At 71.9% G+C, this 56,900-nt stretch carries 49 protein-coding genes; 17 read left to right on the plus strand and 32 right to left on the minus strand.

What is annotated here, in order from left to right:
* Window positions 1–371: 371 nt before the first annotated feature.
* Window positions 372–1,379, minus strand: a complete 1,008-nt coding sequence (locus AB0O21_RS25635) for a stage II sporulation protein M (protein ID WP_365174396.1) — start codon at window positions 1,377–1,379, stop codon at window positions 372–374.
* Between the two features lie 117 nt (window positions 1,380–1,496).
* On the opposite strand from AB0O21_RS25635, the gene AB0O21_RS25640 reads away from it, so the two are divergent.
* Window positions 1,497–2,399, plus strand: coding sequence for an RDD family protein (locus AB0O21_RS25640; RefSeq protein WP_365174398.1), 903 nt, complete (start codon window positions 1,497–1,499; stop codon window positions 2,397–2,399).
* Between the two features lie 4 nt (window positions 2,400–2,403).
* Here AB0O21_RS25640 and AB0O21_RS25645 read toward each other — a convergent pair whose 3' ends face one another.
* Window positions 2,404–3,024, minus strand: coding sequence for a hypothetical protein (locus AB0O21_RS25645; protein WP_365174400.1), 621 nt, complete (start codon window positions 3,022–3,024; stop codon window positions 2,404–2,406).
* 91 nt (window positions 3,025–3,115) lie between these two features.
* Window positions 3,116–4,552: an adenosylhomocysteinase gene (gene ahcY, locus AB0O21_RS25650; protein ID WP_365174403.1), complete on the minus strand. Its 1,437-nt coding sequence runs from the start codon at window positions 4,550–4,552 to the stop codon at window positions 3,116–3,118.
* A 356-nt stretch (window positions 4,553–4,908) separates the two neighbouring features.
* Between ahcY and AB0O21_RS25655 the strand changes: the two genes are divergently transcribed.
* Both AB0O21_RS25655 and lepB read left to right on the plus strand, forming a co-directional pair.
* Complete coding sequence (locus AB0O21_RS25655) at window positions 4,909–6,978, plus strand: fructose-specific PTS transporter subunit EIIC (protein ID WP_365174405.1); 2,070 nt, start codon at window positions 4,909–4,911, stop codon at window positions 6,976–6,978.
* Window positions 6,979–7,051: 73 nt separating this feature from the next.
* On the plus strand, window positions 7,052–7,750 hold the full coding sequence (gene lepB / locus AB0O21_RS25660; RefSeq protein WP_365174408.1) for a signal peptidase I: 699 nt from the start codon (window positions 7,052–7,054) through the stop codon (window positions 7,748–7,750).
* Window positions 7,751–7,807: 57 nt separating this feature from the next.
* On the opposite strand, the gene AB0O21_RS25665 is transcribed toward lepB, so the two are convergent.
* The 6 genes from AB0O21_RS25665 to AB0O21_RS25690 form a co-directional block, all read right to left on the minus strand.
* Window positions 7,808–8,731, minus strand: a complete 924-nt coding sequence (locus AB0O21_RS25665) for a cation diffusion facilitator family transporter (RefSeq protein WP_365174411.1) — start codon at window positions 8,729–8,731, stop codon at window positions 7,808–7,810.
* A 70-nt stretch (window positions 8,732–8,801) separates the two neighbouring features.
* Window positions 8,802–9,959, minus strand: a complete 1,158-nt coding sequence (manA, locus tag AB0O21_RS25670) for a mannose-6-phosphate isomerase, class I (RefSeq protein WP_365174413.1) — start codon at window positions 9,957–9,959, stop codon at window positions 8,802–8,804.
* Window positions 9,960–9,999: 40 nt separating this feature from the next.
* A complete protein-coding gene (locus AB0O21_RS25675) occupies window positions 10,000–11,133 on the minus strand; it encodes an SIS domain-containing protein (protein WP_365174416.1) in 1,134 nt (377 codons plus the stop codon).
* A 47-nt stretch (window positions 11,134–11,180) separates the two neighbouring features.
* On the minus strand, window positions 11,181–11,366 hold the full coding sequence (locus AB0O21_RS25680) for a Trm112 family protein (protein ID WP_215149771.1): 186 nt from the start codon (window positions 11,364–11,366) through the stop codon (window positions 11,181–11,183).
* A 194-nt stretch (window positions 11,367–11,560) separates the two neighbouring features.
* Window positions 11,561–12,931, minus strand: coding sequence for a phosphomannomutase/phosphoglucomutase (locus AB0O21_RS25685; RefSeq protein ID WP_365174418.1), 1,371 nt, complete (start codon window positions 12,929–12,931; stop codon window positions 11,561–11,563).
* 78 nt (window positions 12,932–13,009) lie between these two features.
* Complete coding sequence (locus tag AB0O21_RS25690; protein ID WP_365174420.1) at window positions 13,010–13,393, minus strand: DUF3499 domain-containing protein; 384 nt, start codon at window positions 13,391–13,393, stop codon at window positions 13,010–13,012.
* A gap of 105 nt (window positions 13,394–13,498) precedes the next feature.
* Between AB0O21_RS25690 and AB0O21_RS25695 the strand changes: the two genes are divergently transcribed.
* Window positions 13,499–13,963 (plus strand): metallopeptidase family protein, encoded by a 465-nt coding sequence (locus AB0O21_RS25695; protein WP_365174616.1) that lies wholly within the window; start codon window positions 13,499–13,501, stop codon window positions 13,961–13,963.
* A gap of 112 nt (window positions 13,964–14,075) precedes the next feature.
* Here the strand turns inward: AB0O21_RS25695 and AB0O21_RS25700 are convergent, their stop codons facing one another.
* The 3 genes from AB0O21_RS25700 to AB0O21_RS25710 all read right to left on the minus strand — a co-directional run bounded on the left by AB0O21_RS25700 (window position 14,076) and on the right by AB0O21_RS25710 (window position 19,813).
* Window positions 14,076–15,566, minus strand: a complete 1,491-nt coding sequence (locus tag AB0O21_RS25700) for a DUF5719 family protein (RefSeq protein ID WP_365174423.1) — start codon at window positions 15,564–15,566, stop codon at window positions 14,076–14,078.
* Window positions 15,563–19,213, minus strand: a complete 3,651-nt coding sequence (locus AB0O21_RS25705) for a glycosyltransferase (protein WP_365174425.1) — start codon at window positions 19,211–19,213, stop codon at window positions 15,563–15,565. The genes AB0O21_RS25700 and AB0O21_RS25705 overlap by 4 nt, the downstream gene beginning before the upstream one ends.
* A 336-nt stretch (window positions 19,214–19,549) precedes the next feature.
* Window positions 19,550–19,813, minus strand: a complete 264-nt coding sequence (locus tag AB0O21_RS25710; protein ID WP_003983763.1) for a WhiB family transcriptional regulator — start codon at window positions 19,811–19,813, stop codon at window positions 19,550–19,552.
* Between the two features lie 627 nt (window positions 19,814–20,440).
* Between AB0O21_RS25710 and AB0O21_RS25715 the strand changes: the two genes are divergently transcribed.
* Genes AB0O21_RS25715 through AB0O21_RS25725 form a run of 3 tightly spaced genes read left to right on the plus strand, consistent with a single transcriptional unit; the run spans window position 20,441 to window position 23,251 of the window.
* Window positions 20,441–20,959, plus strand: a complete 519-nt coding sequence (locus AB0O21_RS25715) for a cysteine dioxygenase family protein (RefSeq protein WP_365174427.1) — start codon at window positions 20,441–20,443, stop codon at window positions 20,957–20,959.
* A 28-nt stretch (window positions 20,960–20,987) separates the two neighbouring features.
* Entirely contained in the window at window positions 20,988–21,947 is a 960-nt protein-coding gene (cofD, locus tag AB0O21_RS25720) for a 2-phospho-L-lactate transferase (protein WP_365174430.1), read from the plus strand.
* Window positions 21,944–23,251, plus strand: a complete 1,308-nt coding sequence (locus AB0O21_RS25725) for a coenzyme F420-0:L-glutamate ligase (protein WP_365174433.1) — start codon at window positions 21,944–21,946, stop codon at window positions 23,249–23,251. The genes cofD and AB0O21_RS25725 overlap by 4 nt, the downstream gene beginning before the upstream one ends.
* Window positions 23,252–23,348: 97 nt before the next feature.
* On the opposite strand, the gene AB0O21_RS25730 is transcribed toward AB0O21_RS25725, so the two are convergent.
* Window positions 23,349–24,356 carry a DNA-3-methyladenine glycosylase 2 family protein gene (locus AB0O21_RS25730; RefSeq protein WP_365174436.1) on the minus strand — a complete coding sequence of 336 codons (1,008 nt, stop codon included), beginning with the start codon at window positions 24,354–24,356 and terminating at the stop codon, window positions 23,349–23,351.
* Between the two features lie 110 nt (window positions 24,357–24,466).
* On the minus strand, window positions 24,467–25,861 hold the full coding sequence (locus AB0O21_RS25735; RefSeq protein WP_365174438.1) for a peptidoglycan recognition protein: 1,395 nt from the start codon (window positions 25,859–25,861) through the stop codon (window positions 24,467–24,469).
* Between the two features lie 139 nt (window positions 25,862–26,000).
* Here AB0O21_RS25735 and AB0O21_RS25740 point away from each other — a divergent pair, with 139 nt between their 5' ends.
* From AB0O21_RS25740 to AB0O21_RS25755, 4 genes are all read left to right on the plus strand, one after another.
* Window positions 26,001–26,750, plus strand: coding sequence for a TIGR03089 family protein (locus AB0O21_RS25740; protein ID WP_365174441.1), 750 nt, complete (start codon window positions 26,001–26,003; stop codon window positions 26,748–26,750).
* Window positions 26,751–27,258: 508 nt separating this feature from the next.
* Window positions 27,259–28,428: an LCP family protein gene (locus AB0O21_RS25745; protein WP_365174619.1), complete on the plus strand. Its 1,170-nt coding sequence runs from the start codon at window positions 27,259–27,261 to the stop codon at window positions 28,426–28,428.
* 224 nt (window positions 28,429–28,652) lie between these two features.
* Window positions 28,653–30,377, plus strand: coding sequence for an LCP family protein (locus AB0O21_RS25750; RefSeq protein WP_365174443.1), 1,725 nt, complete (start codon window positions 28,653–28,655; stop codon window positions 30,375–30,377).
* Window positions 30,378–30,451: 74 nt separating this feature from the next.
* Entirely contained in the window at window positions 30,452–32,119 is a 1,668-nt protein-coding gene (locus AB0O21_RS25755; RefSeq protein ID WP_365174622.1) for an LCP family protein, read from the plus strand.
* Between the two features lie 78 nt (window positions 32,120–32,197).
* Here AB0O21_RS25755 and AB0O21_RS25760 read toward each other — a convergent pair whose 3' ends face one another.
* On the minus strand, window positions 32,198–33,223 hold the full coding sequence (locus AB0O21_RS25760) for a glycosyltransferase family 2 protein (protein ID WP_365174445.1): 1,026 nt from the start codon (window positions 33,221–33,223) through the stop codon (window positions 32,198–32,200).
* A 235-nt stretch (window positions 33,224–33,458) separates the two neighbouring features.
* Between AB0O21_RS25760 and AB0O21_RS25765 the strand changes: the two genes are divergently transcribed.
* On the plus strand, window positions 33,459–34,841 hold the full coding sequence (locus AB0O21_RS25765; protein WP_365174448.1) for an LCP family protein: 1,383 nt from the start codon (window positions 33,459–33,461) through the stop codon (window positions 34,839–34,841).
* Between the two features lie 15 nt (window positions 34,842–34,856).
* Here AB0O21_RS25765 and AB0O21_RS25770 read toward each other — a convergent pair whose 3' ends face one another.
* The 3 genes from AB0O21_RS25770 to AB0O21_RS25780 form a co-directional block, all read right to left on the minus strand.
* Window positions 34,857–36,371, minus strand: a complete 1,515-nt coding sequence (locus tag AB0O21_RS25770) for a glycosyltransferase family 39 protein (RefSeq protein WP_365174450.1) — start codon at window positions 36,369–36,371, stop codon at window positions 34,857–34,859.
* Window positions 36,368–37,591 (minus strand): acyltransferase, encoded by a 1,224-nt coding sequence (locus AB0O21_RS25775; RefSeq protein WP_365174452.1) that lies wholly within the window; start codon window positions 37,589–37,591, stop codon window positions 36,368–36,370. Before AB0O21_RS25775 ends, AB0O21_RS25770 begins: the two co-directional genes overlap by 4 nt.
* A gap of 186 nt (window positions 37,592–37,777) precedes the next feature.
* Complete coding sequence (locus tag AB0O21_RS25780; protein ID WP_365174454.1) at window positions 37,778–38,314, minus strand: acyl-CoA thioesterase; 537 nt, start codon at window positions 38,312–38,314, stop codon at window positions 37,778–37,780.
* Between the two features lie 106 nt (window positions 38,315–38,420).
* On the opposite strand from AB0O21_RS25780, the gene AB0O21_RS25785 reads away from it, so the two are divergent.
* On the plus strand, window positions 38,421–39,713 hold the full coding sequence (locus tag AB0O21_RS25785) for an LCP family protein (protein WP_365174456.1): 1,293 nt from the start codon (window positions 38,421–38,423) through the stop codon (window positions 39,711–39,713).
* Between the two features lie 91 nt (window positions 39,714–39,804).
* On the opposite strand, the gene AB0O21_RS25790 is transcribed toward AB0O21_RS25785, so the two are convergent.
* The 6 genes from AB0O21_RS25790 to AB0O21_RS25815 form a co-directional block, all read right to left on the minus strand.
* Entirely contained in the window at window positions 39,805–40,524 is a 720-nt protein-coding gene (locus AB0O21_RS25790; RefSeq protein WP_365174625.1) for a polyprenol monophosphomannose synthase, read from the minus strand.
* Window positions 40,525–40,637: 113 nt separating this feature from the next.
* Window positions 40,638–41,720 carry an NDP-sugar synthase gene (locus AB0O21_RS25795; RefSeq protein WP_365174459.1) on the minus strand — a complete coding sequence of 361 codons (1,083 nt, stop codon included), beginning with the start codon at window positions 41,718–41,720 and terminating at the stop codon, window positions 40,638–40,640.
* Between the two features lie 299 nt (window positions 41,721–42,019).
* Window positions 42,020–43,576 (minus strand): FG-GAP-like repeat-containing protein, encoded by a 1,557-nt coding sequence (locus AB0O21_RS25800; protein ID WP_365174628.1) that lies wholly within the window; start codon window positions 43,574–43,576, stop codon window positions 42,020–42,022.
* Between the two features lie 143 nt (window positions 43,577–43,719).
* Window positions 43,720–44,361, minus strand: a complete 642-nt coding sequence (locus tag AB0O21_RS25805) for a hypothetical protein (protein WP_365174462.1) — start codon at window positions 44,359–44,361, stop codon at window positions 43,720–43,722.
* A 304-nt stretch (window positions 44,362–44,665) separates the two neighbouring features.
* The gene (locus tag AB0O21_RS25810) at window positions 44,666–44,884 is read right to left on the minus strand and encodes a hypothetical protein (RefSeq protein ID WP_365174465.1); all 219 of its coding nucleotides are present in this window, start codon (window positions 44,882–44,884) and stop codon (window positions 44,666–44,668) included.
* Window positions 44,884–45,201 (minus strand): hypothetical protein, encoded by a 318-nt coding sequence (locus tag AB0O21_RS25815; RefSeq protein WP_365174468.1) that lies wholly within the window; start codon window positions 45,199–45,201, stop codon window positions 44,884–44,886. Before AB0O21_RS25815 ends, AB0O21_RS25810 begins: the two co-directional genes overlap by 1 nt.
* A 181-nt stretch (window positions 45,202–45,382) precedes the next feature.
* Between AB0O21_RS25815 and AB0O21_RS25820 the strand changes: the two genes are divergently transcribed.
* Window positions 45,383–45,616, plus strand: a complete 234-nt coding sequence (locus AB0O21_RS25820; protein WP_365174470.1) for a winged helix-turn-helix domain-containing protein — start codon at window positions 45,383–45,385, stop codon at window positions 45,614–45,616.
* A 55-nt stretch (window positions 45,617–45,671) separates the two neighbouring features.
* Here the strand turns inward: AB0O21_RS25820 and AB0O21_RS25825 are convergent, their stop codons facing one another.
* Window positions 45,672–46,829, minus strand: a complete 1,158-nt coding sequence (locus AB0O21_RS25825) for an acyl-CoA dehydrogenase family protein (RefSeq protein WP_365174473.1) — start codon at window positions 46,827–46,829, stop codon at window positions 45,672–45,674.
* A 211-nt stretch (window positions 46,830–47,040) separates the two neighbouring features.
* Here AB0O21_RS25825 and AB0O21_RS25830 point away from each other — a divergent pair, with 211 nt between their 5' ends.
* On the plus strand, window positions 47,041–48,384 hold the full coding sequence (locus AB0O21_RS25830; RefSeq protein WP_365174476.1) for a UDP-glucose/GDP-mannose dehydrogenase family protein: 1,344 nt from the start codon (window positions 47,041–47,043) through the stop codon (window positions 48,382–48,384).
* A gap of 70 nt (window positions 48,385–48,454) precedes the next feature.
* Here AB0O21_RS25830 and AB0O21_RS25835 read toward each other — a convergent pair whose 3' ends face one another.
* Complete coding sequence (locus AB0O21_RS25835) at window positions 48,455–48,958, minus strand: CGNR zinc finger domain-containing protein (protein WP_365174479.1); 504 nt, start codon at window positions 48,956–48,958, stop codon at window positions 48,455–48,457.
* A gap of 94 nt (window positions 48,959–49,052) precedes the next feature.
* On the opposite strand from AB0O21_RS25835, the gene AB0O21_RS25840 reads away from it, so the two are divergent.
* Complete coding sequence (locus AB0O21_RS25840) at window positions 49,053–49,415, plus strand: VOC family protein (protein ID WP_365174482.1); 363 nt, start codon at window positions 49,053–49,055, stop codon at window positions 49,413–49,415.
* Window positions 49,416–49,425: 10 nt separating this feature from the next.
* On the opposite strand, the gene AB0O21_RS25845 is transcribed toward AB0O21_RS25840, so the two are convergent.
* The 4 genes from AB0O21_RS25845 to AB0O21_RS25860 all read right to left on the minus strand — a co-directional run bounded on the left by AB0O21_RS25845 (window position 49,426) and on the right by AB0O21_RS25860 (window position 53,769).
* On the minus strand, window positions 49,426–50,511 hold the full coding sequence (locus AB0O21_RS25845) for a membrane dipeptidase (RefSeq protein ID WP_365174485.1): 1,086 nt from the start codon (window positions 50,509–50,511) through the stop codon (window positions 49,426–49,428).
* A 410-nt stretch (window positions 50,512–50,921) separates the two neighbouring features.
* Complete coding sequence (locus AB0O21_RS25850; protein ID WP_365174487.1) at window positions 50,922–52,100, minus strand: dipeptidase; 1,179 nt, start codon at window positions 52,098–52,100, stop codon at window positions 50,922–50,924.
* Entirely contained in the window at window positions 52,097–52,633 is a 537-nt protein-coding gene (purE, locus tag AB0O21_RS25855; protein WP_365174490.1) for a 5-(carboxyamino)imidazole ribonucleotide mutase, read from the minus strand. Before purE ends, AB0O21_RS25850 begins: the two co-directional genes overlap by 4 nt.
* Complete coding sequence (locus tag AB0O21_RS25860) at window positions 52,630–53,769, minus strand: 5-(carboxyamino)imidazole ribonucleotide synthase (RefSeq protein ID WP_365174493.1); 1,140 nt, start codon at window positions 53,767–53,769, stop codon at window positions 52,630–52,632. The genes purE and AB0O21_RS25860 overlap by 4 nt, the downstream gene beginning before the upstream one ends.
* Window positions 53,770–53,956: 187 nt before the next feature.
* On the opposite strand from AB0O21_RS25860, the gene AB0O21_RS25865 reads away from it, so the two are divergent.
* On the plus strand, window positions 53,957–54,505 hold the full coding sequence (locus AB0O21_RS25865; protein WP_365174496.1) for a GtrA family protein: 549 nt from the start codon (window positions 53,957–53,959) through the stop codon (window positions 54,503–54,505).
* A gap of 21 nt (window positions 54,506–54,526) precedes the next feature.
* On the opposite strand, the gene AB0O21_RS25870 is transcribed toward AB0O21_RS25865, so the two are convergent.
* The gene (locus AB0O21_RS25870) at window positions 54,527–55,792 is read right to left on the minus strand and encodes an ATP-binding protein (RefSeq protein WP_365174499.1); all 1,266 of its coding nucleotides are present in this window, start codon (window positions 55,790–55,792) and stop codon (window positions 54,527–54,529) included.
* A 13-nt stretch (window positions 55,793–55,805) separates the two neighbouring features.
* Window positions 55,806–56,483 carry a response regulator transcription factor gene (locus tag AB0O21_RS25875; protein ID WP_365174501.1) on the minus strand — a complete coding sequence of 226 codons (678 nt, stop codon included), beginning with the start codon at window positions 56,481–56,483 and terminating at the stop codon, window positions 55,806–55,808.
* Window positions 56,484–56,900 lie beyond the last annotated feature (417 nt).

Consider the following 56,900-nt stretch of genomic DNA (forward strand, 5'->3'; position numbering starts at 1 on the left):
CTTTGTACTCACCCTCGCGGGCTTTCCTCCGGGCTTTCGTTCTGCTGTCTTGCGTTTCCGACTCTATCAGACTCTTTCGTGTCCGACTTCCTCGGTGCTTTCCAGGTTTTCGCTTTTCGCGTTTCCCTTTCCGGCGATGCCGACTCTATCAGAAGTTTTCCACCGGATTAACCGGCTTCGGATTCCTGAAAAAGGAGTCGACCGTGCCCCGCTGGAATTCAATTCCACATGGGGCGAGAGAGATTGTGAACCATCGCTGCCGAACTTGTCCAGTTCGAGGCAACCGTTAAAATCTACCTCCCCATCACGGATGTGTCAACACCCGTTCCGGGACCTGAGGAGACTAGCAGCTCAGAGGGGTCCGACGCACATCAGGCCGCGGTCGGGAGCGTCGCGGTCTGGTCGGCGGCCTCCACGTCGCCGACTTCGCCGGCGCGGGCAGCCCGGCCGCCCAGGATGAAGACGTACAGGAGGAAGGCCGCCTCGGCCGCTACGCCGATCGTGATGCGGGCCCAGGTGGGGAGGCCCGACGGGGTGACGAAGCCTTCGATCAGGCCCGAGACGAACAGGACCGCGGCGAGGCCGATGGCCATGCCCAGGGCGGCGCGGCCCTGTTCGGCGAGGGCCGTGCGGCGGGTGCGGGGGCCCGGGTCGATGACCGTCCAGCCCAGGCGCAGGCCCATGCCCGCGGCGACGAAGACCGCCGTCAGTTCGAGGAGGCCGTGCGGGAGGATCAGGCCGAGGAAGACGTCGAGGCGGCCGGCGGAGGCCATCAGGCCGAGGCCGACCCCGAGGTTGGCCATGTTGAGGAAGAGGATCCAGAGCACGGGGATGCCCAGGAAGGCGCCCAGGACCAGGCAGATCGCGGCCGCCTGGGCGTTGTTCGTCCAGACCTGGGCCGCGAAGGAGGCCGCGGGGTGGCTGGAGTAGTACGTCTCGTACTCGCCGCCCGGCTGCGTCATCTCCTTCAGGTACTCCGGGGTGCCGATGGCTCCCTGGACCTCGGGGTGGGTGGCTATCCACCAGCCGATGAGCACGCCCACGGCGGTGGAGATCAGTGCGGTCGGTATCCACCAGCGCCGGCTCCGGTAGACCGCGGCCGGGAAGGCCGCCGTGAAGAAGAGGGCCGCGTCGCGCCACCCGCCGCGGCGGGTGCCCGTCACCGTGGCGCGGGCGCGGGCGACCAGCTGGGTCAGGCGGCCCGTGAGCATGGGGTCCGGGGCGCTGGACTGGATGAGGGAGAGGTGGGTGGCCGTGCGCTGGTAGAGCGCGACCAGTTCGTCGGCCTCGGTGCCGGTCAGCTTGCGGCCCCGGCCGAGGAGCTGCTCCAGTCGGTTCCATTCCGCCCGGTGTGCCGTCACGAAGACGTCGAGATCCATACGGTTGCCGCTCCCCTGCCCCTGGTCCCCTGCCACTGCCTGTTCCTCGTGTGGTCAGCTTGGCAGACTGGACGCCCGAGGGGTTGGGTTGGGGCAGGTCATGCGGAAGGTGCTGTGGTGAGCGATCTGGTGACGGGGGACGCGGTCGTCCTGGGACTGCGGCCGGCGCGCGTGGCGAGCCGGGGGCTGGCATTCGCCCTCGATCTCCTCGTGTACTTCACGGGGTACACGCTGGTCATGATCGCTCTGACCTTCGCGACCGCCTCGCTCGACGCGGCGGCCCAGGCCGCTGTGATGGTGGCCAGTTTCGTGCTGGTGCTGGTGGGCGTGCCGATCGCGGTGGAGACGCTGAGCCACGGGCGGTCGCTGGGCAAGCTGGCCTGCGGGCTGCGAGTGGTGCGGGACGACGGCGGGCCGATCCGCTTCCGGCACGCGCTGGTCCGCGGGGCCATGGGCGTGGTGGAGCTGCTGATGACCGTCGGGTCCGTGGCGTGCATCGCCTCGCTGGTGTCGGCTCGGGGCCGGCGGCTCGGGGACGTCTTCGCAGGGACGCTGGTGATCCGTGAGCGGGTGCCGGGGGCGCAGGTGTTGCCGGTGCCTCCGCCGCCGCCGTGGCTGGCGGGGCGGTTCGCGGGGCTGGATCTTTCGGCGGTGCCGGAAGGCCTGTGGCTGGCGATCCGGCAGTACCTGACGCGGATGAACCAGCTGGACCCGCAGGTGGGGGCCGCGATGGCGGCTCGGCTCGCGGACGATCTGGTCGCGCGGACCGGGGCGCCAGCGCCGGCCGGGGTGCCGGCCGCCGCGTTCCTCATGGCCGTGGTGCACGAGCGGCAGTCGCGGGATGCCGCGAAGGCCTTCCGGCCCGCTGCGCAGGCCCAGGCCCCGGCCCAGGCCCCGGTCCCGGTCCCGGTCCCCGTGCCCGTACACGTGCCCGTTGCCGCTCCCGCGCCCGTGCCGCCCGTGGCGACTCCCGTGGAAGCGCCGGCTCCGCGGGCCGGGGGGTTCGCGCCGCCCGCCTGAGGGGTTACTCCGCGTCGAACGTCGAGGGCGGGGTTTCCAGGTGTTCGAGTTCGATGCCGGGGGCCGAGAGGACGACGTCGCCGGCGATGTGGATCGTGCGGACCTCACCGGTGTCCAGGGCGCTGACCTGGTACTCGTCCACCATCAGCGGGCCGCTGTCCGTCGGGTGCTCCTCGCGCCGCAGCAGGGCCCAGGCCTGGTCGACCGTACGGGGTGCCAGCACCGGGTCGGTGAGGGCGACGAGGCGGACTCGGGTGGCGGGGGCGCCCGGGCTCAGCCGCAGCAGGCGGGCCGTGGCGACGAGGAAGGCCGGGGAGGTTCCGGTGAAGCCGGGGGCGCGGACGTTGCCCTCGGTGGCCTCGGTTCCGGTGGGGTCGGTACGGACCCAGGTGACGCCGTCGATGGCGGCGCCGCGGACCTGCCAGCTCGACGCGTTCAGTTCGAGGCGGATGGGGCGGCCGAGTTCGTCGATGGCCAGGTCCACGGAGCCGCGGTGGTCACCGTTCGGGGCGGTGAGCTGGGAGACGTAGCGCCAGCCGGAGGGTCCCGGGGCGCAGTGGAAGTGCTCCTCGCCCAGGGGGGCGTGGTCGTGGGGGTCGTGGAGCGAGTAGCGGCCGCGGGGCATGTGCGCACACTTCTGTCGGGACGTATGGGGCAGGCCCCCGGCACACGTGCCGGGGGCCTGCTTCACATTCTGCTTGCTGCCGCTGGTCGGATCAGTAGCGGTAGTGGTCCGGCTTGTAAGGGCCCTCGACCTGCACGCCGATGTAGGCGGCCTGCTCCGGGCGCAGGGTGGTGAGCTTGACGCCCAGCGCGTCGAGGTGGAGGCGGGCGACCTTCTCGTCCAGGTGCTTCGGGAGCACGTAGACGTCGGTCGGGTACTCCTCCGGCTTCGTGAACAGCTCGATCTGCGCGAGGGTCTGGTCCGCGAACGAGTTCGACATCACGAAGGACGGGTGGCCCGTCGCGTTGCCCAGGTTGAGGAGACGGCCCTCGGACAGCACGATCAGGACCTTGCCGTCGGGGAACGTCCAGGTGTGGACCTGCGGCTTGACCTCGTCCTTCACGATGCCCTCGACCTTGGCCAGACCCGCCATGTCGATCTCGTTGTCGAAGTGGCCGATGTTGCCCACGATCGCCTGGTGCTTCATCTTGGCCATGTCCGCGGCCATAATGATGTCCTTGTTGCCCGTGGTGGTGATGAAGATGTCGGCCGTCTCCACCACGTCGTCGAGGGTGGCGACCTGGTAGCCGTCCATCGCCGCCTGCAGGGCGCAGATCGGGTCGATCTCCGTGACGATCACGCGGGCGCCCTGGCCGCGCAGCGACTCGGCGCAGCCCTTGCCGACGTCGCCGTAACCGAAGACGACCGCGACCTTGCCGCCGATGAGGACGTCGGTGGCGCGGTTGATGCCGTCGATCAGGGAGTGGCGGCAGCCGTACTTGTTGTCGAACTTCGACTTCGTCACGGCGTCGTTCACGTTGATCGCCGGGAAGAGCAGGTCGCCGGACTGCATCATCTCGTAGAGACGGTGGACACCGGTGGTGGTCTCCTCGGTGACGCCGCGGATCTCGGACGCGAGCTGCGTCCACTTCTGCGGGGTCTCACCCAGGGTGCGGCCCAGCAGGGTGAGGATGTGGCCGTACTCCTCGGAGTCCGCCGTGGACGGGTCCGGGGCGGAGCCGGCCTTCTCGAACTCGACGCCCTTGTGGACGAGGAGGGTGGCGTCGCCACCGTCGTCGAGGATCATGTTCGGGCCGCCGGTGGGGGTGTTCGGCCAGGTCAGCGCCTGCTCCGTGCACCACCAGTACTCCTCCAGCGTCTCGCCCTTCCAGGCGAAGACGGGGATGCCCTGCGGGTTCTCCGGGGTGCCGTTCGGGCCCACCGCGATGGCGGCGGCGGCGTGGTCCTGGGTGGAGAAGATGTTGCAGGAGGCCCAGCGGACGTCGGCGCCGAGGGCGACGAGGGTCTCGATGAGCACGGCGGTCTGCACGGTCATGTGCAGGGAGCCGGTGATGCGGGCGCCGGCCAGCGGCTGGGTGGCGGCGTACTCACGGCGGATCGACATCAGACCCGGCATCTCGTGCTCGGCCAGGGTGATCTCCTTGCGGCCGAAGGCGGCAAGGGAAAGGTCGGCGACCTTGAAGTCCATGGGTGCTGCTCCTCATGGTTCGAGAGGGTGGGTACGGCTGAGCCGTGCACGGCGGGCCGCGCACTGAGCACAATCCGTCGGGGGCCCTCTCTCCCCTCGGCCGGTCCTTCCGGACCGCCCGACCGCCATCAGCAGCGACGCCTTGACACTGATGACGAATCTACACCGATCGGCGGAGCGGGCCCCAGTTGGCGGGGAAGCAAGTCGGCGCCGGATCTCGGGCCCTCCGGTGGGTGTTTTCAGGGCCTTTCGGACTTTTGATCCACCCCTTACGTGGGGCAGGATGCCGATGGATCGGATACGTACACGGCAGGTGCGCGCGATCTCGTAGGACCTCTGGCATGAAGGAGATTCCAGTGACCAGTCCGGCAGGCCCTCCCCAGGGCGGGAGCACGAGCGGCAAGAAGCGTTTGAAGCTGCTCGCGGTGACCGCGTGCCCCACGGGGATCGCACACACGTACATGGCCGCGGAAAAGCTCCAGCAGGCGGCCGACCGCCTCGGCATCGAGATGAAAGTGGAGACCCAGGGCTCCATCGGCGCCGAGAACGTGCTCTCTGACAACGATGTCAGAGAGGCGGACGGGATCATCATCGCCGCGGACAAGGAGGTCGACCGCGAGCGCTTCGCCGGCAAGCGGGTGCTCTCCACCGGTGTCGCGGACGGCATCCACCGTCCGGAGGAGTTGATCGAGCGCGTGCAGAGCGCGCCCGTGCAGAGCGGGGCCGCCGCCGGCGGTGGCGGGGGTGGAGCAGCAGGCGGCAGGGAGCGCAGTGCCGCCTACAAGGCGCTGATGAACGGCGTCTCGCACATGATCCCCTTCGTGGTGGTGGGCGGTCTGCTGCTCGCCGTCTCGCTGTCCCTCGGCGGGCACGCGGACTCCAAGGGCGGACTGGTCATCCCCGAGGGGACCTTCTGGTTCTACGTGAACGCGCTCGGCGTGCTCGGCTTCAAGCTGATGCTGCCGATCTTCTCCGGCTACATCGCCTACGCCCTCGGTGACCGGCCGGCCCTCGTGCCCGGCATGATCGGCGGCTTCCTGGCCGCCGACGCCGTGAACATCTACGGGGCCGAGGCGAACGCCGGCTTCCTGGGCGCCATCGCGACGGGCTTCCTCGCGGGCTACCTGGTCGTGTGGATCAAGAAGGTCAAGGTCCCCAAGGTCATCCAGCCGATCATGCCGATCATCGTGATCCCGATCGTCTCGACCGTGGCCCTGGGCCTGTTCTACATCTACGTGATCGGGCAGCCGATCTCCTGGCTCTTCACCCACCTGACCAACTGGCTCAACGGGATGACCGGCTCCAGCGCGATCGTGCTGGGCACCATCATCGGCCTGATGATCGCCTTCGACATGGGCGGTCCGGTCAACAAGACCGCGTTCCTCGTCGCCGTCGGCCTCATCGGCACCAACAACCACGTCATGGGCATGGCCGCGGCGGCCATCCCGGTCATGCCGCTCGGCCAGGGCCTGGCCACGCTGCTGCGCCGCAAGCTGTACAACGACGAGGAGCGGGAGACCGGTCTCGCCGCCCTGTTCATGGGCTTCTTCGGCATCTCCGAAGGCGCGATCCCGTTCGCCGCCGCCAGGCCCGCGCAGGTCATCCCCGCGAACATGCTCGGTGGCGCGGTGGCCGGCGCGATCGCCGGTGTGGCCGGGGTCCAGGACTCGGTGCCGCACGGCGGTCCGATCGTCTCGCTGTTCGGTGCGATCAGCGGGGTCGCGATGTTCTTCGTGGCCATCGCGGCGGGCACGGTCGTGACGGCGCTGACGACGAACGCGCTGATCGAGTACAAGCTGCGCAAGGACGCCCGCCGCGCCCCGGAGGGTCCCACGGTGCTCGCGCCCGAGCCGGTGCTGGCCGGTGTCGGTGTCGGCGCCGGTGCGGGTGCGGGTGCGGGTGCCGCCGCGACGGCCGTACGGACCCAGGCCGCGCCCGCGCCGGCTCCCGCCGAGCCGGCCGGGAAGCCCGAGGTGCTCTCGGGGTACCTGACCGAGCAGACCGTGAAGACCGAGCTGGCCTCCGGCTCCAAGGAGGCGGCGATCCGCGAGATGGCGGAGATGCTGGCCACCACGGGCAACGTCCGGGACGTGGACGAGCTCGTACGGGTCGCCCTCGCGCGGGAGGCGCAGGGCACGACCGGCCTCGGCGAGTCCATCGCGATCCCGCACGCCAAGACGGACGCGGTGAGCCGGCCCACGGTGGGCTTCGCCCGCTCCGACGAGGGCATCGAGTGGGGTGCGCTGGACGGGACGAAGGCCCGGCTGGTGTTCATGATCTCGGTGCCGGAGGCCGCGGCCGGTGACGAGCACCTGCGGATCCTGGCGCTGCTGTCGCGCAAGCTGATGGACACCGGCTTCCGCGAGCGGCTCCAGTCGGCTCCGGACGAGCCCGCGATCCTGGACGTGCTGCGCGAGATCCGGTAGTCCGGAGGGAGTTGTCGGGCCCGTCGCCGCCCTGGGGGGCAACGGGCCCGACGGCGTTTCGTACGCTGCGCGGATGATGGAACGCAGGCGGGGACGAAGACGCGGTATCTGGGCGATCGTGCTGTTGGTGGCGGGTTCGCTGCTGGTGCTCGGCACGCTGCTCTACGAGGCGATGACGGCCCAGCACATTCCGGTCGCCTACGACAAGATGGCCATCCCGAGCGACAGCATGCGGCCGACGTACAAGCCCGGGGACACCGCGTGGTTCTCCATGGGCGCCGACGGCGAGAACTTCGAGGTCTCGCGCGGAGACGTGGTGCTCGTGTCGGTTCCGGAGTGGGTGCCGGACCAGCTCATCCTGAAGCGGGTGGTGGCGGTCGGCGGGGACCGGATCGAGTACCGGCGGGGCGAGAGCACGCTCCGCCTCAACGGTCAGCCGCTGGACGAGCCGTACATCCTGGACCGGTCGCGGCCGTCGAGCGTGCCCTTCGACGTGAAGGTTCCCGAGGGACGCCTGTTCCTCATGGGCGACAACCGGATGAACTCCATGGACTCCTCGCTGCACCCCGACATCGACCAGGGCACGGTCCACATATCGGCGGTGCGCGGCGAGGACGTGGCGCGGCCGACGGGCGTGATCGTCGCGGGTGGCCTCCAGGTGCTGGGGGCCGTCCTCTTCCTGGCTGGCGGCGTGCTGGGGATCGTGGCGCTGGTGGTGCGCCGGCGGCGTCGGCCGGAGCCGGTCGTACCGGCGGCCTGGCCCGCGCCCTGAACACGGGGAAGGCCCCCGCGGGCTGCTGCTCGCGGGGGCCTTCTCCGTGTGGGCGGGTTACTTGGCGTCCGCCGGGCGGTAGATGTCCGGTTCCAGGTAGATGACCCGGGCGATCGGGACGGCCTCGCGGATGCGGGCCTCGGCGGCGTTGATCGCGTTGGCCACCTCGGTCGCGGTGTCGTCGTGCTGGACCGCGACCTTGGCGGCGACCAGCAGCTCCTCGGGGCCGAGGTGCAGCGTGCGCATGTGGATCAGGGCGGTGACGGTCTCGCCGTCGACGACCGCGGCCTTGATCTTCTCGACGTCCTCCGTCCCGGCGGACTCGCCGAGCAGCAGGGACTTGGTCTCCGCGGCCAGGACGAGGGCGATGACGAGGAGCAGGATGCCGATGCACAGGGTGCCGATGCCGTCCCAGACGCCGTTGCCGGTCGCGAGGGCGATGCCGACGCCCGCCAGGGCCAGGACCAGGCCGACGAGCGCGCCGAGGTCCTCCAGCAGGACGACGGGCAGCTCGGGGGCCTTGGCGCGCCTGATGAACTCGGTCCACGACAGCTTGCCGCGGATCTCGTTCGACTCCTTGATGGCGGTCCGGAAGGAGAAGGACTCGGCGATGATCGCGAAGACGAGCACGCCGATGGGCCAGTACCAGGCCTCGATCGGGTGCGGGTGCTTGATCTTCTCGTAGCCCTCGTAGATGGCGAACATGCCACCGACGGAGAACAGCACGATCGAGACGAGGAAGGCGTAGATGTAGCGCTCCCGCCCGTACCCGAAGGGGTGTTGCGGGGTCGCCTCGCGCTGGGCCTTCTTCCCGCCGACGAGCAGCAGGCCCTGGTTCCCGGAGTCGGCCAGCGAGTGGACGCTTTCCGCGAGCATCGACGAGGAGCCGCTGAAGAGGAATGCCACGAATTTGGCCACAGCGATGGCGAGGTTGGCGGCGAGTGCCGCCACGATCGCCTTGGTTCCGCCCGACGCGCTCATGGGTGCAGGGTGTCCTTCCTAGCCACTGATACCGGCGCACATTGTTGCAGCCGCCGGTACGGACGCTACGTCAGACCACCACGGTGGCACGGAAGACGGTGCCGGTTCCGGACAGTTCGACCTTTTCCCCCGCCGGCACGAAGACCGACTCCCCCGGGGCGAGGGTCAGTTCGCCGACCCGCGGGGAGCCCGCCGTGCAGAGCAGGATCTGCGGGGTGCCCTCCGGGAGCACGCGGGCGACGCCGCCGGGGGCGAGGAGGAAGCGGGAGAGCCGGAACTCGTCGATGGGGCTCGCGTAGACCTCCTCGCCGTTGCCTTCGGGGCGCAGCACGTTCGGGTCGCCCGACTCGAACCTCGTGACCTTCAGCAGTTCGGGTACGTCCACGTGTTTGGGGGTGAGTCCGGCGCGCAGCACGTTGTCGGAGTTGGCGAGCAGCTCGACGCCGAGGCCCTCGATGTAGGCGTGCGGGACGCCCGCGCCGAGGAACACGGCCTCGCCGGGCTGGAGTCGGAAGTGGTTGAGGAGCATGGCCGCGATGAAGCCCGGGTCGCCCGGGTAGTGGTGCACGAGGGAGGCGTACGCGGCGTACGGGCCGCCGAGGCGGTCGGCGGCGGCCGCGGCTTCGGCGACGGTGTGGGCCATCTCGGCGCGGTCCGCGGTCAGTACGGCGGTGAGCACCTCGCGCAGCGCCGCTTCCTCGGGGTGGGCGTGCAGCATGTCGACGTACGGCTTGAGGCTGTCCACGCCCAGGCCGTCGAGGAGCTCGGCGGCCTCCAGCGGCGGGCGGAAGCCGCACAGCCCGTCGAACGGGGTGAGCGCGCAGAGCATTTCGGGCTTGTGGTTGGGGTCCTTGTAGTTGCGGTGGCCCGCCTCGAAGGGGACCCCGCGGCGCTCCTCGTCCTCGAACCCGGCCTTGGCCTGGGCGAGGTCGGGGTGGACCTGGAGGGAGAGGGGGGCGCCGGCGGCGAGGATCTTGAGGAGGAAGGGCAGCGTCGGGCCGAACTTGGCGACGCTGGCGGCGCCCAGTTCGCCCTCCGGGTCCGCGGCGATGACGTCCGACAGGGCCCGCTGTCCGTCGCCTCGGTCGAGCCGGGAGGGCGCGCCCGGGTGGGCTCCCATCCACATCTCGGCCTGTGGCTCACCGGTGGGCTCGACTCCGAGGAGCCGGGGGATGGCGGTGGTCGATCCCCAGGCGTAGGGGCGGATCGTGTTGGTCAGGCGGTCCATCGTCGTCTTCCTGAAATAGAGCCGGGCACCGGTGTGGGCCTCAGCTGTGACCCTCGGAAGCCAGCGCCAGGTAGGCGGTGGCGAAATCCGTGACGGCGAGGAGTTCGGCGAGCTGTTCCAGCTCGACGCCCTCCTCCGGTTCGAGCTCGCTGATGGCCGTGTCGTGGCTGAGGGCGAGCTCGCGTGCGGCGGGGGCGGCGCTGAGTGCGCCGGCCGGCCGGTCACGCAGCAGGACGATGCGGGCGCGGAGGGCCTGCGGCTCCTCGACCCGGTCACGGAAGAAGTCGTCGGGGTCGGCGCCGGCGGCGAACGCGCCGGCGAGCAGGACACCGTGGGCGGGCAGGGCTTCGGGGAGCGCGGCGGCCAGTGCGGGGCGGCCGGCGAGCTCGGCGAGGGTGGCGGCGAAGCGGCGGGCCGCGGGGCCCGCTCCGATGCCCTCGCTCCAGATGAGCGGGAGGGAGTCGGCCAGCTCGGCGGCGAGGGTCTTGGCCGGGTTGGAGTACGTGGCGATGGCGGGCCCGCAGCGCTCGGCGGTGCGGTCGAGCCGGTCCGCGACGAGCTGGAGGGTGTCGGGGGCGGCGCTGATCAGGCCGACCTTGTCGAGGAGCACCAGCAGGGGGGTGAGCAGGGCCCACAGGGCGCCGGGTCCGGCCGCGGCCGATTCGTCGTACTCCTGGTACGGGGCCTTGGCCATCGGTACGAGGAGCCCGTGCGCGCCGTCCACCGCCTCGCTCAGCGGTGAGCGTTCGGGGGCGACTGCGACGACGCTGCAGCCGCGCCGGTAGGCCTGCTCGATGAGGACGCCCAGGCCGGGCTCAGTGCCGTCGGTGGTGGCGATGAGCAGCAGGTCGACGGAGCCGGCCCAGCCGGGCAGGGCCCAGCGCAGGGCGCCGGCGGCGTGCGCGACGCCGGTGGGGTCCAGTCGGATGACGGGCGCGGAGGCTCCGGCGAGGGCGCCCAGCAGGTCGGCGACGCCGGTGGCGGCGGTGCCGGAGCCGGCGATCAGGACCGAGCGGGGGCGCCCGTCGGGGCGTAGCTCGCCCAGGCCTGCATCGGTCGCGTGCCGGGCCGCGGTGCGGACCCGGGCGCCGGCCTCGGCCGCGCCGCGGAGCAGGCCCCGTCGGTCTACGCGGGCGAGATCGTCCGGTGCGTCGAGGAGCGACTCGTCGAGCATGGCGGCCTCCTGCGGTGTTGACGCGGGTGCGGTGGGGCGGTGACCGGTCAGGCCGGGCGGCGGGCCTCGTCCACGAGGAGGACCGGGATGCCGTCACGGACGGGGTACGCGAGGCCGCAGTCCTGGCCGGTGCAGATCAGCTCGGGGGCCGTTTCGTCCGCCGACTTGTCCTGGAGGGGGGAGTGGCAGGCGGGGCAGGCGAGGATCTCGAGCAGGCCGGCTTCGAGCGGCATGGTGCTTCCCTTCGGGCATGCGGATGGTTGTGCGGTCGGGCGAGGTCAGCGTACCGCCGTGGCACCTCCGGTGCGGCCTGAGCGTGCCGGTGCGTGCCGTTGCCGGTTCGGTGCGGATCCGTTGCACGGGGCTCCGCCCCGGACCCCGCGCCTCAAACGCCGGCGGGGCTGGTTTTCCCCGCCGGCGGCGCGCGTCAGGCGCGGATGAGGGCCAGGACCTCGTCGCGGAGCTTGGCGAGGGTCGCCGCGTCGCGGGCCTCGACGTTCAGGCGGAGCAGGGGCTCCGTGTTGGAGGCGCGGACGTTGAACCACCAGTCCGTGTTGGTCACGGTGAGGCCGTCCAGCTCGTCGAAGCCGACGCCCTCGACGGACGCGTAGGCCTCCTTGACGGCGGCCAGGCGGTCGGCCTGGTCGGCGACGGTGGAGTTGATCTCGCCGGAGCCCTCGTAGCGCTCGTAGGAGGCCACCAGGGCGGACAGCGGGCCGTCCTGGCCGCCGAGGGCCGCGAGGACGTGGAGCGCGGCGAGCATGCCGGTGTCCGCGTTCCAGAAGTCCTTGAAGTAGTAGTGCGCGGAGTGCTCGCCGCCGAAGATGGCGCCGGTCTTGGCCATCTCCTCCTTGATGAAGGAGTGGCCGACGCGGGTGCGGACGGGGGTGCCGCCGTTCTCGCGGACGACCTCGGGGACGGACCAGGAGGTGATCAGGTTGTGGATCACGGTGCCGGTGCCGCCGTTGCGCGCCAGCTCGCGGGCCGCGACCAGGGCGGTGATCGCGGACGGGGAGACGCCCTCGCCGCGCTCGTCGACGATGAAGCAGCGGTCGGCGTCGCCGTCGAAGGCGATGCCGAGGTCGGCGCCCTCGGCGGTGACGCGGGCCTGGAGGTCGACGATGTTCTTCGGGTCGAGGGGGTTGGCCTCGTGGTTCGGGAAGGTCCCGTCCAGCTCGAAGTACATCGGGACGAGGTCCAGCGGGAGGCCCTCGAAGACGGTCGGGACGGTGTGGCCGCCCATGCCGTTGCCCGCGTCGACGACGACCTTCAGCGGGCGGATCGCGGTCAGGTCGACCAGTCCGCGCAGGTGGTCGGCGTAGCCGGTGAGGGTGTCCTGCTCGGTGACCGTGCCCGGGACGGTGCCGTCCGCGATCGCGGGGGCGCCCTCGTCGGTCCACTTCTCGACCAGCTCGCGGATCTGCGAGAGGCCGGTGTCCTGGCCGACCGGGGCGGCGCCCGCGCGGCACAGCTTGATGCCGTTGTACTGGGCCGGGTTGTGCGAGGCCGTGAACATGGCGCCGGGCAGGCTCAGCGAACCGGAGGCGTAGTACAGCTGGTCGGTGGAGCACAGCCCGATCAGGGTGACGTCCACGCCGCGGGCGGCCGCGCCGCGGGCGAAGGCGGCGGACAGGCCCGGGGAGGACGGGCGCATGTCATGGCCGACCACGATGGCAGTGGCGCCCGTGACCTCCACGAACGCGGCACCGAACAGTTCCGCCAGGGGCTCGTCCCACTCGTCCGGTACGACGCCGCGCACGTCGTACGCCTTGACGATGTTCGAAAAATCTGCGGCCACTGCCTGCCCTCCTGAAGCTCCTGTGCGGTCCAGCCAACCTACCTTGAACCAGGAGATGCTTTTCAGATGACCAGAGCGTCAGGAATCGGGCGATCTCAGGACGCGAAGGTGTCCGCGACGTGTCTCGCCGGTGGCCGGGCCGCCGTTCTGGCCGTGTCCGGAGCCCCCCGCTTCGGCGGCGCGCTCGGGCGGCCGGGCGGCTTCGCGGACGGCGTTCGCGAGGGCTTCGAGGTCGTCGCCGCTGGGGCGCGACGGGGCCGAGCCGTCGGACAGACGGACGACTTCCCAGCCGCGCGGCGCGGTCAGGCGCTCCGAGTGCTCGGCACACAGGTCGTAGCAGTGGGGTTCGGCGTAGGTGGCGAGCGGGCCGAGAACTGCGGTCGAATCGGCGTAGACGTACGTCAGTGTCGCGACGGCAGGGCGGCCGCACGCGGTGCGCGAACAGCGACGTACAAGGCTCACGACGTTGGACGGTACCGCACTCTTGACCGGGCCGCGACGACTCTGCCGCCGCTCACTCCCCCGTGTCGTGCCGCGGGCTACCCTGCGGGAGTGACGGACAGCCCCCTGACACCCCTCCCCGCCGAGCCTCCCGCCGGGGTCCCGGCCGAACCGCGCGTGCGCCGGAGGGACCGGCACGGGCGCGGGATGCGCGGGCCGGTGGCGCCCCCGCAGGTGCCGCTGTCCGCGAGCCGGGCGGAGCTTTTCGGGGACCTCGTACGGGATTCCGTGGAGCGGCTGGAGCGGCGCTGGCCGCAGCTGGCCGAGGTGGAGTTCCTGGTCGGCGACGTGCCGGGGCCGCCGGGCGGTCCGGACGGCGGCTGGAACGACGAGGCGGTGCCGCTGGGCGCGCTGTCGGAGCCGGCGAACGGGAGGCCGGCCCGGATCGTGGTGTTCCGGCGGCCGGTGGAGATCCGTACGAAGACGCGCGACGAGAAGGCGCTGCTGGTCCACGAGATCGTGGTGGAGCAGGTGGCGGAGCTGCTGGGGCTGTCTCCGGAGACCGTTGATCCGCGTTACGGGCAGGACTGACCGCCCGCCCGGCCGTGGCCGTGATCAGGTGCGGCGCCGTTGCGGGGGCTCCGCCCCCCAGCCCCCGCGCCTCAACGCCGGCGAGGCTGAATGTGCTGCTGCGCGGCGCCCTTCATCTCGTGAGGACCGAGAGGTCCTGGGCGGCCTTGGGGACCGAGACCGTGGAGTGGTCGTCCGAGAAGGTCTGGACGGTGAACATCGAGATGCCCTCGTGGGGCAGTGACAGGGTGCGGGCCGCGTGGACCGGGCCGCCCGAGAGGGTTTCCACGGTCAGGGCGTAGGCGCCCTTGCCGCCGGCCGGGGCCAGGGTGAGCGTCTGCGTGGTGCCGGCCTTGACGGTGACCTCCTGCGAGGCGGGCTCGCCGCCGCCGGTGCCCGGCGAGGCCGTGACCTTGACCTTGGCGTCGGCGCCCGGGGCCGTCAGCGACAGCAGGGTCGTGTTCTGCTCGGGCCTGTTGTCGGCGACCGTGGCCCGCGTCCCGACCGGGCCTGCGGCCGGTACGAAGCCCAGTTCCTGCTTGGCTCCGCTGCCGCGGAGCACCCGTACCGCGGCGACCACCGGGGCGGCCTTCTTCGCGTCCGCCGGGGTCAGCAGGAGGGAGCCGGGCTCGCCGCGGGTCAGGTCCGCGAGGTCGGCGCTCGCGGTCATGCCCGCCTTGACGTGCAGCTGCTCGTTCCCGGCCGGGCTGATGGCCCCGCCCGGGGCGGCGAGGCGCAGCTTGAGGTCCGCGTCCCGCTCGCCGGGTACGAAGACGACCAGCCGTACGGAGGCGGCGTCCGCGGGGATGCCCGGCAGCACGAGGGAGCCCGACGGGTCGGTGGAGGCGGGCAGCCAGTCGGATCCGACGCCCTCCTCGGCGACCTGCACGGTGGCGCCGACGCGGCCGGCGCGGGTGGTGACGTGGGCGGTGGCGTCCGCGAGCTGGGCACCGGGGACGAGGCTGGCGAGGGAGACGGTCCTGCTGGACTTGGCCTCGACCCGGATGTACTCGCTCTTGCCCGTGTCGGACTTGGCGAGGCCGTCGGGGCCGAAGAGCCTGATGTCGACGAGGGCGGCGGCGTCGTCCGGGTTGGTGAGGTGGACGAAGTCCTCGCGGCCCTTGGCCGTGCTGACGGCCGGGAACCAGAAGTCGGTGCCGGGGGCGGTGCAGGCGGCGCCCAGGACGCCGCGGGCCCGGCCGACCGAGACCTTGGTGGTCAGCTGCGCCGTCCAGCCGGGGGCGAGGACACCCTCGGCGCTGCCCGTCAGCGCGGGCGCCTCCGCCCCGGTGGCGGTGGCCCCGACGGGCTTGCCGGGCTCCTTGGGCTCCAGTACGGGCTTGGCGTCCTGCGTGGCGCTGAGCAGCCGGGCCGCGCCCTTGCCGTCCCCGGAGGCCTTGGCGGCGGCCGGGGTGAAGGCGGTGTAGGCGGTGTCGGCGATGTCGGAGGAGCTGGGCGCCGGGCACACCAGCAGGGACCGCTCGACGGGCATCCGGGAGCCCGCGGCCGCCTTGGCGTCGGCGGGCTTCCCGGCGGGGTCGGGGGCGGTGAGGGAGGCGATGCCGGTGAGGGCGGCGAGCGCCGCGGCCACGGCGGCGAGCGTCAGGGGTGCGCGCTGCTTCACTGCTGGGGGCTCCCGTCGGGACGCGGGTCGTGCTGTGCGTGGGGGTCGTGCGCCCGGAAGGCGTCGAAGGGCTCGTACGGCTGCTCGTACGGCTGCTCGTGCTGCTTGTCGTACGACGGGTCGTACTGCTGCTGCTCGTACTGGTGGGCGTACGGCTGCTGCTGGTACGGGTCCTCGTAGGCCTGCTGGGGCTGCTGCTCGTAGGCCGGGTACTGCGCGGGCTGCTGCTGGGGCTGCTGGTGCTCGTACGCGTAGCCGCCCTGGTCGCCGTAGGCCTGGTACGCGTACGAGTCCTCGCCGTACACCGGCTGCGCGGGGATCTCCGCGTACGGGTCGGCCACGGCCGCGGCCTCCGCCGGCGCCTGGGCGGGCTCGGCCTCGGCGCGCAGGCGGCGGGCGCGGCGGCCCTCGCCGGCGGGCTCGGAGGCGGGGGCCTCCTCCTCCGGGAGGTCGTCGTCGAGCCGGGCCCGGCGGCCCGGGAGGGCCATCACCAGCAGCACCAGCGCGAGCAGGCCCTGCGTCCAGTGCCAGCCGGTCCGCAGGAGCGTGCTCTCGTGGACGAGGTCGAGGCGGCCGCCTTCGGCGGGGAGTTCGAAGCCCTGGGCCCAGCCGTCGAGGGTCTTGGGCTTGAGGGGCTTGCCGTCGAGGGTGGCCTGCCAGCCGGCGTCGGCGCGGTCGGCGATGCGCAGCACGCGGCCCGCCTCCCCGGCGGGGATCTTGTCGTTGTGGATCTCCACGGGGCCGCCGGGGACCGAGATCGGGGCCCCGCCCTGCTTGCCGGGGACGATGACGGCGCGCGGCAGCCAGCGTTCGACGCCCCACAGGGCGGTGCCGTCCTCCTGGTGGCGCCGGCTCAGGCCGGGGGTGGCGTCGAGGACGCGGCGGATCTCTTCGGGGCCGCCGGGGCGGAACATGACGAAGCGGATCGCGTAGGCGCTGAGCTGGCTGGACTGGTCGGCGCCGGAGCCGGCGACGAGGTTGGAGACGACCTTGTCGAGGCGGGGGTCGCCACCGCTCGCGCGGGTGATCTCGGCGTCTCCGAGGCGGCCGCCGGCCCCGCGCACGAGGCTGTAGGAGACGACGCCGGGGGCGTCGAGGTCGAGGATCAGGGTGCGGGTCTGGTTGTCGTCCCCGGCCTCGGCGACGAAGGCCGGGACCTGCACGGGGTCGCGGCGCTGCAGCGGGCCGTCGGCGCCGGCGACCATCCAGGTGGCCGCGGCGAAGATCGGGCCCGCGGCGGCGGCGAGCGCGATGAGCGCGGCCAGCGGCTGGCGCCAGCCGAAGCTGCGGGCGGCGACGCGTTCCCTGGCCCCGTCCGCCCCGACCGCGGCGGCGGCGAGGAGGGCGAGTCCGTAGACGAGGGTGGCGGGTCCCGCCCAGGAGCCGCGGTTGAGGAGGACGGCGAGGGCCAGGGCGGCCAGGGCGGTGGCCCAGGCGGTGCGGACGGCGAACTGCCGGTCGGTGCGCAGCAGGGCGGCGAGCGCGGCAAGGACGATGCCGATGAGGAGCAGGCCGGCTCCGGTGCCGGGTCCGCCGGGGCTGAGGCCGAGGAGGTCGAGGCCGCCCGCGGAGCCGGCTCCGTACGGCAGGCCGGCCTCGTCGAGGAGGCGGCCGGGGTGCGTGAGCAGGCCCACCGACCAGGGGGCGAGGACGAGGACGGGGACGGCGAGGGTGGCGAGCAGGCGCGGTCCGTACGTCTTCCACCGCTCCCGGCGCCAGACCAGCGCGGCGGCCCCGAGGAGGGCGGCGAGCGGCCAGACGACGGGGGTGAAGGCGGTGGCCAGCGTCAGCAGGAGGGTGTACGTCCACACCGCGCGCCAGGAGCCGCGCTGCTCGGGGTCGTCCTCGCTCGTACCGAGTCCGAAGGCGGAGACGGCGGAGCGGGCGATGAGCGGCAGCAGGACGGCGAGGAGGGCGGTGCCGAGGCGGCCGCCGGCGAGGGCTCCGGTGACGGCGGGCAGGAAGGCGTAGGCGACGGCGGCCCAGGCGCGCAGCAGCCGGGATTCGACGAGCGGCCGGGAGGCGAAGTAGGCGGTGAGGCCGGCGAGCGGGACGGATCCGACGAGCAGCAGCGTCAGGGCGGCCTGGGTGGACCCGAACATCAGGGTGGAGAGGGCGCCGAGGACGGCGAGGTAGGGGGGTGCCGATTCGGTGGTGCCGGTCCCGACGGGCTGCCAGCCTGCGGTGTAGGCCCCCCAGAGGTCGGGGCCGCTGTCGGGGGCGGGCAGCAGGGCGCCGCCCATGAGGGAGCCGCCGCCGATCAGGGCCCGGCAGGCGGCGAGGGAGACGAGCAGGAGGACGGCGAAGAGCGCGGGGGCGGGGTTGCGGGCGATCCGCTTGAGGCGCGCGAACCGCTCCTCGGCCACCGGGTAGTCGCCGTCCTCGCCGGGTGCGGTGAGGATGCTGCCGCCGCCGTGCCGGCCGGCGGGGGCGGAGTCGCTGTCGCGGGCGTCGCCGAAGTAGCCGGCGAGCTGTTCGGCGTTGGCGCGCAGGGAGGCGCCGGGCGGCGGGAAGAGCGGGCGCAGTTCGGCGGCGGGGACCGCGGGCCGGCTGCGGCGCTTGCGGGCGGCGAGGATCTTGCCGGGGCGCAGCAGGGTGGCGAGGAGGCCGGTGATCTCGTCGACGGCCTGTCCGGGGGCCTTGCCGACGAGGTAGGCGAGGGTGCGCAGGACGGTGCCGAGCAGCACGCGGAGCAGGACGTAGGGCAGGGCGCGGCCGGAGCTGTTGGCCAGCATGGTGTAGACGGCGCCGGCCTTGTCGACGCGGTGCGGGCTGGTGGCGCTGCGGCCGGCGCAGTCGACGGTGCGGCGCTCGCGGGCGGCGGCCTCGGCGTGGCGCATGACGGCGTCGGGGGCGACGAGGACGGTGTGGCCGGCGCTCTGGGCGCGCCAGCACAGGTCGACGTCGTCGCGCATGAGGGGCAGGCGGCGGTCGAAGCCGCCGAGGGTGTCGTAGACGTCGCGGCGCACGAGCATGCCGGCGGTGGAGACGGAGAGGACGGGGCGGACCTGGTCGTGCTGGCCCTGGTCCTGTTCGCGGCGGTCGAGGCCGGTCCAGCGGCGGCCGCTGCGGGCGATGGTGACGCCGGCTTCGAGGAGCTGCTTCTTGTCGTACCAGCCGCGCAGCTTGGGGCCGATGACGGCGGCGTCGGGGTTCTCGTCGGCGACGCGCAGGAGTTCGGTGAGGGCGTCCGGTTCGGGGGCGCTGTCGTCGTGGAGGAGCCAGAGCCACTGGACGGGTTCGCCGTGCGGGAGCTCGGGGAGGTCGTAGTTGTCGTCGCGCCAGGTGCGGCTGACGGGGTCCCAGCCGCTGGGGCGCTTGAGGTACGGGAGGTCCTCGGGGGTCAGCGTGCCGGCGGTGCGGGCGGCCTCGTCGACGGCGGCGCCGAATCCGGTGCGGCGGGCGAGGTGCAGGACGCGGTCGTCGCCGAAGGCCTGGTCGAGGAGGCGCGCGGATTCGTCGGCGCTGCCGGTGTCGGCGGCGACGTGGTTCTGCGCGGGGCGTTCCTGGCCGAGCAGGCCGGCGAGGGTCCGGGGCAGCCAGCGGGCGCCGTCGTGGGCGACGAGGACCGCGGTGACGACGTGCCGGGGGAACTCGGGGGTGGCGGGGGCCTGGTGGGAGGCCGCCGAGTGGCTGTGCAGGGACATCGCGGTACGGGCCCTCCGGCCGGGGGTCCGGGGGTGGTGTGCCCTCGGAGGCTGCTGGACAGCGCCCCACCCTAACGGCTGGCAAAGCGACGGTCCGCCTCCTGCGGGGAAGGTGCGGGAGGCGGACCGTGTGCGGTGCTGTTCGCCGTGCTGGGTGCCTTGTCGGCCGTGCGGTCGATATGCCGTGCGATATGTCAGGTGATGCGTGGAAGGTGCCGGTCGGGCGGCGCCTTCGGGCCCGGGGGCCGGTGGTCGGACCGGTGCTCGGGCGGACGGTTGGCGGGGTGGCCGGTCGGGTGGCCGGTCGGGTGGCCGGTCGGACCGTCGGGCCGCGGCTCAGACTGCGGCCTTTTTCAGCCGGCGGCGCTCGCGCTCGGACAGACCGCCCCAGATGCCGAATCGCTCGTCGTTGGCGAGGGCGTACTCAAGGCATTCGGAGCGGACCTCACAGGCCAGGCAGACCTTCTTGGCCTCGCGGGTGGAGCCGCCCTTCTCGGGAAAGAAGGATTCGGGGTCGGTCTGGGCGCACAACGCGCGCTCCTGCCATCCGAGCTCCTCGTCCGCCTCCTCGACCAGCAGTTCCTGAAACAGCTCGGTCATGTGCGCCCCTCGCTCTGTCTGTGCGTCCCCGTGGTGATGCCGTTACTGATCGCTACGTAACGACACGAGTGAAATTACAAGTGTGTGCTGCAGGGCCGTCAAGCCGAGATCTGCTATTGGGCGCCTTATTCACTCTGCGGAACCAAGCCTATGCAGAAAGTGTTCATATCGCCAAAAATCGTGACACATGCCACACGCATCACGTGATGCCCGTCTTCACCCGTAATCGACGTGTCACTCTGCGGTGCGGTTGCGATCCGGCCAAAGAAGCGGCGTAGATCACAGTCCGGTCACGAGATGACGGGTGAGGTTTGAGCCCGGCACAGCGCCACATCCCCTGCCGGCGACTGCACAAACCTTTCTCCGCACACGGTAACCGGATGAGGTGAAACTTTTCCCCCAAACCGGACATTGGGTTGACAGTCCGACCCTCGACCCGTTCTTCTTGTTCGCATGTCAGCGCCCGCAGCCACCACCCGGACCCCCATTCGTGGGTTCCTGTGCGCTGCCCAGGTTCGCTGTTGCTGTTGCAGCTGTTGATGCCCCAGGAGCGTCCGCTCCTCCGAGCTCCGGCCACCCCCACAGCGACCGCCAGCACCACTGACATCCGTTGAGGACTCCCCCACGATGAACAGCACCCCCAACGCCACGGCCACTGTCGAGAGCGACCTCCAGATCGCCGGCGACATCCTCGCCGTCCAGCACCTCCTGCAGCCCGCCCGCGAACACCCGGCCACCGTCGCCGAGTTCGTCGGCCTCGCCCGCTCCATCGCCGAGGACCGATCCTCCTGGGAGCACCTCGTCCAGTACGACGCCACCACCCGCTGGTACCACCGGCTGCGCACCGGCCCCGGCTACGAGGTCTGGCTGCTCAGCTGGGTCCCCGGCCAGGGCAGCGGCCTGCACGACCACGGCGCCTCCTCCGGCGTGCTGACCGTCCTGGAGGGTGAGCTCACCGAGCACACCGTCCGCGGGCCGCTCACCCACCGCCCCGGCGGGCAGCGCGTCCTCGCCCCCGGCTACGCCCACGAGGTCGTCAACGACACCCTCGACGGCGCCGTCAGCCTGCACGTCTACTTCCCCGGCCTCACCGAGATGCCGATGCACCACTGCTCCCCGGCCGAATCGGCGTCCGTATCCGCCTGACCTCGATCTGCCTGACACACTGCGGTGCATGCGCATTGTTGTTCTGGCCGGCGGTATAGGCGGCGCCCGGTTCCTCCGCGGACTCAAGTCGGCAGTCCCCGACGCGGACATCACGGTCATCGGCAACACCGGTGACGACATTCACCTGTTCGGACTCAAGGTGTGCCCCGATCTGGACACGGTGATGTACACCCTCGGCGGTGGCATCAACGAGGACCAGGGCTGGGGCCGCACCGACGAGTCCTTCACCGTCAAGGAGGAGCTCGCCGCCTACGGGGTCGGACCCACCTGGTTCGGCCTCGGCGACCGCGACTTCGCCACGCACATCGTCCGTACGCAGATGATCGCCGCCGGCTACCCCCTGAGCGCCGTCACCGAGGCCCTCTGCGACCGCTGGCAGCCCGGCGTACGGCTGCTGCCCATGACCGACGACCGGGTCGAGACCCACGTCGCGATCACCGACGCCGAGACGGGCGAGCGCCGCGTCATCCACTTCCAGGAGTACTGGGTCAAGCTGCGCGCCGCGGTGGACGCGGAGGCCGTCGTCCCCGTCGGGGCCGAGCAGGCCAAGCCCGCGCCCGGCGTGCTGGAGGCCATCGCCGCCGCCGACGTGATCGTCTTCCCGCCGTCCAACCCGGTGGTGTCGGTGGGCACGATCCTGTCCGTGCCCGGCATCCGCGAGGCCGTGGCCGCCGCGGAGGCGCCGGTCGTGGGCCTCTCCCCCATCGTCGGGGGCGCGCCCGTGCGCGGGATGGCCGACAAGGTGCTGGCCGCGGTGGGCGTCGAGTCCACGGCCGCGGCGGTCGCCCTGCACTACGGGACCGGGCTGCTCGACGGCTGGCTCGTGGACACCGCCGACGCCGGCGCCGTCGCCGAGGTGGAGGCCGCCGGGATCACCTGCCGCGCGGTGCCGCTGATGATGACCGACCTGGCGGCGACCGCGGAGATGGCCCGCGCCGCGCTGGAGCTGGCCGAGGCGTCCCGGTGAGCACCGTGCCTTCCGTTCCCTCGTACGAGGTCCGGGCCGTCGGCGGGATACCGGAGGTCCGGCCCGGCGACGACCTGGCGGGGCTGATCACGACGGCCGCGCCGGACCTGCGGGACGGGGACGTCCTGCTGGTCACCTCGAAGATCGTCTCCAAGGCCGAGGGCCGGATCGTGCGGGCCGACTCGCGCGAGGACGCGATCGACGCGGAGACCGTACGGGTCGTCGCGCGCCGGGGTCCGCTGCGGATCGTCGAGAACCGGCAGGGCCTGGTGATGGCCGCCGCCGGGGTCGACGCCTCCAACACCGCCGTGGGAACGGTCCTGCTGCTGCCCGAGGACCCGGACGGCTCGGCCGCCGCCATCCGCGCCGGGGTCCGCGAGATCCTCGGCGTCGAGGTGGGCGTGCTCGTGACGGACACCTTCGGGCGGCCGTGGCGGACCGGGCTCACGGACGTCGCGATCGGCTCGGCCGGGGTCCGGGTCCTCGACGACCTGCGCGGCGGCACGGACGCCCACGGCAATCCGCTGAGCGCGACGGTGGTCGCGACGGCGGACGAGCTGGCCGCCGCGGGCGACCTGGTCAAGGGCAAGGCGGCCGGCCTTCCGGTGGCCGTCGTACGCGGACTGGGCCACGTGCTGGGCGAGGGCTCGTCGGCCCGGGACCTGGTGCGCACCCCTGCCGAGGACATGTTCCGGCTGGGTACCTCGGAGGCGGTACGGGAAGCCGTGACGCAGCGCCGTACCGTCCGGGCCTTCACCGACGAGCCGGTGGACCCGGGCGCGGTACGCCGGGCGGTGGCGGCCGCGGTGACCGCTCCGGCCCCGCACCACACGACGCCGTGGCGGTTCGTCCTGCTGGAGTCCGCGGCGGCCCGGCTGGAGCTGCTGGACGCGATGCGGGACGCGTGGGTCGCGGACCTGCGGCGCGACGGCAAGTCCGAGGAGTCGATCGCCAAGCGGGTGCGGCGCGGCGACGTGCTGCGGCGTGCGCCGTACCTGGTCGTGCCGTGTCTGGTGACGGACGGGGCGCACGACTACGGGCACGCCCGGCGGGACGCGGCCGAACGTGAGATGTTCGTCGTCGCGATGGGCGCGGGCGTGCAGAACCTGCTGGTCGCGCTGGCCGGGGAGCGGCTGGGCTCGGCGTGGGTGTCCTCGACGATGTTCTGCCGGGACGTGGTGCGGAAGGTTCTGGGGCTGCCGGAGGAGTGGGATCCGATGGGGGCGGTGGCGGTGGGGCACCCGGCCGTGGCTCCTGCGGAGCGGGCCTCGCGGGACGCGGAGGACTTCATCGAGGTCCGCTGACGCGTGGCGGCGCCGCTGCTCGGGGCTCCGCCCCGGACCCCGCTCCTCAAACTCCCCCAGCTACCGCTGGGAGGTGCCCCCTGGAGGGGCTGGATTCTCAGAGCCGGCCGATGTCGCCGCGCGGCATGCGGGGAGTGCGGCGGGGCGGGGTGTGGCCTGCCAGGAGGATCAGGCGGGCGGCGCGGTGGCGCTGGCCGGCGTAGGGGGCGAGGAGCTCCAGCATGACCGCGTCGTCGGCGTCGCGGTCGCCGGCGAGGGCGTAGCCGACGATGCCGGGGAGGTGGAGGTCGCCGGTGGTCACGGCGTCCGGGTCGCCATTGCTGCGCTGGAGGGTCTCGGCGGAGGTCCAGGGGCCGATGCCGGGGACGGCCTCCAGCCGGGCGGCGGCCTGCGGGAGCTCCATGGCGGCGGCCTCCTCCAGGCGGGCCGCGACGCGGGCGGCGCGCAGGATGGTGGTGGAGCGCTTGGCGTCCACCCCGGCCTTGTGCCAGTCCCAGGAGGGGATCAGGGCCCAGGTGCGGGGGGTGGGCATGACGTACAGGTCCAGTGCGCGGACCGCGTCCGGGCCGGGGGCGGGCTCGCCGTACTGCCGTACGAGGCGGCGCCAGGCGCGGTAGGCCTCGTCGGTGGTGACCTTCTGCTCCAGGACGACCGGGATCAGGGACTCCATGACCATGCCGGTACGGGTCAGGCGCAGGCCGGGGCGGCGGCGGTGGCTGGCGTGCAGGAGGCGGTGGCGGGGGACGAAGGCGGCGGGGTCGTCGCCGGATCCGAGGAGCGCGGGCAGCTGTTCGAGCATCCAGTCGGTGCCGGGGCCCCATGCCTGGGCGTGGACCTCGCCCGTCCCGGTGCGGGAGACCCGGAGGGTCGCCGGGCCCTGGGGGGTTTGGCTCGCCTTCCACACGGAGCCGTCGGGGGTGGTGCGGAAGGTGGGGTCGGCGGGGCCGCGTCTGAGGGGGCCGAGGGTGAGGCCGAGGTCCAGGGGGCCCTCGGGGGTCCACACCCGCGGCTTGGCCCCGGGGGCCGCGGCCCCCTGCCCTGCGGGCACGTCGGTGCGGCCGCCGCGGACCGCGGTGCGGGTGAGGGGATCGAAGCGGCCGGCCATGTGTCTGAGCGTAGCCCCGCGGGGCCGTTCCCCACCCCGCCCTTCCACCGTTCCCCGGGCTCTGCCCGGACCCGGTCCTCAAACGCCGGACCTTCAGCCCCGCCGGGAGGCTACGGGCGGCCCTGGAGCTTCGCCGAGGCCGTGCGGGTCGGGGGGAGTTTCGCGTACAGCTGCTTGCCCGGGCATTCCGTGGCGAAGCCGTCGCGGTGGCCCGAGATGACGTTCAGCTTGACCGACTGGCCCTTCGGGAAGCGGTTGCCGCCGCCCGACTTCAGGGTCGTCTTCGCCCGTGGGTCCGCGCCGAAGAGGCCGAGCTTCCATGCCGTGAGGCGGGCCACCGCGTCGAGGGCGGGGGCCGGCGGGGCCGTGGAGGTGTAGGTGCCGAGGACCGCGATGCCCATGCTGTCCGTGTTGAAGCCCATGGTGTGGGCGCCCAGGACCGGCTTGGAGACTCCGCCCGCCCTGCCCTCGTAGACCGTGCCGCACTTGTCGACGGCGAAGTTGTAGCCGAAGTCGCGCCAGCCGCTGCTGACCACGTGGTAGCGGTACAGGCTGCGCAGCACCGCCGGGGCGTCCTTGCAGGCGTAGTTGTTGCCGGAGGCGCTGTGGTGGACGAAGGCCGCCTTGACCTTGCTCGTGTAGACGAAGCCGGGCTCCCGCAGGCTCTCGTCCGCGCCCCACCCCTTGCGGGTCACGATCCGCGGGCGGGGGCCGATGTAGGCGGCGGCCGCCTCGGACAGGGTGCCGTCGCTCGCGAAGACCGCGTCGGCGGTGGAGTCGGCCTTGTCGAGGGCGGTGATCTCGTTCGCGCCGAGCGCGGCGTGCGGGACGTTCGCGGCGGAGGACTCGGCCATCTCCATCGTCATGCCCGGGACCGCGACCTCGCCCTTGTCGTCTCCGGCGGGGCGGCCGTTCTTGCCGTCGGCGCCCGCGCCGGGCGCGGACAGGCCCGGGTCGACCAGCTCGATGCGCAGGCCCGACGGCAGCCGGCCGGGGGCGCGGGGGGTGGTCGCGGCGCCCGGTTCGGCCTGGACGCGGACCTCAACGCCGTCGGACTCGCCCACCCACAGGGGGGCGGTCGCGCCGCGGATCCGGCCGGAGCCGCGTTCCACGGCGTCGGGGTCGGCGGCGTGTTCGCTGTTGTGGGTCTCGACGTCCTGCCAGTCGGACCAGGCGGCGGTGGCCGTGGAGCGGGTGCGGACCTGGACGTGGCCGTGGAGTTCGGTGGAGACGTCGTCCCAGACGACTCCGACCAGCGAGAACGTCTCGACATCGCGTGCGGCCAGGCCGCGGGTCTCGGGGAGGCGGGGCGACGCGCTCATGCCGGGGACGCCGGGGGTGCGGTCGGCGGTGCCCGGCCCGAGGGGCGCGAGCGGCAGTGACTGGGTGGACCCCGTGACCGCGTCCGGGGACGCGGCGGCCAGGGCCGGAGTGGGGAGCACGAGGGGCAGGGCCAGGGCCGCTGCCGTCGCGACGCCGATCGAGGAAGCAAGGAATCCGCGCATGAAAAGGATGGTGGGCACGGTCACCATCCGGCGCCATCCGAGAACTGACGGCCCGTCCGATGGAGTGTGTGTACCCCTGCCCCGTACGGAGGATCCGGAGACCTCCGTACGAGGGACGGGTCCGCGTACCCTTTGGCGGGTGAACGCCACTGACCGCACCCCTGCCGACCTGCTGCGATCCGCGCTCGCCGCCGATCCGGGCCGCCCGCTCGTCACCTTCTACGACGACGCCACGGGCGAGCGCGTCGAATTGTCCGTCGCCACCTTCGCCAATTGGGTGGCCAAGACCGCGAACCTGCTCCAGGGCGACCTGGGCGCGGAGCCCGGTGACCGGCTCGCGCTGCTGCTCCCGGCGCACTGGCAGAGCGCCGTGTGGCTGCTCGCCTGTGCCTCCGTCGGGGTCGTCGCCGAGGTGGGCGGGGAGCCGGGCGGTGCCGATCTCGTGGTGAGCGGGCCGGACACGCTGGAGGAGGCGCGGGCCTGTTCCGGTGAGCGCGTGGCGCTGGCGCTGCGGCCGCTGGGCGGGCGGTTCCCGCAGCCGCCGGCCGGGTTCGCCGACTACGCCGTGGAGGTGCCGGGGCAGGGCGACCGGTTCGCTCCGTTCGCCCCGGTCGACGCGGACGGCCCGGGGCTGGTGGTCGGCGGCGAGGAGCTCTCGTACGCGGAGCTGACCGCGCGCGCCCGCGAGGACGCGGCGAAGCTGGGCCTCGGCGCGGGCTCGCGGGTGCTGACCGGGCTCGGCTACGACACGTGGGACGGGCTGTCGGCCGGGTTGTACGCCGCGCTGGCGTCGGGCGGGTCCGTGGTGCTGTGCCGGAACCTGGACCGATTGGCGGAGCAGGCGCTGGCCCAGCGGGTGGAGAGCGAGCGCGTCACCCACACGGTTTAAGGAGGCGACCGGCGCCGTCACCCACACCGCTCAATGTCGGCGGCGGGCGATTTGTCACCCACATGGCCCTAGACACGCCGGTGCCCCCGGGCTGTTCCGGCAGCCCGGGGGCACGATCGGCAGAGGCCGTACTCACCCGTACGGCTGATGTCGCTTTGAGGGGACGGACGCCATTGAACCCTCACCCCAGCCAAGGCAGGGGGATTCCTGGCTCACGCCGACTGCCGGTCGGCGACCGACAGTGCTTACGCGATCAACACCAGCCGGGTTGGAACCAGCCCGGTTTGGTACGGCAACACCTGGAGGTGGTTGTGCCGTCTTGGTTCTCGATCGGCACGGTGTGCGCGCTTGGTTCTCGCAACGCACTACCGACACCGTACGGCCCTGCCACGTGGGCGGGAATCCCTCCAGGGGGTGAATCACAGTGACGGACAGCGCGGGCATACCGGGCGGTGGGAGCGATGCGGCCGGACGGGATCGAGGATCTCCGCGGGGTCGCAGGCGCCGGCTGCTGCGCTGGATCGGACTCGGGGTGGTACTGCTGGTCCTGGCGGGGGCGGCCACCGGCTGGTGGCTCTACAACAAGCTCGACGGGAACATCACCGAGGACACCTCCGCGGCGGCCGAGCTGGAGCGCTACGAGCGCGACCGCCCGGCGCACTTCGCTCCCGGCGCCCAGAACATCCTGCTGATCGGCTCGGACTCGCGCTCGGGCAAGGACAACGGCCGGTACGGGCAGGACGAGGGCACGCAGCGCTCGGACACCACGATCCTGCTGCACCTGCCCGCGGACCGCAGGAGCGCGACCGCGGTGTCGATACCGCGGGACCTGATGGCGGACATCCCGGCCTGCCTGAAGGCGGACGGCACCCGCACCCGCGAGCAGTTCGCGCAGTTCAACTGGGCCTTCCAATGGGGCGGGGCCGCCTGCACGATCCGTACGGTCGAGAACCTCACCGGGATCCGCGTCGACCACCACATGGTGATCGACTTCGGCGGCTTCAAGCAGATGGTCGACGCCATCGGCGGGGTGGAGGTCTGCCTGAAGCGGCCGGTGGACGACGCGGAGGCGCATCTGAAGCTGGACGCCGGGCGGCAGACGCTCCAGGGCGAGCAGGCGCTCGGTTTCGTCCGGGCCCGCCACAGCCTGGGCAACGGCAGCGACACGGAACGGATGGAGCGGCAGCAGCAGTTCCTCGGCTCGCTGGTCAAGAAGGTGCAGAGCAACGGGGTCCTGCTCAATCCGGCCCGGCTGTACCCGCTGCTGGACGCGGCGACCTCATCGGTGACCACGGACCCGGGGCTGGCCTCGCTGCGCGGGCTGTACGAACTCGTACGGGGCGTACGGGACATACCGACCGAGCAGATCAAGTTCCTGACCGTGCCCCGCCAGCCGTACTCCGCCGACCCGAACCGGGACGAACTGGTCGAGCCGGACGCGGCGCGGCTGTTCCAGCAGTTGAGGCTGGACAAGCCCGTGACGATCACTCCGCCGAAGCCCGAGGCGGAGACCGCGAGCGAGGCCGAGGCGGAGGGCGGGGGCAGCGGCGGGATCGAGCCGACGGAGGCCCCCGGGAGCCGGTCGGCCGCGGACCGGGCCCGCGAGGGAACCGAAGCGACCCCCACACCCGTCCCCACCTTCACCGGGACTACGGCGGGCGTCGCCGACTGCCGGTAAAGCAATCCAAAAAGCCGGTGACCGAACCGAGTGGGATGGGGTGTTCGCCCCGTTATAAGGCCAGTGGAATTCATCACCAGCATGGTTTGCGGCCGCACCTGACGGATAGGGTGAGCGATCCGGTGCCCCGGCCGGTCCAGAGGTCGGGCGCCTGCAGCCGGATCGTTGACCGCGCGTCTTGGGGGAGGCGCGTCGTGAGGCACCGACGGAGGATTCGAGCAACCGTGGATGCGCAGAGCCGTGGCCGGGCCGACGAGATCGACCCCGCAGACCAGTGGGTACTCAACCCCCGCACCGGCCATTACGAGCTGCGACTGGGCGACTCCTCAGCGCAGCAGCGGCCCCGGGTCGCCCCACCGCGCCGGACCCGCACGGCGCCGTCCCGCCCCGAGCCCGCCACCTCCCCCTCCGTACCGCAGCCGCGGCGCGGGGACGGCCCGCCCGGCCGGCGCGGCGGGCGCTCCCGCAAGGGCGGGGGCGGCGGGCGCCGCAAAAAGGCGCTCGTCATCACCTGTACGACGCTGGCGCTGCTGCTGGTCGGCGGCGGCATCGCGGGCTACCTCTACTACGACCACCTGAACGGCAACCTCAGCGTCACGGACGTCGCGGGCGCCGGCACCGGCGGCTTCAAGAAGGACCAGGCGATCAACATCCTGGTCATCGGCACCGACAAGCGCACCGGTGCGGGCAACGAGGCCTACGGGGACCGGGACAGCGTCGGCCACGCCGACACCACGATCCTCTTCCACATCGCCAAGGACCGCAGCAACGCGACCGCGCTGTCCATCCCGCGCGACCTGATCACCGACATCCCGGCCTGCCCGACGAAGCAGACCGGCGGATCGGTGAAGGAGATCCGCGGCACGAAGGGCACGCGCTTCAACAACAGCCTGGGCCAGGAAGGCCGGGACGCGGGCTGCACGATGCGCACGGTCAAGGCCCTCACCGGCATAGAGGTCGACAACTTCATGATGGTCGACTTCAACGCGGTGAAGACGCTGAGCACGGCGGTCGGCGGGGTGCCCGTCTGCCTGGAGAAGCCCGTCGACGACAGGGACTCCAAGCTGAAGCTCGACAAGGGCGAGCACCGGCTGCAGGGCGAGCAGGCGCTGGCCTTCGTACGGACCCGGCACGCCTTCGGCAACGAGAGCGACCTCGACCGCATCAAGACCCAGCAGCAGTTCCTCGGCTCGATGATGCGCGAGATGAAGTCGAAGGAAACCCTGACCAGTCCGAAGAAGTTCTTCTCCCTCGCGGAGGCGGCCACCAAGTCGCTGACCGTGGACCAGGGTCTGGGATCCATCGGCAAACTCACCGACCTCGCGGGCGAGTTGAAGGACATCGACCTCAAGAACATCACCTTCACCACGCTGCCCGTGCTCGACAACCCGGCCGAGAAGGTCAAGGCGACCGTCGTGGTGAACCCGGCCCTGGCCGACCCCCTGCTGCAGATGATCCGGGGGGACGTCTCGCTCACGGAGGTCGAGAAGAAGGAGCAGGCCGCGAAGGACGCGGCCGACGCGGACGCGAAGGCCAAGCAGGACGCCCTGCTCCAGGGCAACCGGGCGCCCGCCGCCGACATCAGGGTCGACGTGTACAACGGCGGCGGCCCCAAGGGCTCCGCGTCCACCACGCTGAACTGGCTGCAGAACACCAAGGGCGTGCCGAAGGCGAGCAACCTGGGCAACGCGCCCGCGAAGGTCGCCGCCACCCAGCTGGAGTACGCCCCCAACCAGGCCGACCAGGCCCGGGCGTTGGCGGACATGATGGGGCTGCCCGCCACTGCGATGAAAATGGGGACGGCCGACGCGGCGGCGAGGACGCCGATGAAGCTGACGCTGGGAGAGGACTTCCAGCAGCCGGGCGCCCCGCTGGCACCGCCGGCTCCGCAGGAGCTGCCGAAGGACGTTCAGCAGACGCAGGCCGACAAGGCTGTCTGCGCCAAATAACGGGCAGCGGCCGGACGTACCGGCACAATGCCGAGTAATCAGGATCTTTAGGGGGGCTCGTGAGGCACAGCAGCATGCGGGGGGAGGGGGCGGTCGCCCAGTCCGCCGGTGACATATCCGGCGGCGGGGCGGGCGCGCCCGGCGAGGTCCCGCCACCCCGGGGCGGCTCCGGCAGGAGCCGCCGCGCCGGTGGCGGCCGCGGCTCCAGGCGGGGCCGCCGGCGCGTGCTGCGCTGGGTTTCCTCCGTGCTGGCCCTGCTCATACTCGGGACGGCGGCGGCCGGCTACCTGTACTACCGCCACCTCAACGGCAGCATCAAGACGGATGCGCTGAACCTCGGCGAGAACAAGCTGGGCGGCTCCAAGCCCAACGCCTTCGGGCAGACCCCGCTGAACATCCTCCTCATCGGGTCGGACGCACGCGACGACGAGGCGAACCAGGCCCTCGGCGGCGCCACGGACACCTTCGGCGGCCCGCCCCTCGCGGACGTGCAGATGCTGCTGCACCTGTCCGCGGACCGCAGCAACATGTCCGTCATATCCATGCCGCGCGACACGCTGCTGATGATGCCCAAGTGCACGGAGACGAACGGCAAGGTGCACCCGGCCAGCAAGGGGCTCGTCCAGACGAACGAGTCCCTCGGCCGCGGCGGCCCGGGCTGCACGGTCGCCGCCTGGACCGAGCTGACCAAGATACCCATCGATCACTTCATGATGATCGACTTCAAGGGCGTGGTCTCGATGGCCGACGCCATCGGCGGCGTCCCGGTCTGCGTCGAGCAGAACGTCCACTCCCGCACCCGTGACGGCAAGGGCTCCGGCCTGAAGCTGGAGAAGGGCACGACCCGGATCCAGGGCGAGCAGGCCCTGCAGTGGCTGCGCACCCGCTACGGGTTCGAGGACGGCACCGACATCGGCCGCACCCACGCCCAGCACCAGTACATGAGCTCGCTGTCCCGCGAGTTCCGCAAGAACGCCAAGCTCAGCAACCCGGTGATGCTCAACAGCCTGGCGCAGGCCGCGATCAAGGCCATGGTCGTGGACCCCGGCCTGAACAAGATCGACAGGCTGTACGACCTGAGCATGGAGCTCAAGAAGGTTCCCCCGAGCCGGATCACCATGACCACCATGCCGTGGGTGTACAGCACCCGCGAGGAGGGCCGGGTCGAGCCCGAGGCGGGCGCGGCGGAGGCCGTGTTCAAGATGGTCCGCGAGGACATACCGCTCGACTTCAAGGGCAACGGCCCGACGGACGGGGCCTCCCCCTCGCCGGGCGTCTCCGCGACCCCGCCTCCCCCGGCCGCCGCGACCACGGCCCCGGCGTCGGCCCCCGCGAAGATCGCGGTCTCCGTCCGCAACGCCACCAGCGGCAAGGACGGCGCCCAGGCCAGGGTCAAGAACCGGGCGACCGACGTCGCCGCGGTGCTGACCGGCAAGGGCTTCACCAAGGCCACCGCCGACACCGTGACCGGGGGCGAGGACACCACGGTGGTCCGCTACGCCACCGACGGCCAGGCGGCCGACGCCGCCGCCGTGGCCACCGCGCTGGGCCTGCCGGCCGCCTCGGTGCAGAAGTCCGCCGACGTCTCCACGATCGTCCTGTTCGTCGGCAAGGACTGGCGGACCGGTGACGCGCCGGCCCCGCCGCCGCCCGCCCCGACCTCGCTCCCGACCTCCGCCCACGCGCTCAACGGCGACAACGAGGGCGCCTGCATGCAGATCCAGCCGGGCTTCACCTGGTAGCCCGTACGAACGATGAAGGGGCCCGGTGCGACGGCACCGGGCCCCTTCGTGCGTCGGACCGCCTCGTCCGACCGCGTCTCAGACCTGCGAGGCGTCCCGCTTGACCGCCGGGCGGCGGCTCGCGATGACCTTGTCCGCCAGCGAGCGCGGGCTCGTCAGGAAGCCGAAGCCCCAGGACAGGTGCATCGTGGCCAGGGCGACGGGGATCTGCGCCCGGGCCTTCAGCGAGAGGCCCTTGCCCGCCGGGACGGAGCCCGCGACGATCGCCGCGAAGTAGCCCGCCGGAACGACGAAGCCCAGGGGGCTGACGGCCACGCCCACGGCCACGCCCGCGGCCATCGCGCAGACGAGGGTCGGCGGGGCCAGGTAGCGCGGGTTGATGGAGCCGGCGTGGTAGCGGGCCACCACGTGGCGCCAGCGCCCGTAGTCCTTGTACTGCTTGGCCAGGGCCTTCACCGAGCGCCGCGGGCGGTACTGGACCTTCAGCTCCGGCGAGAACCAGATCAGGCCGCCGGCCTCGCGGATGCGGAAGTTCAGCTCCCAGTCCTGCGCGCGGATGAACTCCTCGTTGTACCCGCCCTGCTGTTCGAGGGCCTCGCGGCGGAAGACCCCCAGGTAGACGGTCTCGGCAGGGCCCGCCTGGCCGCCCGTGTGGAACGGCGCGTTGCCGACGCCGATCTTCGACGTCATCGCGGCGGCGACGGCGTCCTCCCAGGCGTTCTGCCCCTCGGCGTGCATGATGCCGCCGACGTTCTGCGCGCCGGTCTCCTCCAGGAGGCGGACCGCGGTGGCGATGTAGTCGGGCGAGAGCATGCCGTGGCCGTCGACGCGTACCACGATCGGGTGACGTGACGCCTTGATGGCGGCGTTGAGCGCCGCCGGGGTCCGTCCGGTGGGGTTGGGGACGGTGTGGACGCGGGGGTCCTCGGCGACGAGCTCGGCGGCGATCTCGTCGGTGCGGTCCGTGGACGGCCCGAGTGCGATCACCACCTCCATCTCGCCCGCGTACTCCTGTTCCAGGATGTGGCGGACGGAATCGCGGAGGTAGTGCTCCTCGTCGAGCACCGGCATGATCACCGAGACTGCGGGCTGCTGGGCGGGCATGTGGTCCTTCAAGGTCGGGTATCTGTGCCACGTTACCGCGTACGGGGGAACCGGGTGCGCGCCGAGGGAGCGGTACGGACAGACGCTGATCGTATGGGCCTACTGTTCTGACGAACTCCGCCCCTGCTGCCTCACGGAGGTGTCCCCCGTGCCCCAGCCGCACCGTCCCCCCCATCCCGTCGGGCCGCGCCGTGCGCAGCGCTCACGGCGTCGGGACGACCGGCCGAGGTGGGGGGTGCGGATCGCGGGCGGGCTGGCGGTGCTGGTGCTGGGCTCCGGAGCCGTCGGGCACGCCGTGATGACCGGACTGGACACCGGGATCGAGCGCGTGGATCCGTTCAAGGACATGAAGAACCGCCCGCAGGCGGGGCACGGCCTGAACTTCCTGCTGGTGGGCACCGACGGCCGGGAGAAGATCAGCCCGGAGGAGAAGCGCGAGTACCGCCTAGGCGGGGCGCCCTGCCACTGCACGGACACGATCATGCTGGTCCACCTCTCGGCGGACCGGGAACGGGCCAGCGTGATCAGCCTGCCCCGCGACAGCTACGCGGAGGTGCCCGCGCACCGGGACCTCGTCAGCGGCAAGAACCACAAGGCCCACCCCGTGAAGCTCAACGCCGCCTACGCGGAGGGCGGGCCCCAGCTGACGGTGCGGACCGTCGAGAGCATGACCCGGGTGAAGATCGACCACTACCTGGAGGTCGACTTCACCAGCTTCATGAAGACGGTCGACGCGATGGGCGGGGTGGAGATCTGCACCGCCAAGACCATGCGCGACCCGAACACCGGCCTGGACCTGCTCCCCGGCACCCACCGCCTCACCGGCGGCCAGGCCCTGCAGTACGTGCGCTCGCGCCATGTGGACGGGGCCTCCGACCTCGGCCGGATGCAGCGCCAGCAGCGGTTCATCGCCGCCCTGATCAGGCAGGCGACCGGCGGCGGCGTGCTGCTCAACCCGGTCAAGTTCAAGGAGGTCAGCTCCACCCTGCTCGGCTCGGTCCGGGCCGACAAGGGCTTCGGCTCGGAGCAGATGCTCGCGCTCGGGCAGGCCATGCGGGACTTCACCCCGTCCTCCTCGGAGTTCGCCTCGGTGCCCATCGGCAGCCCCTCGTTCCCCGTCAAGGGCATCGGCTCCACCGTGAAGTGGGACGAGCCGAAGGCCGCCAAGCTCTTCGAGGCGCTGCGCCAGGACCGGCCGCTCGCCCCCGTCCGGCCCGGGAAGGCCGCCGCCAGGCCGGCGGCGGTGCCGGTGGACGTGCCGCCGCAGCAGGTCCGGGTCCAGGTGGAGAACGGGACCCGGATCGACGGGCTGGGCGGACGGGTCGACGCGGCCCTGCGCGCCACCGGCTTCGACACCACCGGGGCCCCGGGCAACGGCGCCAGCCGCGAGGTCCGGCGCACCGTGGTCACCTACGACCCGCGCTGGGACCGCTCCGCCCGGTCGGTGTCGACGGCCCTGCCCGGCAGCGAGCTGCGCGCGGTGCCGGGGCAGGGCCGGACGGTTCTGGTGATCGCGGGGGCCGACTTCCGCAAGGTGGTCCCGGTACGGGCGGAGGACCCGTACCAGGGCGGCGCCGTCGGGGTGGTCACCGGGGACCAGGTGGTGTGCGGGCGGTAGGCCTGCGGGGCAGGGCTACTTGACGCGCTCCACCAGGGACACCTGGAGGCCGTGGACCTTGGTCTTCTGGACCACCTTGAAGTGCTTCTCCAACGCCTCGGCCTGCGCCTTCGGGAGCTTGTGGTACGGGTTCGGGGTACCGCTCCAGGTGACCACCCACACCCGCTGGGTGGTGCCGAGGCACTTCTCGGGCTGCTCGCACTCCACCGGGAAGAGGTCGTCGTTCTCGACGGCCGAGCGCTGCGCGAACACGTCGCGGAGCTTGACGTCCGGCGGCAGGAAGTACTCGACCTGGAAGTCGGTCATGAACACGCTGTCGGCGCCGCGGACCGGCACGAAGCCGTCACCGGGCCGGTAGCCCTTGGCGATGAGCGCCGCGGCCTCCTCGCCCTCCCGGCCGGCCTTGACCGTGTCCTTACGGAGCTGGCGCTGGTCGGGGAGGCTCAGCAGGACCACCGCGGCCAGGCCGGCCACACCGAGCGGCCGGGGCCGCAGGGCCGCCAGACCGGCGGCGGCGAGGACCACCCAGGCGGGCACGGTGAAGAGCAGGTAGCGGTCCATGAAGTACGAGGTGCTGCCCTGCGAGACCACCCAGGCGGCCGCGATCGGGGCGGCACCGACCAGCAGGAGCTCCACGGCGGGCCGGCGCCCGCGGCTCCACGCGAGCGGGAGCAGCGCCAGTCCGGCGACGGCGATGGCGATGAGCGGGGAGCCGAAGAGGGAGTCCCAGACGCCCGCGATGCTGCGCAGATGCGGCTTCGCGATCCAGCTGATCTGGCGGCCCACCTGCCGCTGCCCGAGCAGCACCAGCGGGATGACCGGGATCAGGGCGACGGCGACCGTCACCGCGAAGGCGACGAGGGTGCGCCCGCGCCGCTCCTGCCACCAGCGCAGCAGCACGATCAGCGCGTGGGGCAGCAGGAACAGCAGGGAGACGATGTGGAACAGTCCGGCCGCCGCCACCGCGAGGGCGTACGGGGCCCAGCGGCGCAGGGCCGGCCGGTCCAGCGCCCGCAGCAGCAGCCAGGTCGCCGCGGTGACCGCGAGCACGACGAAGGCGTAGGAGCGGGCCTCCTGGCCGTACCGGGTGACCGACGGGAGCACGGCGAAGAACAGGCCGGCGAACACGGCGGTGCGGCGGTCGAACAGCGTACGGGCGGTCAGTACGACGAAGGCCGCGGCGCCCGCCATGGCGAACGCGGACGGCATCCGCAGCATCATCTCGGAGTCGCCGAAGACGGAGACCCAGGCGTGCAGCAGCAGGTAGTAGAGGCCGGAGACGGCGTCCACGTGGCCCAGCATCGCTATCAGGTCGTCGGTGCTGCGGATGGCGGCGTTCCAGCTGGCGAGCTCGTCGCGCCACAGCTGCGGGTTGCCGCTGCCGACGATGGCGACGACGAAGGTCAGCACGGCGGCCCACAGCCAGTCCGGCCGACGGGCGGCGCGGCCGCGGTCCGGGCCGGACCCGTCGCCGGAGGCCCGCTCGGAGGCGGGACGGCCCGTCGGGGAAGGGAGCGTGCTGGTGGTCATCGTGCGGGACCTGCCGTATCCATCGTCTTCCGTTCGGGATTCGCGGCGCGCGGGCGCACCGGCGGGTCGGCTTTGTGCAGGACGAGGCCGGGGGCGTCGAGCATGCGCTTCATGAGGGCCGACAGCGGCCGCTCCGCGTACCGGTGCACGATCCAGGACAGCAGGAGCACGACGGCGAGCGTGCCGAGCAGTGTCACCCCGACGCCCATGCCGTGGTCGCGGGCCCAGCGGATCAGCGCGAAGCCGATCTCCTGGTGCAGCAGGTACACGGGGTAGGTGAGCGCGCCGGCGACGGTGAGCCACTTCCACTGGATCCGGTCGAAGGCGCCCATCGCCACCGCGAGCACCACGCCGAAGGCCAGGAGGGAGAACCCCGCCATCACGGTCCAGCTCAGCGAGTGCATGGTGCTGTACTCGTAGCTGCCCCTCGTACCGAGCAGCTTGTTCTGGGCCACCAGCCAGGAGAACCCGACGACGCCCAGGAGCAGCCAGTTCACGCCGAACCGGTAGATCAGGAACATGGCCACGCCGGCGATGAAGTACGGGGCGTACTCGGGCATCGCGAACATCTCGAGCAGCTCGAGGTCCGCCTTGTCGGCGACCACCGCGACGATCATCCAGATCCCGCAGAAGACGAGCACCCGGCGGTAGGTGAGGCCCATCGCCACGACGACGGCGAACAGCAGGTAGAAGCGCAGTTCGACCCAGAGGGTCCAATAGACGGGGTCCACCTCGGAGACGCCCAGCGGCTGCTGAAGCATCGTCAGGTTGGTGAGCACGTCGGACACCGTGAGATGGGCGCGGTTCCGGGCGGTGGCCGCGTAGTTCACCACGAGCGCCGTGAGGATGATCGCGACCCAGTAGGCGGGCAGCAGCCTCACGACGCGCGAGGTGAAGTACTGCCGGGGAGTCTTGCCCCAGCAGGACATGCAGATGACGAAGCCGCTGATCAGGAAGAACAGTTCCACGCCGAGGAAGCCGTACGCGGTGAACCGGTGCAGTTCCGGCATCAGCTTCTGCGGGATCCCGTCCCAGACCTCGGGCATGCGGTTGACGCCCGTCCAGTGGAAGGCCACCACCATGAGCGCGGCCACCAGGCGCAGGCCGTCCAGCGCCCTGAGCCGCGGGCGGCGGACGCGGCCCTGTGCGGCCGGGGCCGACGCGGGGTCCGACAGCGCGTTGGAATCTGGAGCGGGGTGGGGCTGTAGGACCGTCGACATAGAGGAATTTCTCCGCAGCAGGGCCGGTTCACGGGGACCACGTCGCTCCACCCGATGAGCCGAGCCGAACGTCAGCTCATCAGTCTACGTGCGCTCGAAGTCGAGGTGAGACCCGCTGTCGGCGAGAGTGAGGCAGGACTCAATGAGGGGGTCGCCGCCGAGAATCGGGGCGAAACCCCCCAAAGGTCAGTCGTCGAATCCCTGCGCGGCCCGCTCCTCGCGCAGCGCCTTGATGGCCTGGCGGCGGGCGAGGCGGTGGGTGCGGCGGATCTGGGCCTCCTGGTAGCGCCGCTCGTCCTGCTCCGTCTCGGGCAGGACCGGCGGGACCCGGCGGGGCTTGCCCTCGGCGTCGACCGCCGCGAAGACGAGGTAGGCGCTGCCGACCTGGGTGGCGGGGGTGGACTCGTTCCACCGCTCCGCGAGGACCCGTACGCCGATCTCCATGGAGGAGCGGCCGGTCCAGTTGCACTGCGCCTTCACGTGGACGAGGTCGCCGACGCGCACGGGCGCGAGGAAGGCCATCTCGTCCATGGAGGCGGTGACCGCCGGGCCCCCGGAGTGGCGGCCGGCCACCGCGCCCGCCGCGTCGTCCACCAGCTTCATGATCACCCCGCCGTGCACCGTCCCGAGGAGGTTGGTGTCGTTCGCGGTCATGATGTGGCTGAGGGTCGTACGGGAGGCCGCGGTCGGCTTCCCGGGCAGCTCGCCCGGTATCTGAGTCATACGGACACCTTAGATCCGTACCGGAGGCATCAGCTCTGCAACAGCCCCGGCACGGAAAGCACACCGGGCTGTTGGACGACACACCCGGGCAGGCATCCTTGGGCACATGAATGACTGGCCAGAAGGTCGTGACGGCGGCTACGGGCGCGGCAGCGCGCAGCCCCAGCCCGAGGGTCCCCAGCGGATGCGGCACATCCAGCGGCAGCAGCAGCCCCAGCAGCCGCCCCAGCCGCAGCGGCCCCCGCAGGGCCCCCCGGGGCCCCGGCAGCCCGCGCGGCCGTCCGTGCCCCCGCAGCAGCCGCGGAGCAACGACGCCTACGACAGCGGCTACAACACCGGCCAGGTCTACGGGTCGCCCTCGGGCGGCGGACCGGCCGGACCCGGCGGACCCGGGCGGCCGCAGCGGGCGCCCGGCCCCGCGCCGGACTGGCGCAAGCGGATCAAGATCGGGTCGATCGTGCTGGTCTCCGCGCTGCTGGTGACCACGGTCTCCACCTACTTCTGGGCGGACTCCAAGGTGCGCCGCGAGGTGGACCTCTCCAAGGTCATCGAGCGCCCGAAGGAGGGCGACTGCACGACCTACCTGATCGTGGGCTCCGACAGCCGCGAGGGCATGTCCGCCGAGGAGAAGAAGAAGCTCCACACGGGCTCGGCCGAGGGCAAGCGCACCGACTCGATGATGATCCTGGCGAAGTGCTCCAGCGGGAACACCATGATCTCGCTGCCGCGCGACTCCGACGTGGAGATCCCCTCCTTCGTCGGCTCCCAGTCCGGCAAGAAGTTCCCCGCCCAGGGACGGCGGGTCAAGCTCAACGCCGCTTACGCGGAGGACGGCCCCGAGCTGCTGGTGCGGACGGTGGAGCACAACACCGGCCTGCGCATCGACCACTACGCGGAGATCGGCTTCGCCGGCTTCGCGAACATCGTGGACGCGCTGGGCGGGGTGGAGCTCGACATCGAGCAGGGCTTCAAGGACGAGAAGTCGGGCGCCGACTTCAAGGCCGGCAAGCAGACGCTGAACGGCGAGCAGTCCCTGGCCTTCGTACGGACCCGGTACGCCTTCGCGGAGTCGGACCTCCAGCGGACGAAGAACCAGCAGAAGTTCCTGGCGGCGCTCGCCAACCAGGCGGCGACCCCGTCCACGGTCCTCAACCCGTTCAAGCTCTACCCGGTCATGGGCGCGGGCCTGGACACGCTGATCGTGGACAAGGACATGGGCCTGTACGACATGGGCCAGATGTTCTTCGCGATGAAGGGCATCAACGGCGGCGACGGCGTCTCGATGAACATCCCGATCTCCGGCCAGCGCGGCGGCAACCTCGTCTGGGACAAGGCGAAGGTGCAGCAGCTGGTGAAGCAGATCCAGAACGACGAGAAGGTCACCGTCCGCGGGCAGTGAGCCCGTACGGCCGGTGCGGGCGGGTACGGGAAAGGGGCACCCCCGAGGGGGTGCCCCTTTTCGCGTACGCTCGCGGGCCGGTTCGGGCCGGTCAGCGCTTGCCGGCGCGGGCGCGCAGCTTCCACGGCATGGCGATGGACTCCAGCTGCACGGCCAGGTTCATCTTCGACTCGCCGATGGTGCGGTCCTCGAAGTGGATCGGGACCTCCATGACCTGGAAGCCGCGGCGCAGGGCCTTGAACTTCATCTCCACCTGGAAGCTGTAGCCGGCGCTGCCGATCGACGCGAGGTCGATCGCCTTCAGCGCGTCGGCGCTCCACAGGTTGAAGCCGCCCGTGATGTCGCGGACGCGGGTGCCCAGGATGGTGCTCGCGTAGGCGTTGGCCCAGCGGGAGAGCAGCTTGCGGTGCGCGCCCCACGCGTCGGAGAGGGTGCCGCCCGGGACGTAGCGGGAGCCGACGACGAGACCGGCGCCGGTGGAGCGGGCGACGCCCAGCATCTCGGCGATCTTGCCGGCCGGGTGGGAGCCGTCCGCGTCCATCTGGAGCACGTACTCGGCGCCGTCCTCGACGGCCTTGGTCATGCCCGCCGCGTAGGCGCGGCCGAGGCCGTCCTTCGCGGTGCGGTGCAGGACCGACACGCGGGGCTTGCCGTCCTCCGTGAGGTAGTTCTCCGCCAGCTCGTCGGCGATCTTGCCGGTGCCGTCGGGCGACGAGTCGTCGACGACCAGCAGGCGCAGGCCCGGCTGGTCGAGACCCATGAGCAGCTCCACCATGCCCGGAAGGTTGCCCGCCTCGTTGTACGTGGGCATGACCACGGTGAGCGGGGTGTGCGCCCAGGCGTCGGGGAGCTTCGTGGATGCGACGTCGGTCGCGCGGGGAGTCTGCTGCTCGCCTATCACAGGTTGTGCCTCACTGAAGTTGGTCACCGGTCGGAGGAGAAGCGGACCGCGGCGTCGGGGAGTTCAGCCTCGCACCACACCCGCACCCCTGCGCGAAGTTCGTTGTCAGCTCCTACGACGGCACCGTCACCGATGACCGCGCCGTTCACCACCGTGCGCGAGCCCACCGAGGCACCGGCACCGATGAGGCTGGCGCTCACCACCGTGTCCGGGCCGAGGGTCGCACCGTCCAGCACGATGGAGCCCTGGACGACCGCGCCCGATTCGATGCGGGCGCCGGCACCCACAACGGTACCGCCAGAAAGCTTGGCTCCGTCAGCCACCTGGGCACCCGGAAGCACGAGGGCCTCACCACGCGGGCCGGGGACCGCCGGGGAGGAGACGACGCCGCGGACGAGGTCGGCGGAGGCCTGGACGAAGGACTCGGGCTTGCCGAGGTCCAGCCAGTAGGTGTCCTCGGTCACGCCGTGCAGCTTGGCTCCGGAGGCGAGCAGACCGGGGAAGGTCTCGCGCTCGACGGACACCGGGCGGCCGGCCGGGATGGAGTCGATCACGCTGCGGCGGAAGACGTAGCAGCCGGCGTTGATCTGGTCGGTGACGATCTCCTCGGGGGTCTGCGGCTTCTCCGTGAAGGCCAGCACCCGCCCCTCGGAGTCGGTGGGGACGAGGCCGAACGCGCGCGGGTCCTCGACCCGCACCAGGTGCAGGGAGACGTCGGCGTCGGCCGCCTTGTGGGACTCGACGAGCCCGGCTATGTCCAGGCCGGTCAGGATGTCGCCGTTGAAGACGAGGACGGAGGAGTCCGGGCCGCCGGTGAGGCGCTGCGCGGCGTTGCGGATGGCGCCGCCGGTACCGAGGGGCTCGTCCTCGACCACGTACTCGAGGGTGATGCCGAAGTCGGATCCGTCGCCGAAGTAGGGCTCGAAGACCTCGGCGAGGTAGCAGGTGGCCATCACGATGTGGGTGACACCGGCGGCGGCGGCCCTGGCTATCTGGTGGGCGAGGAACGGCACACCGGCGGCCGGCACCATCGGCTTGGGGGTGTTGACCGTCACGGGGCGCAGTCGCGTCCCCTGCCCTCCGACCAGCAGGATCGCTTCCGTCATTGTTTTCTCCCCAACCGGTTCGGGCGTACGAAGGTTCAAAGTTAGCCCATGCGGGGGCGTACAAAGATCCGAGGCGGGCCGCTCCGGCCACCTGCCGTCCGCCCCCGGCCCCGAGTGCCGCCCGCGCCTACGGCGCGCCCCCCATCATGCCCTGAACGGGAAGGGCATCTGCACGATGTCGGGTGGGAGGGGGGAAGGCCCGCGACGTTGTTGCGGATTCGGTATGCCACCGCGTCGGTGTCGTTGCCGTGCGCGACGGCACCGGGCTTCCGCCCCTCCCCTTCTTCTTCGTCCGTGCGTCAGACGACGGTGCCGAGGGAGGTCCAGCCGCCGCCGGCGCCGGAGTCGCCGCCGTTGAAGAGGTAGACCTCCGCGCTGTCGCCGGTCCCCGAGAGGAAGTAGTCGGCGTGGGTGTCACCGTTGAAGTCCGCGAGCTGCACCTTGCTCTGCACGGTCGTCAGACCGGCCGCGATCTGGCCGAGCGATCCCCAGCCGCCGTTCAAGTCACCGCCGCGGTTCACGTGGGCGACGACGGCGCCGTTGGGGTTGATCGTGACGTAGTCGGCCCGGCCGTCGCCGTCGATGTCGGCGAGGCGGACGCGGGAGCGATCACTCGTGGTGCCGGTGGCCACCTGGTTCAGGGCATGCCAGCCGCCGCCGGTGTCGCCGCCGCGGTTGAGGTAGACCGTGACGGCGCCGTTGTCGCCGAACGTGGTGTAGTCGGTCTTGCCGTCGCCGTCGTAGTCGGCCCAGCGGACCTTGTCCTGGGTGCTCGTGACGCCTGTGCCGACCTGCCCGGCGTACGCCCAGCCGCCGCCGGCGTCGCCGCCGCGGTTGAGGTAGACGACGATGCTGCCGTTGGTGTTGAGGAGGATGTAGTCGGTCTTGCCGTCACCGTCCCAGTCGGCGAACCGGACTCGTGAGCGGTCGGTCGTGAGGCCGCTCGCGACGCGGAAGGGGCCCTGCCAGCCGCCGGCGTTGTTTCCGCCGCGGTTCAGCTTGACGTCGACGGCGCCGTTGTCGGCGACGAGGATCTGGTCGGCCTTGCCGTCACCGTCCCAGTCGGCCCAGCGCACCCGGGCGGCGCCGCCGACCTCGTTGCCGGCCCGCGGGGCGCGCGGCGGCATCCAGCCGTCGGTGACGGCCTGCTCCAGGGCCTGGTGATAGACGGCGGCCATCTTGGCGTAGCCGGCGTCGATGGGGTGCAGACCGTCGAACATTTCCGTGGCGGCGATCACCTGGGCCGGCTCCGCGTAGCGGAAGTGCTGGCCGGCCGCCCGGCGGGAGGCTTCCTGCCCGCGGATGACCGCGTTGAAGGCGGCTGCGCGCTCCTCCTGGTCGACGGTGGACGTCAGCAGACCCTGGACGATGACCGTGACACCGGGCTTTCGCGCCTGTATCCCGTCGATGAGCGCGGACAGCCGGTTCGCCGATTCGACCGGGTCGTTGACGAGGGCGCCGGTTTCCTTGTTCGTCTCACGCAGGTCGTTGATGCCCAGGTGGAGCAGGACGACGTCCGGGTTGGCGGCGGACTGCCACTGGGCGACATACGACGAGACCATCCCGATGGTCCATCCCTGGTGCCCCTCGTGTTCGGGGTCGGCGAAGTGGCCGAAGGACTCGGACCCGCCGAGGTCGGGAAGGTACCGGGACTGACCCGACATGAGGTTCCACAGGGGCTGCCTGTATCCGCCGTCGCTCTCGCTGTAAGCGCCATGGGTGATGGAGTCACCGAGCGGCATGATGCGCAGGAGCGGCGGAGAGGGCTGTGGGGCTGCGGCGGCCGGGGTGGCGCCGAGTCCGAGGAGGGCGGCGCCTGCGAGCAGGGCAAGGCTGAGGTGCGCGGTGCGCTTCATCACGGGTCTGGGACCTTCGGTGGAGAGGAATTGCGACGCGGGGCGTCTTCGCATGACAGGGCGGAGCGGGCGGAGCGGGCGGCTGGGAAACCGGGGAAACCAGAGGTTTCAAGAACCCGGGAAACCCGGCGGCCGCGGCGAGGTCAGCCGGTCACGCGGAGTTCGACGATGACGTGGCCCGTGGCACCCAGCGGCTCATCGACGACGCGCACGTAGCTGTTCTTGCGGACTACGGCGTTCGAGGTGGTGGCGCCCGAGACGAGCTTGGCGCTCGCGGAGTGCGCGCCGGTGTCGATGGCGAAGACCCGGTCCAATTCGAAGGTGACCCGGCCGGTCCGCGAAACGACGTTAAAGCAGTACATGGGCTTCCGCTTAACGGCGGGGTCCTCGTAGGTGTACACGCGAATCTGGGAAGCGCTGACTCCGCATTCGGCGAGGGTGATTCCGCCGTCTCCGCGAACGAGCTTGATTCCGTCCTTCGCGAGGATTTCTGCGGAATTCGGGTAGGGGGACTCCGCCGCGGTGGGCGCCGGCGCCGAGGCAGTGGCCGATGCCGAGGGCGACGGCGAGACCTTGGCCGTGGCCGACGCGGAGGGCGAGGCGGTCGTCGAAGCAGATGCCGAGGTCGAGGCCGATGCCGATGCCGAGGCCGAGGGCTTCGCGAGCGCCGCGGGGTCCGCCGCGGAGGCGCCCGACCCGTCGGCAGCCGCCGCATAGGCGCCGAAGGCGCAGAGCGAGGTGACCGCTACTGCGGCCATGACGGGTTGACGCACGCGGGAGAACACCGAGCAGGGTCCTTTCAAGGACGGAAGGGTCAGCAGGCCAAAATTACTTGGATCTTGGTGGTTGTCAAACGTCTTATCAGCCCGCGGACCACCCCCACGAAAAAGGCCCGGCCGGGAAATCCCGGCCGGGCCCTTCCGCGCAAGAATCAGGGAAGGTTGCGCGCCGCAGCACCCCGCGCGAGAGCCGATCGAAGGCCCGGGCATACAGCGGCTGCTCCCCGGTTCGCCTCGGACGGGCACCGCATTTCGTAGCGGTGGTGACGTGCTCACCGAACCGCTCCAGCCCCGAACCGTGGGCTCGCGACTACGGGGCCTGCTCCTCGTCCTCGTCCGGCCAGTGATCCCAGCCGGGCTGGAGGAGGTCGAGGGCGTCCGGCGGGCGGGGGATATCCGGGGCGCACTCGGGGCAGGCGTAGACGTTGAATCCCGGGCCCGAGCCGGCGTGCACCTCGGAGACGACCACCGGGTCCGTGGTGAGCCGCTCGCAGCGCACACACATCCGGATGGGCTGGCGAACGGTCATCAGGCCGCCCCTCGTGCGCCGACGAGGTGGGTGTCGAGGTCGATGCCGAAGTCGGCAGCGAGCAGCATGGCCAGGCGTCGCTGGCGCTGCCGGGCGCGTTCCTCGCGTTGCTCGTGGACGCGTACGTACGGGCGGATCAGCGGTGTTTCGTCGCCGTCGAGCGGTCCGTCGAGCCCGTACGGGGAGCGCGGCACCGGGAGCGGGTGGGTACGCGGCCGGGGTGTGGGGGCCTGCGGGTGGGCGCGGTGTGCGGCTCCGGTGCTCGGCCCGAACCACAGCCTCGCCCACAGGACGAGGGCGCGGATAAGGTCTGCCATGTCGGTCTGCTCTCTTCAGATCGGCCATGCCCCGGGACGGTTGCAGCCGTCGCCGGGGTCCTTCGTGTCGAGCGTACCCCCAACTGCGTCCCTCTGCACCCCACTGCGTCCTACTGCGTCCCGACGCGGTGGGACGCGTCCGCACGATGCCCGCCGCGCAGGAGCGCGGCAGGGTGGAAGGATGAGCAACGGCCTCCCGCAGTACGAGTACGTGAAGCTGGCAGACGCGATCGCCGCCGACATCGCCTCCGGCAAGCTGCCCGCGGGCGCAGCGTTGCCCGGCGAGCGGGCGATGACCGAGCTCTACAAGGTCAGCATCGGAACCGTCCGGCGGGCTGTCGCCGAACTGCGGACGCGCGGGCTGGTCGCCACGCTGCCCGCGAAGGGGACGTACGTCGTCGGACAGCCCGAATAACGCGAACGGCCCCGGCATCAGCCGGGGCCGTTCACATAAGCGCAGGTCAGACGGGTTACGGCAGGTTGCGCGCCATGACGATGCGCTGGACCTGGTTCGTGCCCTCGTAGATCTGCGTGATCTTCGCGTCGCGCATCATCCGCTCGACCGGGTAGTCGCGGGTGTAGCCGTAGCCGCCGAGGAGCTGGACGGCGTCCGTGGTGACCTCCATGGCCACGTCGGAGGCGAAGCACTTGGCCGCGGCGCCGAAGAAGGTCAGGTCCGAGTCGACGCGCTCCGACTTGGCGGCGGCCGCGTACGTCAGCTGGCGGGCGGCCTCGATCTTCATGGCCATGTCCGCGAGCATGAACTGCACGCCCTGGAAGTCGCCGATCGGCTTGCCGAACTGCTTGCGCTCCTGGACGTAGCCCTTGGCGTAGTCCAGGGCGCCCTGGGCGATGCCGAGGGCCTGGGCGGCGATGGTGATGCGGGTGTGGTCGAGGGTCTTCATCGCGGTGGCGAAGCCGGTGCCCTCGGCGCCGATCATGCGGTCGGCGGGGATGCGCACGTTGTCGAGGTAGACCTCGCGCGTCGGGGAGCCCTTGATGCCGAGCTTCTTCTCCGGGGCGCCGAAGGAGACGCCCTCGTCGCTCTTTTCGACGACGAAGGCGGAGATGCCCTTCGAGCGCTTCTCCGGGTCGGTCACGGCCATGACCGTGTAGTACTCGGAGACGCCCGCGTTGGTGATCCAGCGCTTCACGCCGTTGAGGACCCAGAAGTCACCGTCGCGGACCGCGCGGGTCTTCATGCCGGCCGCGTCCGAGCCCGCCTCCGGCTCGGAGAGGGCGTACGAGAACATCGCGTCGCCCTTGGCCAGCGGGCCGAGGTACTTGGCCTTCAGCTCCTCGGAGCCGGAGAGGATCACCGGGAGCGAGCCGAGCTTGTTGACGGCCGGGATCAGGGAGGAGGAGGCGCAGACGCGGGCCACCTCCTCGATCACGATCACCGTGGCGAGGGCGTCGGCGCCGGCGCCGCCGTAGGTCTCGGGCACGTGGACGGCGTGCAGGTCGTTGGCGACCAGCGCGTCGAGGGCCTCCTGCGGGAAGCGCGACTCCTCGTCGACGGCGGCGGCGAACGGGAGGATCTTCGCCTCGCAGAGCGAGCGGACGGACTCGCGGAGCATGTCGTGCTCCTCGGCCGGGCGGTACAGGTCGAAGTCGGCAGAACCCGCCAAGATCTCTCACTCCCCAAGGGTGGTGCGTTGCGTGATGCTAACTACCGTTAAGTAACCCAAGTTTAGTCGCCGCCCGCCGGGCAACGGTATGGACGGCCCGCGTGAGCTGCGTGACAGAGGGGTGATCGGGGACGCCCTCCGGGGACCGTCCCCCGCCGCGGGCCCGACTATGCTCAGTGGCCGCAAACGGCCCCGCACCTCTGGAGCACCCATGGCCCCCCTCAGGATCACTGTGATCGGCACCGGATACCTCGGCGCGACCCACGCCGCGGCGATGGCGGAGCTGGGGTTCGAGGTGCTGGGCCTGGACGTGGTGCCGGAGAAGATCGAGCTGCTGGCCTCCGGCCGGGTGCCGATGTACGAGCCCGGGCTGGAGGAGCTGCTCGCCAAGCACGTGGCCGGACTGCCGGGCTCCACGGGGCGGCTGCGGTTCACGACCTCCTATGAGGAGGTCGGCGAGTTCGGCGACGTCCACTTCGTCTGCGTGAACACCCCGCAGAAGCACGGCGAGTACGCGTGCGACATGTCGTACGTCGATGCCGCGATGGCCTCGCTGGCCCCGCACCTGACGCGGCCGGCTCTGGTCGTCGGCAAGTCGACCGTGCCGGTGGGCTCGGCGGAGCGGCTGGCGGCGAAGCTCGCGGAGCTCGCCCCGGCGGGCGCGGACGTGGAGCTGGCGTGGAACCCGGAGTTCCTGCGGGAGGGCTTCGCCGTGCAGGACACCCTGCACCCCGACCGGATCGTGGTCGGCGTCCAGGGGGAGCGCGGCGAGAAGCTGCTGCGGGAGGTGTACGGGACGCCGATGGCCGAGGGCTCCCCGCTCGTGGTCACCGACTTCCCGACCGCGGAGCTGGTGAAGACGGCCGCGAACTCCTTCCTCGCGACGAAGATCTCCTTCATCAACGCGATGGCGGAGATCTGCGAGGCCGGCGGCGGCGACGTGGTGAAGCTGGCGGAGGCGATCGGCTACGACGAACGCATCGGCGCGAAGTTCCTGCGCGCCGGCATCGGGTTCGGCGGCGGCTGCCTGCCCAAGGACATCCGGGCGTTCATGGCGCGGGCGGGCGAGCTGGGCGTGGACCAGGCGCTGACCTTCCTGCGGGAGGTCGACTCCATCAACATGCGGCGCCGCGGGCACATGGTCGAACTGGCCCGGGAGGCCGTGGGCGGTTCGTTCCTCGGCAAGCGGGTCGCCGTGCTCGGAGCCACCTTCAAGCCGGACTCGGACGACGTACGGGACTCGCCCGCGCTGAACGTGGCCGGGCAGATCCACCTCCAGGGCGGGCAGGTCACCGTCTACGACCCCAAGGGCATGGCCAACGCCCGGCGCGTCTTCCCCACGCTGGGGTACGCGGACTCCGCGCTGGAGGCGGCGCGGGGGGCGGAGGTCGTGCTGCACCTCACGGAGTGGCGCGAGTTCCGCGACCTCGACCCGGCGGAGCTGGGGGCCGTGGTCACGGACCGGCTCGTGCTGGACGGCCGCAACGCGCTGGACCCCGCGGTGTGGCGGGCGGCCGGGTGGACGTACCGCGCGATGGGGCGCCCCCGGGCCTGACGCCCTGCGGGCGGCCCCGCCGGGATACGGTGCGGCGCCGCTGCCGGGGCTCCGCCCCGGACCCCGCTCCTCAAACGCCGGAGGGGCTGGATTTGCCCCGGTACTTCCGCATCTTGGCGCGGCTGCCGCAGATCGCCATCGTGCACCAGCGGCCGCGGCCCGCGGGGCTGCGGTCGTAGTAGGCCTCCTGGCAGTCGTCCGCCACGCACGCCTTCAGGCGGGGCCAGGTGCCGGCCGCCGCGGCTTCGGCCAGGGCCTCGGCCGTGCGGGTGAGCAGGGTCGGCCCGCCCAGCGGGGCGAGGGTCGCGGCGCCCGACGCGTCGATGCGCACCGCCAGCGGGGCCGCGGCGAGGAGGCGGTTCAGGCGCTCCTCGGCCCCCGGGCCCAGCTCGTGGCCCGCGTGGGCCAGCAGCGCCCCGCGCAGCGCCTCGCGCAGCTCCGCCGCTTCCTCGAGGGCGGCTCCGGACAGGCCGAACTCGGCCGCGAGGCGGTCGTCCCCCGTGTCCACGCTCCGCGTGTTGACGAGGCTTTCCACCAGCGCGAGACCGCCGGGTGCCGGTGCGCGTCCACTCATGACACCGACGTTACCCCTTGGAGGGAAGCAGGGGTAACGCGTAGGCTGTGGTTACCGGTAAGAGACCCTTGCCGGTAACCACGAGGAGAGAACCATGGCCATCGCCAAGCTCGGCACCGTCGTCCTCGACTGTCCCGACCCGCTCGCCCTCGCCACCTTCTACGCCGGCCTCCTCGGCGGGAGCCCGAGCCCCGAGGACGAGACCTGGGTGGAGCTGGAGGGCCACGAGGGCACGCCGCTCGCCTTCCAGCTGGCCCCCGGGCACGTCCCGCCGAACTGGCCCTCGCCCGAGGGCTCGCAGCAGTTCCACCTGGACCTGACCGTCGAGGACCTCGACGCCGCGGAGGAACACGTCCTCGCCCTCGGGGCCAAGCCCCTGGACACGGAGGACCACGGGCGCACATGGCGGGTCTACGCCGACCCGGCCGGGCACCCGTTCTGCCTCTGCGGCTGCTAGACCCGGGGCTCTAGGTGCGGCGGTGTCCGGCGGCGCGGGCCGTGAATTCCGCGTCGCGCAGGACCCGCTGGGCATTGCCCCAGGTCAGCAGGGCCAGGTCGGGCTCCGACCAGCCGCGGTCCATGAGCTCCGCGATCAGCTTCGGGTACCCCGAGGGGTCGGTGAGGCCGGCCGGGCGGGGGCTGCCCGGCTCGGAGCCGAAGGCGGCGCCCAGTCCGACGGCGCCCGCGCCCGCGACGGCCCGTACGTGGTCCACGTGGTCGGCCACCGCGTGCAGGGAGTCCCCGGTGCGGGCGGTGTCGAAGGTGACCATCGCCAGACCGCCGGCGTCCCGCAGGGCGAGCAGGACCTCGTCGGTCACGTTCCCGGGATGCGGGTTGAGGGCGGCCGCGCCCGTGTTCGAGACGACCACCGGCGCCTTGGACGCCGCCGCGAGCTGGCAGGCGGCCGCCGGCTCGCAGCCGGCGAGGTCCAGCAGGATCGAGAGCCGGTTCGCCTCGCGGACCACCTGGTGCCCGAAGGCCGTCAGCCCCTCCTGCGACGCCCAGTCCGCTCCCGCGGGCGCGAGGATCCGTACGCCCAGGGTGTGGAAGGCGCGCAGGGCGCCGAGGGAGTCGGTGAGCGCGCTGCCGGGCACCGGGCCGAGGAACGAGGCGATCCGGCCGCGGTTGCGGGCGTCGGCCATGTCGTCGGCGCTGAGCGCGAGGAGCAGGCTGTCGGGGTAGCGGCGCATCAGGGCCAGCGCCACGTCGATCTGTTCCAGGGTCTCGGACACCACGTCCTCGGGCGGCCGGCCGGGGGGTACGAGCAGGGACCAGAACTGGGCCCCCACTCCCCCGGCGCGCAGCCGCGGGATGTCGGTGTCCACGCCGGCTTCCGGGGTGTCGATGTCGTGGTACGGGCTCTGGCGCAAGGTCCAGATGAGCGTGTTGCAGCCGTCCGCGACGGGATGGACGGAGAGCAGCTCGGCGGCGCGGTCCAGCGCGGCGGCCACGGGTGGGGTGGAGGTGGTGGAGGTGGTGGAGGTGGTGGTGGAGGCCGGGGGGTCCTCGGCTCCGATGCCCACTGAGTGGGGTTCATCCTGCAGGTCGGCCATGGCGTTCGCTCCGGTCTCGGCGGCAGCAGGGAGAGATGGTGCCACCGTGACACGCGGGGCGTGTGTGGCGCCCGGCGGGCGTGGCGTTCGGGTGGCCGCCGTTGCCCTGGCCGGGCGGGTGCGGGGCCGCTGCGCGGAGCTGCTCCCCGCCCCGCCCTTCCACCGTTCCCCGGGCGCTGCCCGGAGCCCGCGCCTCAAACGCCGGCGGGGCTGAAAGACCCTGGGGCTCCGCCCCAGACCCCGCTCCTCAAACGCCGGAGGGGCTGGAATTGCCCTGCGGGCAATCCAGCCGCGCCTGGCGGGCGGCATCAGCCAAATCCAGCCCCGCCGGCGTTTGAGGCGCGGGGGTTCGGGGGCGGAGCCCCCGACAGCGGCGCCGCGCCCGGGGGAGCCGGGGCCGGCCGCAGGATCTACGGCACCGCGTTCGACGGGCCGCGCGTGGCGGACAGGGCGCGGGAGACCGATTCCGCGTCGCGGAGGGCGCGGACCGCGTTGGACCAGGTCAGCTTCGAGAGGTCCTCGCGGGACCAGCCGCGGGTCAGGAGTTCCGCGACCAGGTTCGGGTAGCCCGCCACGTCGTCCAGGCCGGACGGGGTGAAGGCCGTGCCGTCGTAGTCGCCGCCGATGCCGATGTGGTCGATGCCCGCCACCTCGCGCATGTGGTCCAGGTGGTCGGCCACCGTCGAGGCCGTCGCCACCGGGCGCGGGCGGGCCTCCTCGAAGGCCCGGTGCAGGGCCATCGCCTCCGGGGTGGTGTCCAGGTGGTGGAAGCCGTGGGCGCGCAGGTTCTCGTCCGCGGCCAGGGTCCATTCCACCGCCGCCGGGAGGATGAACTTCGGGACGAAGGTGGCCATGGCCACGCCGCCGTTGGCCGGGAGCAGGGCCAGCACGTCGTCCGGGATGTTGCGCGGGTGGTCGCAGACCGCGCGCGCGGAGGAGTGCGAGAAGACCACCGGCGCGGCCGAGACGGCGAGCGCGTCGCGCATCGTCGTCTCGGCGACGTGCGAGAGGTCCACCAGCATGCCGACGCGGTTCATCTCGCGGACGACCTCGCGGCCGAAGTCGGTGAGGCCGCCGTGCCGGGGCTCGTCGGTCGCCGAGTCCGCCCAGTCGATGGTGTCGTTGTGGGTGAGCGTCATGTACCGCACGCCCAGCTGGTGCAGGGCGCGCAGGGTTGCAAGGGAGTTGTTGATGGAGTGGCCGCCCTCGGCGCCCATCAGGGAGGCGATGCGTCCGCTCGCGCGGGCGGCCTCCATGTCGTCGGCCGTCAGGGCCCGGACCAGGTCGCGGGGGTAACGGTCGATCAGCTGGGAGACGACGTCGATCTGCTCCAGGGTGGCGCTGACCGCCGTGTCGCCGGCGTAGTCGGAGCGGACGTACACGGACCAGAACTGCGCGCCGACCCCGCCGGCGCGCAGCCGGGGGATGTCGGTGTGCAGGTGGGCGGACTGGTCGCCCGCGATGTCCCGCTGTGCCAGGTCGTAGCGGACCTGCTCGCGCAGCGCCCAGGGGAGGTCGTTGTGGCCGTCGGCCACCGGGTACTCGGCGAGCAGCTCACGCGCCTCCTCCAGGCGCCGCGCCGCGCTCACTTGGCGAACCCGAAGGACTCCGCGCCCGCGACCTTCGTACGCAGCCGCTTGCCCTTCTCGGTGGCCTGGTCGTTCAGCTCCTGCTGGAAGTCGCGCATGCGGGCGAGGAGGTCCGGGTCCTGCGTGGCGAGGATGCGGGCAGCGAGCAGGCCCGCGTTGCGCGCCCCGGCGACCGAGACGGTGGCGACGGGAACCCCGGCCGGCATCTGGACGATCGACAGCAGGGAGTCCATGCCGTCCAGGTACTTGAGGGGGACGGGGACGCCGATGACCGGGAGCGGGGTGACCGAGGCCAGCATGCCGGGCAGGTGGGCGGCCCCGCCCGCGCCCGCGATGATCGCCTTGAGGCCCCGGTCGGCGGCCTGCTCCCCGTACGCGACCATCTCGCGCGGCATCCGGTGCGCGGAGACGACGTCGACCTCGTAGGGGATCTCGAACTCGTCGAGGGCCTGGGCGGCGGCCTCCATGACGGGCCAGTCCGAGTCGGAGCCCATGACGATGCCGATGAGGGGAGCGCTTGCGGAGGTGCTCATTCGGTGACCGTTCCTCTGAGGTAGTCGGCTGCGTGGCGTGCGCGCTCAAGGACATCGTCCAGGTCGTCGCCGTACGTGTTGACGTGGCCGACCTTGCGGCCGTGTTTCACGTCCTTGCCGTACATGTGGATCTTCAGCTGGGGGTCGTGGGCCATGCAGTGCAGGTACGCCGCGTACATGTCGGGGTAGTCCCCGCCCAGCACGTTCGCCATGACCGTCCACTTGGCGCGGGGGCGCGGGTCGCCCAGCGGGAGGTCCAGGACCGCGCGTACGTGGTTGGCGAACTGGGAGGTCACGGCCCCGTCCTGGGTCCAGTGGCCGCTGTTGTGCGGGCGCATCGCCAGTTCGTTGACCAGGATCCGGCCGTCGGTGGTCTCGAACAGCTCCACGGCCAGGTGGCCGGTCACGTCGAGTTCCTTGGCGATGCGCAGGGCGAGGGCCTGGGCCTGGCCCGCGAGCTCCTCGGAGAGGTTCGGGGCGGGCGCGATGACCGTGTCGCAGACCCCGTCCACCTGGACGGACTCCACGACGGGATAGGCCACGGCCTGGCCGTGGGGGGAACGGACGATGTTGGCCGCGAGTTCGCGGACGTAGTCCACCTTCTCTTCGGCGAGGACGGGGACACCGGCCTTGAAGGGCGCTTCCGCGTCCTCCTCGCTGCGTACGAACCACACGCCCTTGCCGTCGTAGCCGCCGCGCACGGTCTTGAGGATGACGGGGAACCCGCCGACCTCCGCCGCGAAGGCCGTCACGTCCACCGGATCGCTCACGATCCGGTGGCGGGGGCTGGGCGCGCCGATCTCGTCGAGCTTGGCGCGCATCACCCCCTTGTCCTGGGCGTGCACCAACGCGTCGGGCCCCGGGCGGACGGGGATGCCGTCCGCTTCCAGGGCCCGCAGGTGTTCGGTGGGTACGTGCTCGTGATCGAAAGTGATCACGTCGCAGCCGCGTGCGAAGGCACGCAACGTATCCAGATCGCGATAGTCGCCGATGACGACGTCGCTCACGACCTGGGCCGCCGAGTCCTGTGGGGTGTCACTGAGGAGCTTGAATCTGATGCCGAGGGGGATACCCGCCTCGTGGGTCATGCGGGCGAGCTGACCGCCGCCGACCATGCCGACTACCGGGAACGTCACTCCTCCAGGGTATCCGGCGGGATTCCGCCATATGGACGTGGCCTGGCGCACACCTGCTGGTGTGCCGTGCGTCGCACGGTGCCGCAAGGCACAGACGGAGCACAGGGGGGACACTTAACATGGCTGGGTTGACAGAGAACACCAAACGTCCCTGCCGGGGGCGGTGACGGACAGGACTGGCCTACTGATGAGCACACCGGGGAACGGATCTGTCCTCGAACGCATACGCGGTCTCGTACGGGAGGTCGCCAAGTTCGGGGCGGTCGGCGGTCTGGGTGTGCTGGTCAACCTGGGTGTCTTCAACCTGATCCGCAGCACCACCGACCTCCAGGTGGTGCGTGCGAGCGTGATAGCCACCGTCGTGGCCATCGCCACGAACTACCTCGGCTTCCGCTACTTCGCCTACCGCGACCGCGCCCAGAGCGACCCCGCCGGGCGCACGCGCGAGCTGCTGCTGTTCGCGGCCTTCAGCGCGATCGGCCTGGTCATCGAGAACGGCGTGCTGTACGTCGCCACGTACGGCTTCGGCTGGGACGGACCGGTCGCCAGCAACGTCTTCAAGTTCCTCGGCATCGGGACGGCCACCGTGTTCCGTTTCTGGTCCTACCGCACCTGGGTCTTCAAGGCCCTACCCGTGGGCACGACGCCCGCCGAGCCCATGCCCGAGCCGGCGCCGCTGCCCAAGCCCGACCGCAGGCCCGACCCGCTGCCCGAGCCGGAGCCCGCGAACAACTAGGGCGCCCCTGCCAGCCCCGCGCTAGCGCACGGTCTCCTCGGGTTCCGCCCGCTGCGGCGCCGTCCGGCTGAGGAACAGCGCGAACACCGGCGGCTGTGCCTGGAGCAGTTCGAGGCGTCCGCCGTCCGCCTCCGCGAGGTCCCGGGCGACCGCGAGGCCGATCCCGGTGGAGTTGCGGCCGCTGATGGCCCGCTCGAAGATCCGGTTGCCGAGGTCCGGCGGGACCCCCGGGCCCTCGTCCGTGACCTCCAGCACCGCCTGGTTCCCGACGACCCGGGTACGCAGCGCGACCGTACCGCCACCGTGCATGAGCGCGTTCTCCACGAGGGTCGCCAGGACCTGCGCGACCGCGCCCGGGGTGCCGACGGCCCGTACGCCCTGCTTGCCGGAGCGCACGATGGCCCGGCCCGCGCTGCGGTAGGCCGGCCGCCACTCCTCCACCTGCTGTTTGACGACCTCGTCCAGGTCGAAGGGGACGGCGGAGCCCGTCTGCGGGTCCCGCGAGTTCGTGAGCAGCCGCTGCACCACGTCCGTGAGCCGCTCCACCTGGGTGAGGGCGATCGACGCCTCCTCCCGGACGGTCTCCAGGTCGTCGGTGACGGTGATCTCCTCCAGCCGCATCGACAGCGCCGTGAGCGGGGTGCGCAGCTGGTGCGAGGCGTCGGCGGCCAGGCGCCGCTCGGCGGTCAGCATGCGGCCGATCCGCTCGGCGCTGGAGTCGAGCACGTCCGCGACCCGGTCCAGCTCGGGCACCCCGTACCTCTTGTGCCGGGGCCTCGGGTCGCCCGAGCCGAGGCGTTCCGCCGTCTCGGCGAGGTCGGTGAGCGGGGAGGCGAGCCGGTTCGCCTGCCGTACGGCGAGCAGTACGGCCGCCACGACGGCGAGCAGAGCCACCGCGCCGACCACGGCCAGGGTCCGCCCGACCTCCTTGGTCACGGTGGAGCGGGACGCCTCGACGACGACCGTCTCGCCCTGCTCGCCGCGCGCGCTGCCGCGGATGACGTCGTCGGCGATCCGGTCCCCGACCTCCACGGCCGGCCGGCCGGGGAGGGTGATGCGGGCGTAGTGGCCGGCGTCGAGCTGCTCGGCGAGCGCGGCGTCGTCGACCGGCGTCTTCTCCAGGACGTTGGCCTCGACGATGCCCACCAGGCGCAGCGCCTCGGACTCGATCCGGTCCTGGGCGCTGTTGGTGATCGTCCGGGTCTCCACGATGACCAGGGAGACCCCGAACACGGCGATCACGACGAGCACCACGGCGAGCGTGGAGTTGATCAGGCGGCGGCGCATGGCTCAGTACGCACTAGCTCTTCTCGAAGCGGAAGCCGACGCCCCTGACGGTGGCGATGTAGCGGGGGTTCGCCGCGTCGTCGCCGAGCTTCTTGCGCAGCCAGGAGATGTGCATGTCGAGGGTCTTGGTGGAGGACCACCAGGTGGTGTCCCAGACCTCGCGCATGAGCTGGTCGCGGGTGACGACCCGGCCGGCGTCGCGGACCAGGACCCGCAGCAGGTCGAACTCCTTGGCGGTGAGCTGGAGCTCCTCCTCCCCCATCCACGCGCGGTGCGATTCCACGTCGATCCGCACGCCGTGGGTGGCGGGGGCCTGGTTGGCCTCGGCAGAGCCGCGCCGCAGCAGGGCCCGGACGCGGGCCAGCAGCTCGGCGAGGCGGAAGGGCTTGGTGACGTAGTCGTCGGCGCCGGCGTCGAGGCCGACCACCGTGTCCACCTCGTCCGCGCGGGCGGTGAGCACGAGGATCGGGAAGCCGTGGCCCTCGGCACGCAGTCGGCGGGCGACTTCCAGGCCGTCCATGCCCGGCAGGCCCAGGTCCAGGACGACGAGGTCGACGCCTCCCTGCAGTCCCGCGTCCAGGGCGGTGGGGCCGTCCTCCCGGACCTCGACCTCGTACCCCTCCCGGCGCAGTGCGCGGGCCAGGGGTTCCGAGATGGATGCGTCGTCCTCGGCGAGCAGTACACGCGTCATGTGGGTGATGGTAGTCCGCGGCGGGTGAATCGAGGCGCCTGCCGTCGCACCCCTGCCGAACTGGCCTTATGGACTACTAAAGGCCTTCGAATATGCCCAATCGGTTCCCGCTTAACCTGTGATCCATCTCTCAAGTCCTTTCATATGCTCCACTGTCGTGTCGTATGGTGGCGAGACGCCTGATGCACTACCTCAGGGACCTTTGTGCCAAAACGAGCCGAAGGTCTCTATTTCTGTCCTGACCGGACAGTGCAGTCTTGATGGACTCACCTGTCCGGGCTTGATGACAGTGAATGACCTATGGGCCGGGCCCGCCGCGCGAAGGTGCGCGAGCGGGCGTGGATCCCGGTTACGGATGTTCCTTCGCCCCCCACTTCACGGGGCGAGACCCCCGGGCGTGGGGTGGGAGGTCCGCCG

Source organism: Streptomyces sp. NPDC091371 (genome assembly GCF_040684275.1).
Lineage (GTDB): Bacteria > Actinomycetota > Actinomycetes > Streptomycetales > Streptomycetaceae > Streptomyces.

Coding starts and splice junctions, on each gene's coding strand:
- AB0O21_RS25635 (WP_365174396.1), bottom strand. CDS start 1,379: ATGGATCTCGACGTCTTCGTGACGGCACACCGGGCGGAATGGAACCGA.
- AB0O21_RS25645 (WP_365174400.1), bottom strand. CDS start 3,024: ATGCCCCGCGGCCGCTACTCGCTCCACGACCCCCACGACCACGCCCCC.
- ahcY (WP_365174403.1), bottom strand. CDS start 4,552: ATGGACTTCAAGGTCGCCGACCTTTCCCTTGCCGCCTTCGGCCGCAAG.
- lepB (WP_365174408.1), top strand. CDS start 7,052: ATGATGGAACGCAGGCGGGGACGAAGACGCGGTATCTGGGCGATCGTG.
- AB0O21_RS25665 (WP_365174411.1), bottom strand. CDS start 8,731: ATGAGCGCGTCGGGCGGAACCAAGGCGATCGTGGCGGCACTCGCCGCC.
- manA (WP_365174413.1), bottom strand. CDS start 9,959: ATGGACCGCCTGACCAACACGATCCGCCCCTACGCCTGGGGATCGACC.
- AB0O21_RS25675 (WP_365174416.1), bottom strand. CDS start 11,133: ATGCTCGACGAGTCGCTCCTCGACGCACCGGACGATCTCGCCCGCGTA.
- AB0O21_RS25680 (WP_215149771.1), bottom strand. CDS start 11,366: ATGCCGCTCGAAGCCGGCCTGCTCGAGATCCTCGCCTGCCCCGCCTGC.
- AB0O21_RS25705 (WP_365174425.1), bottom strand. CDS start 19,213: ATGTCCCTGCACAGCCACTCGGCGGCCTCCCACCAGGCCCCCGCCACC.
- AB0O21_RS25710 (WP_003983763.1), bottom strand. CDS start 19,813: ATGACCGAGCTGTTTCAGGAACTGCTGGTCGAGGAGGCGGACGAGGAG.
- AB0O21_RS25715 (WP_365174427.1), top strand. CDS start 20,441: ATGAACAGCACCCCCAACGCCACGGCCACTGTCGAGAGCGACCTCCAG.
- cofD (WP_365174430.1), top strand. CDS start 20,988: ATGCGCATTGTTGTTCTGGCCGGCGGTATAGGCGGCGCCCGGTTCCTC.
- AB0O21_RS25730 (WP_365174436.1), bottom strand. CDS start 24,356: ATGGCCGGCCGCTTCGATCCCCTCACCCGCACCGCGGTCCGCGGCGGC.
- AB0O21_RS25735 (WP_365174438.1), bottom strand. CDS start 25,861: ATGCGCGGATTCCTTGCTTCCTCGATCGGCGTCGCGACGGCAGCGGCC.
- AB0O21_RS25755 (WP_365174622.1), top strand. CDS start 30,452: ATGCGGGGGGAGGGGGCGGTCGCCCAGTCCGCCGGTGACATATCCGGC.
- AB0O21_RS25760 (WP_365174445.1), bottom strand. CDS start 33,223: ATGCCCGCCCAGCAGCCCGCAGTCTCGGTGATCATGCCGGTGCTCGAC.
- AB0O21_RS25770 (WP_365174450.1), bottom strand. CDS start 36,371: ATGACCACCAGCACGCTCCCTTCCCCGACGGGCCGTCCCGCCTCCGAG.
- AB0O21_RS25775 (WP_365174452.1), bottom strand. CDS start 37,591: ATGTCGACGGTCCTACAGCCCCACCCCGCTCCAGATTCCAACGCGCTG.
- AB0O21_RS25780 (WP_365174454.1), bottom strand. CDS start 38,314: ATGACTCAGATACCGGGCGAGCTGCCCGGGAAGCCGACCGCGGCCTCC.
- AB0O21_RS25785 (WP_365174456.1), top strand. CDS start 38,421: ATGAATGACTGGCCAGAAGGTCGTGACGGCGGCTACGGGCGCGGCAGC.
- AB0O21_RS25790 (WP_365174625.1), bottom strand. CDS start 40,524: ATGCCCACGTACAACGAGGCGGGCAACCTTCCGGGCATGGTGGAGCTG.
- AB0O21_RS25795 (WP_365174459.1), bottom strand. CDS start 41,720: ATGACGGAAGCGATCCTGCTGGTCGGAGGGCAGGGGACGCGACTGCGC.
- AB0O21_RS25800 (WP_365174628.1), bottom strand. CDS start 43,576: ATGAAGCGCACCGCGCACCTCAGCCTTGCCCTGCTCGCAGGCGCCGCC.
- AB0O21_RS25810 (WP_365174465.1), bottom strand. CDS start 44,884: ATGACCGTTCGCCAGCCCATCCGGATGTGTGTGCGCTGCGAGCGGCTC.
- AB0O21_RS25815 (WP_365174468.1), bottom strand. CDS start 45,201: ATGGCAGACCTTATCCGCGCCCTCGTCCTGTGGGCGAGGCTGTGGTTC.
- AB0O21_RS25820 (WP_365174470.1), top strand. CDS start 45,383: ATGAGCAACGGCCTCCCGCAGTACGAGTACGTGAAGCTGGCAGACGCG.
- AB0O21_RS25830 (WP_365174476.1), top strand. CDS start 47,041: ATGGCCCCCCTCAGGATCACTGTGATCGGCACCGGATACCTCGGCGCG.
- AB0O21_RS25835 (WP_365174479.1), bottom strand. CDS start 48,958: ATGAGTGGACGCGCACCGGCACCCGGCGGTCTCGCGCTGGTGGAAAGC.
- AB0O21_RS25840 (WP_365174482.1), top strand. CDS start 49,053: ATGGCCATCGCCAAGCTCGGCACCGTCGTCCTCGACTGTCCCGACCCG.
- AB0O21_RS25845 (WP_365174485.1), bottom strand. CDS start 50,511: ATGGCCGACCTGCAGGATGAACCCCACTCAGTGGGCATCGGAGCCGAG.
- purE (WP_365174490.1), bottom strand. CDS start 52,633: ATGAGCACCTCCGCAAGCGCTCCCCTCATCGGCATCGTCATGGGCTCC.
- AB0O21_RS25865 (WP_365174496.1), top strand. CDS start 53,957: ATGAGCACACCGGGGAACGGATCTGTCCTCGAACGCATACGCGGTCTC.
- AB0O21_RS25870 (WP_365174499.1), bottom strand. CDS start 55,792: ATGCGCCGCCGCCTGATCAACTCCACGCTCGCCGTGGTGCTCGTCGTG.
- AB0O21_RS25875 (WP_365174501.1), bottom strand. CDS start 56,483: ATGACGCGTGTACTGCTCGCCGAGGACGACGCATCCATCTCGGAACCC.